The sequence below is a fragment of the Schaalia sp. JY-X169 genome, assembly GCF_014069575.1.
Classification (GTDB): Bacteria; Actinomycetota; Actinomycetes; order Actinomycetales; family Actinomycetaceae; genus Scrofimicrobium.
This window is the reverse complement of sequence record NZ_CP059675.1, coordinates 2245287-2302508: the sequence shown is the minus strand read 5'-3', so window position 1 is coordinate 2302508 and position 57222 is coordinate 2245287. Positions and strand designations below refer to the sequence as shown.

Here is a 57222-nt window from a genome sequence, read left to right as displayed (position 1 = left end):
AGCAACGTAGTCCCGCTGCACTTCGCCGAACGTCTCTACGTTGAGTAGACCGCTAACTAAGAGTTCGAGGTCGGATGCCCGCACCCCGTGATACCCCTCGTCCACCAGTTCGCCGTGCTCATCCACGTTCCAACGTGCGAAGTGGTTCCACGGGGTGAAGGGCGTTCCGTACCGGGCTGTCACCCCGTCACTTGCCACCACCAGAACTGCAAACCTGAATGCCATAGGGAACTCAGCAACGTACGTTTGCAACTGGTCAAACGCCATCTCAGCGCTGGTTGCCTCATCCCCGGAGCGCTTCAGTTCCACGACACTCAGCGGCAACCCATTGACGTAAAGCACCGCGTCAAAGCGGCGCGAGTACTCCCTGTCCGCCACCGTCACCTGGTTGACTGCCAGATAGCGGTTCTTCGCGACGTCAGCAGAAATGAACCGTATCGTCGGTGTCACCTGCTGCCCGGACTCATCAATGTAAGTGATCCCGCGATATCCGGAGACGAGGACGGAATGCAGCCTGTAGTTCTCCGTGATCCCATCCTGCGATTGAGGTGCCAGCACCTCTGCTGCAGCCTGGCGCAGGTACTCTTCAGGCACTTCTGGGTTCAGATTTCGCAGCGCTGCTGCCACACTTCCGTGCAGCACAATGTCATCCCATGATGTTCGCTCACCTGACCCTGGAGCCACCGACGCACCGGCAGCAACAGACCAACCGGACTCTTCCAGCCAGTCCAACATCAAGTGCTCAAGCGCGTCCTCACTGAACAACACCGTCACCTCACACCACCTCTTCCACACGCGACGAGGCCGCCCTCACCGTAATCCGCCCACTCATCAACAGGGGCAGTAGTTCATCGCGGGTGGAGGCGAGGATTTGGTTTTCGCGCTCGGCGGCGAGGGCTAGATCCCAGAGTGCAGTGCCCTGCAGATTGAGAGCGCTAGTCACGGTAGGCCAAGCGACATCCTCGTCTAGGTGATGGCGTTGGATGTGCCCCATCGTCGTTGCCTTGTTTGACGCGACAAACTGGAAGTAAGGCATCTTTGTCTCCACCGCGCTTGCAACCGCCCAGAGTGGAACACCCTCCGCAGGGATCACTTTGAAGATGTGTTGGTTCAGTATGGACTCTTCGCCAAACCAGCGAGAAGTTGTCAGTGAGCCAGACCAAGACATCAGAAAGTCACCTGCCCTGACTACCTGATCGTCTTTGACTTCCAGGTCTGTGCGGACCGTTGTGTCAGAAACGCCCTGGTTCATCTCTACGATTCTGACCACTGGTCGTCCGTTCCCGGAAGCACCTTTCGTGAACGCTCCACCATTTATAAATGCTGCGAGGGAGGACAGGAGGACATGGTGTGCATCTCGAGTTGCCTTGCCCCAGATGGCAGCACGAAGAGTATCAGCGGTGTCGATCGTCCGGCGGTTGGCCGCGATCTTGTCGTCCAACGCCCCAAGGACCTCTGCGATGGCACGTTGCGTTTCGAGCGGTGGTAGGGGAATTTGGACTTGCTCAATGAGGGAGGGGCTCGTGTTTGCTTGGGCTGAGCCGAAGGCAGTACGAACAATCTCTTGCCGAACGGGGGTCGTGCGGAGTGTGTAGAAGAAGAAGAGAGGGTCAGCCTTCGTGGAATCAACTGTGAAGAGTCCTACTCGCTGGTTCAAGACCAGTGGTGAGTCTGTGATTATTCGTGCTACGCGCCCCACGTCCCCCGTCATGCTGATGACGATGTCTCCTTGCTGGAGCAAGAAGCGTCCGATGGCCTGTGAATCTTCCATGGATACGAACGCTGGGGCAGTATCCAGATCAATGTACCCGTTCTTCACGTTTGCAATCTTGACGGCAGGGACACCATCGGGGGTCCACTGGTCTGAACGGAAGGGATGGCCAGAAGTCACTTTGGCGACGGATCCAATTCTCGCTCTGCGAGGAGTTGTCACGCGAGCCTCCCCATCTGCTCCCGCACCACGGTGTCAAGGCGGGAGGACTCGTTGAGGGCTTCGGTTAGGGCGTCGGTGAGGCGGGTGATCTTGTCGTCGATGGGTTCGTCGTCCTCGGGGGCTTCCGGCATGCCGACGTAGCGGCCGGGGGTTAGTGCCCAACCGGCATCTTCGATCTCTTGCAGTGTGGCGGATTTGGAGAAGCCGGGAACGTCCTCGTACTCACCTTCCGCAGAGTCCCTGCCGCGCCAGGTGCGGTAGGTGTTGGCAATGGTGTCGATGTCGTCCTGGCTGAAGGTGCGCTCCACCCGGTCAACCATGTGGCCCATTTCGCGGGCGTCGATGAACAAGACTTCACCCTGACGGTCGATGTTGCCCTTGGTGCCGATGCCCTTGTCCTTGGCGAAGAACCAGACGCAGACAGGGATCGCGACGCTGCGGAACAGGTTCGGGGGCATAGCGATCACGCAGGAAACCACGTCGTCTTGAAGCATGGCTTTGCGAATATCGCCCTCGCCCCCCGTGTTGGAAGCCATGGTGCCGTTTGCCATCACCACGGCCGCTTCACCCTGAACGCTGAGTTTGCTAAGGATGTGCTGCATCCAGGCGTAGTTGGCGTTGCGGACCGGGGGGACGCCGTAACGCCAGCGGGAATCCTCTTCGGAGCGAGCCCAATCCTTGATGTTGAAGGGTGGGTTGGCAAGTACGTAGTCGGCTTGGATGCCCGGGTGAATGTCACGGGCGAAAGTGTCACCCCAACGGGAGCCCAAGCCCGTGGAGTCAATACCGTGGATGGCGAGGTTCATCTTCGCCATGCGCCAGGTCTGCTCATTGAGTTCTTGACCGTACACCGCGATCTTGGTGGGGTCTTGATCGTGGCGGGTGAGGAACTTTTCAGCCTGAACAAACATGCCGCCGGAGCCGCAGCAAGGGTCGTAAACGCGGCCCTCATCGGGTTCAAGGATTTCCACCAGGGTTTGGACAAGGACGGGGGGAGTGTAGAACTCGCCGCCACGTTTACCTTCGGCTTTGGCGAACTTATCAAGGAAGTACTCATAAACCTCACCGAGCAGGTCTCGTGCTTTCGTGGCGCCCTCGCCGGTGAAGCGTGCGGAGTTGAAGAGGTCAACCAACTCACCCAGGCGGCGCTGGTCAATGTTGTCACGACCAAACATGGTGGGGAGGGTGCCGGCAAGGGCGCGGTTATCGGAAGAGATAGTGCGCATGGCGTGATCGATGATCTCACCGATCGATTGGGCATCCCGCGTGGCGGTGGCGGGAATGCCCTTGGCATTAGCGGAAATGTAGTCCCAGCGGGCCTCCGGTGCGACCCAAAAGACGCCCTCACCAAGGTATTCGTCAGCCTCCTCAAGGGTGTCGGCAAGGTAGTCAGGATCCTCGCCCGCAAGTTCGGCACGTATGGCGTCGCGACGCTCTTCGAAAGCGTCAGAAACATACTTGAGGAAGACCAGGCCGAGAACAACGTCCTTGTACTGACCCGCACCCATCGAACCACGCAGCTTATCGGCAGCCTTCCACAACGTGTCCTTCAGTTCCTTAGAGGTGGTAGCGACCCCATTTCCGGGCGTGGATGGGCGGGACATGGTGTCAGTCATTCGGAGCCTGCTTCGCTGGAGTCTAACGATTCATCTTCTATATTCAGTGTGCCATCGGCAAGGCCATTCAGCAGCTGTTCATGGAGCGTGGCGAGGTTTGCCAGCTCAGCTTCCAGTTCGGCGCGCCTTGCGGCAATGCGCGCAGCCAAGGGGGAAATGAGTTCGGCCGCTTGCGGCGTGACTGGCCGAAGTTGCCAGGTGCCGCGCTCCATGTGAGCTTGGGCGGCGATGTCCTGGCAGACCACTTCTGGGGTGAGGACGCGGCCCAGGTAGGGATCCTCATTGCAGCGGAAGATGCGGGCGGGGGTTTGTACGGCGTTGCCCCCGACCTCGTCAACCATCGCCCCGGTACCGGCCGCGTAGATGACGTCACCGGGTTTGGTGAAGCGTGACCTGGGTGCAACCTTCTCAAGGAGGAGGCGATCGATTGTGCGGGTACCGGGCAGGGAGTTTCCCGCGATTTCCTCGACTCCGAGAACCGGGACGTGACCGGGATTTGGATTGGTGAGGTCATCATCTGGGATCAGGGAGCCGGAGAGGTCGCGCCCTCGAGTCTGCGCGGCTTCGGAGAACGGGACGGTAACCCGGTCGGACTCGGTGGCGATAAGGGGAGTGTCTCCCATGATGCCGTCATCGAGTTGCCAGATGAGAGCCAAACGTTCACCACCGTCAACAGGTGGCAGCAGGTCTGGGGTCAGTGAAAGGGACTCGCGACGCAGTAGATACCTAGATGCGCGGACAGCACTGTTGAGAAAGGCGTGCACTGTGATGGACCCATCACCGTCGAGGGCGGCGACCAGGTCCGAAGCCAAGGAGTTTGCTCCGACAGACGTCACGGGCGCGCAGGAGTGTGACGACGTGACCGTGAGCTTGGATTGAGGGGAGCCGAATGCCCATAGTCCCAAACGAAGCCGTGTTTGGGTGCGGCTCAGACCGCGGGGAAGTTCTGTAATGTAGCGAAGGCGTTCGGTGTAATCAGGGTGTGGGGTGAGCAGGTTGCGCCGTCCCGGAGCGCCCGCGCTGTCCAGCAGTAGCCGGGTTGGTCCAATCACAAGCAGTTGGTCATCAAGATCAAGGTCTTCAACCAGGTCCTCAATGTCATTGAAGAACGTGCCAGAGGCTGGATCGAAGGCGACGTAAAGGTGGGTGGTTGGCTCAGAGCCGCGCAGGGCGTCCTCGAAGTTGATCAGCGTTACGCCTTTGGCAACCAGACGGCGCCAAGCCAGAAGTTGCGAAGGGGTGGGTGAAGCCAGTTCTTCGGTGACCACATATATGTGGTCATCTTCCGTCAACAGGTCAGCGAGAGCGTTGACAAGAAGGAGTGCAGCGGTGCCGTGAGGTGCGAGGACGCGTGAACCGGAACGCATCACCTCACTGAGGATTTCAGCTAGAAACGCTTCCGCTTGGGCAGTGAAGGTTTCCCGATTTAGCTCAGGATTGCGCAACCGCTCTTTGCTGTAGAAACCATCAAGGGCGCCGGTGCCGGAGTAAGCGGCTTCTACCAGTTCATCGATTGCTTGAGCGAGCGCTGGATCTTGCAAGGCCTGTTCAATCTGGGCTGTCGTCAGGACAGGTTGTGCGCCCACGGCCACAGCGGTGTCGACGGCTACTTGTGTCGGTAGGGTCTGGATTGATTCCCCACACAGTTCACTAAGAAGGAGGAGGGCGCTTGTGGTGTTGAGGTCCTCCTGTGCGTCGGCAATAGAGGAAGAGTGCAGCAGGGTTTCAAGGTGGGCATCCGGGTTGTTGCCGTGTCCTGTGCTGCGTAGCCACTGGCCGACTTCGGTTGCGTCAAACTTCAGCTTCGCGTTGTCGAGGGGAGCTGGAAATGGGTTGCCCGAGTCTGCGAAGCGTTTGCGCCACATCGATACCACGGGACGTTTCACCCCAGCCAGATCAGCTATCCCCTGCATGGTGATGGTTGCCATCGTGCCCCCTTTTGTTCGGTTATCTGAGGGTAATGGAAGTCTGCTCGCCTAGGTAGGTGAACAAGTGATAAGAGGGCTTATCGATAGAGGTGGCTGGGAACTGCGGCTAGCGGTCTTAGTGTTGGTCTTTCTGAAGTTTCGACCTCGTCCAACAGGACAACAACCAGTAGGGAGACCTGATGAGTGGCATGGACACGCCAGACCTAGAAGTAAGTGGCGACGCAGTGGCGGTGGTGAACGACGAAGTGGAGGTGGCAGAGGACGGAGCGGATGCAGTTGACGTTGAATGTGAAGGACCCGCGCCCTTCTACAGGCGGAGAAAGTTCTGGGTACTTGCCGCGGTGGTGATGGCGTTGGTTGCTGTTGTGATCATTGGGATTATTGCTGCATTGGGTGCAGCCAAGGAACGGAGTGAGCTGCGGGCTGACGTTGAAGGGGCTTTCGCCGCAGCAGTCACCTCTCACGAAGATGCCCTTCATGAACTGTCAGAGTCACTCTCTAGCGCGAGAACAGCATTGGTGTCTGTGGAGGAGAGCGCTGTTGCGGATCCCTCCACTTTGAGCGACTTATCGGGTGAACTGGAGCGGGCCACTCAGGCTCATGCTGACGCTGAGGACACGACGGTGATTGACATCGAGGGACAGTCGAACGAGGAAGTAGAGGCTTTGACTTCGCGGATAGCCACCGAGACTGAGAGTCTCCGGGCGCAAACAGTTACCCTCGATGCTTTTGTTGTGGCTGTTGAGGACTCAGTTGCAGCCAAGAAGGAGGCTGATGAAGAAGCGCGGATTGCCGCAGAGAAGGAAAGGCTTGAAGCTGAGATTGCGCAGAAGAAGAGTGCCGCGCAGCCTATTGGCTACGAAGATCTGTTCAGAGCCGGGGACACGCTGATCGGTCAGTACTTCCGGTTTGAAGGCAAAATTGTCCAGACTCTTGGGGCATCAGGGACAACAAGCGGCTATCGCATCAACATCACAGCAGACCAGGGATACTCCAGGGTCTTCTGGGAAGACACCGTGATGCTCATGGTGTCCGGGGAGACGCCACAGAAGCTACTTGAAGACGACATCGTTTTGTTCACTGCAGCATCTGCTGGTTTGACCAGCTACACGAGTGTCTTAGGGGCGACGATAGAGCTGCCGCTCCTCACGGCGGAAGGCTCTGACTTGCTGGTGACAGGTCGTGACGGGTAACCGCTTGGATGAGGCGACTGCGCCGCATCGGGGAATGGGTCCGCGTTGGTGGTCACATCGGTGCTAACCCAGAGTTTGTCGCGGGGCTGCTGGCCGATGCATGATTGCCGCTAACTTCACTGTTGTGGCGTGAAATCCGGCAAAATAACAGCGAAACGGCGCCACAGCAGTGAAGTTAGCGGATTTGCCCCCGCCGGCCCGGGCGGGCAGCTAGCGGGTACCCGGGCTGCGGTCTGTCAGGAACGTCAGAAGGGCCAGAGCGCCGCGCTTTGAGAGTGGCTCATTGCGGTTGCCACACTTGGGTGACTGGATGCAGGACGGGCACCCGTCCTCGCACGGGCAGTCTTCAACGACCTGGGCAGTCATCTTGATCCACTCGGTGGCGTGGCGGAATCCGTACTCCGCATAACCGGCGCCGCCGCGCAGGGCATCGTGGACAAACACGGTCGGGAGGTTCGTTTGGCTGTGTTCCGCAATCGACAGTCCCCCCAGGTCCCAACGGTCACACGTCCCCACCAGGGGCAGCATGCCAATTGCGGCATGTTCGGCTGCGTGTAGCGCCCCGGGCACATCCGGGCCATCAATGCCCGCGACGGTGAGCGCCCCCGGCTTCAGCGTGTACCAGGTTGACATGGTTGGCAGGATGCGCTGCGGCAGAGACAGTTCGTAGTTGGCAATGAATTCCATATGAGGAAGGCGAAGAAGGTCGTAGTCAGTGACCCGGGAGGAAACCTCCACTTCGCCGACGTGCCATTCCACCAAGCCGTCCTCGGACGTCCAAGTCCGGGTCTCTTTGAGGATCTTAACGTCGGAATGGCGCCCAGTTCGGGTTCGCAGTGGGGTGGAAACACGTTCCACCACTGCCACACGCTGGGGGCGACGCCCCTCGCCAGGTGCGTTCACTCCAGAGAGTTCGAGGACGTGGAACGTCTTGCCCTGGTGGATGTAGATCGCGTCGGGAAAGACCTCAGCATCAGCCTTGTCCTCGGGGACTGTGCCAATAACGGCCCCAGTTTTGATGTCAACAACCTGGACGTCCCCGCCGCCGCCGCGAATATCGGTGAGGTCGTGAGGGTTTGTGGTCAGCGAGTAGTTCCAGTGCCAGCCGGTTGGTCGTTTCCACAGGTAACCCTGCTCAGAGAGGGCGTCCAGCAGTGCGGTGCTGGTGAGGCCAAACAGCTGTAGGTCTTCTTCTTGGAGCGGCTTCTCTGCCGCTGCCGCACAGAGGTGGGGTGACAAAACGTAAGGGTTCGTCAGGTCGAGGACGTTCGCTTCCACTTCGGCGAGGGCCTCGTCAGCGTGGTGCACCAGGTAATTATCCAAAGGGTTCTCACCAGCAATGAAAACACTGACACCGCTGCGGCCAGCGCGGCCCGCGCGTCCAACCTGTTGCATAAGTGAGGCGCGGGAACCGGGCCACTCACAGGTGATGGTGGCGTCGAGGCCGGAGATATCGATACCGAGCTCCAAGGCATTTGTGGTGACAACGGCCTGTAGGACGCCCTCACGCAACTGCTTTTCCAGTTCGCGCCTCTCCTCGGGCAGATACCCGCCGCGGTAAGGACTGACCCTGTGAGCCCGTGACGAACCCATCCGCTCCAGGCGATCTTGGGTTTGTGATGCCACGGCCTCGGCCCCGTAGCGGGAGAGAACGAACGTCAGCATTCGGGCGTCCCGCTCAATGAAGGCGGCCGCAAGGTTCGCTGCCTCAGTCCACGGGCTGATGCGCAGGGCGGGAATGGGGTAAGCGGGCGCATTCTCATCACCCGCGTACTCAAGTTTGGTTTTCTCTGCTGGGCTGAGGGCGGGCTGCCAGAACGCCAGGGTCTTAGGCGCAGCGGGTGACCCGTCGTTGGTAATCGCTGCGACATTGTCTGCGCCGACCATCCGCTGTGCCAGCTCTTCTGGATTGCGCACTGTCGCGGAAAGCATGATGACCTGCGGGTCTGCGCCCAAGCTCCGCGCGATGCGGAGCAGGCGACGCAGAATCAGCGCAACGTGTGAACCCGTGACACCCCGCCAGTAGTGCAGTTCGTCAACCACGATGTAACGCAGCGAACGCAGGAACCGCGTCCACCTTTCATGGCCGGAGAGAAGAACGTGGTGAACATAGTCCGGGTTGGAAAGGACAACGTCAGCGTGGGCCCGCGCCCACTTCTTCACCTCGGTGGCAGTGTCACCGTCAGCGGCGGAAATGTGTATCGGCTCTGATAAGAGTGCTGCCACCTTGTTGAGGGATTCCAACTGGTCGGCACCCAGAGCCTTGGTCGGGGCGAGGTAGAGGGCTGAAGGCCTGCTGCGGTAGCCCGCAAGCGACGTGTCGCCAGCAGTGTCCATGAGGTCGGAGAGGATTGGCACCCAAGCCGGCAACGACTTGCCAGATCCTGTGCCCGTCGCGATGACAACGTGCTTTCCGGCATGGAGCTGGTTGAGAGCCTCTTCCTGGTGGGACCACAGAGAGCTGGCGCCACCGGCGCTGTATGCGCTGACGACTTCGGGGTGAATGAAGTCGGGCCACGGCGCCCGCGATGCGCTTCTGCCGGGGATCTCTTCAACGTGGAGCAGCCTCTGGTCCCGCGCTCCGGCAGTGCGGAGGTAGTTGACTAGGGTGGAGGGTTGGCGAGAGGAAGCGTCGCTCACTGGTCGCTTTGCATCTGCTCATATGCCCATTGCACGTAGTCGATTGCTTGCGCGCAACACGGTAGTGCATGGGCAACTTCTTCATCGAGCTGCAAGTCGGAGAGCCCATGGCGGCAGTGAATGACCATGTCTGCGACAACGGTGAACGAATCATCCTTCTTACGATCAACGTAAGCGGTTGGAAAGTGGCGGAATCTATTCCAAGAGTTGACGGCCCGAAACAGGCTGCGGGCGGAGCTCTGTGGGTCTGGATCCCAGTTTGACCGAACAGAAAGGTAGTCGCGGCGCCCAAAAAAGGAAATGCTATAGGTCCGTTCACCGACCTGCACCGTACCGCCCTCGTCTGCAACACCGCTGAGGTCGGGCTGCGGCTCAAGTTTTGCGAGTGCTGCCTTCACTCGGGACATCGACACGGGGTACGGGTCTTCCTTGCCTTCGGGCGCGGAGTGCAGCGTCGTCTCAGTCATCGTCTCTCACCCCCGCCTGTGCGATTGCGGATCCCTCAAACTCTTGGAAGAAAGAGGTGAGGACCAGGAAGGCATGTTCTAAGAAGTCATTGAACTGGGCTTCACTCAAACCCGATGTAATGAGACGACATGTCTCAGCCCCCACGGTGTACTTCCCGGGCGTCTCAAGAGCCTCGATGTATGCCTTTGGGAAGGCGCGATTCCGGTTGGACATGGTGACGAAGTAGCCCAGTTGGACCAGGTCCTCATCTGCGGTGTAAGTCCTAGTGGAGGTGCCTTTGAAACAAAGAATCTTCCCGCCCTCGACCGTCCCGCACACAACGTGGGTGGCTTGCACCTGCTGCCACAGGCCGGAGCCAACCTCTTGGAAAGGCATGTGTAGAGAGTCGAATGCACCCCGAATCCGTTGCATACTTACTGGACGTGGTGTTGGCATTCTTCCCCCTTCCCATTTCGTCAGTCACACCACACTAACGCTATTGGGTGGAAGATTCAGTAGGTAGCGAACAGTAAATGGTTGGGAGATTGAGGTGTCGGATCAGAGTCGGGAGCAGTACATCGCTACCTTTGCTCGACGCGTACTGCGCTTTCGCGTCCTCGGAGTAGTCGCGGCGGTGGTGTCCGTTGTCGCGCTCGCGTACCTCTCGCTCTTCACGGTAACAGGGCAGTGGTTGGACACCCTGATCATGTACTCATTCCAGGCGCACATGCCGTTCCAAGACGTGGCGCGGACAGTTCTGCACACACTGGCTTCCATACCTGCACTTTTGCTGTTCGCGCTGATCCTGATAGTCACGGTGTTGTTGAGGAAGCGGTTTGCCCTGTTGGTGCGCGTCGTCGCTCTGCTTGTTGTGTCGAACGGTGCGACGCAGATGCTCAAGTACCTTTTGGTTCGACCCGACATGGAAGTGGGTCATTCTCTGGCGAACTCGTTCCCATCCGGTCACGTCACCCTGGCCACCTCCGTGGGCTTGGCTCTGATTGCCGCGGTTCCGCAGAGGTGGAAGTCAGTTGCAGGTGGGGTTGCGTGGGTGGCGATCGCATTCGTTGGGGTGACGGTGCTTTCTTTGGGGTGGCATCGCCTCAGTGACGTACTGGCCGGGACCCTGGTTGCAACGGCAGTGGCGCTGTTGGTTGTGCCGTCGGAGTGGCGACCGTTCAACGACCACTTCCGAGGGCGTTCTCCTGCTGTCTTGGCGTGGTTGGCCCTGGTGGTTTCTGCCATTGGCGTGGCGCTGATGGCATGGAGGTCGAGGACGGAAATAGGCCAACCGGTTAGTGCGATGCAGATCACAGAGTTAGCTGTCACGGTGCAGCCCGGAGTGTTTCTTGCCGTGTTATCAACAGTTCTAATCTTTGCAGTTTCGGCCCTGAGTGTGCTTGGTGTGGACCACCTGGCAGGAAATTAGGGTTGCAGACCAAGGTCCTAGGACCTTGTGGAATTGGTGTGCACACTTTTGGACAAAAACACGATATGTAGTGTCTCCCCGCGTGTCGCACACTATATGTAGTGGTGTAGCGCTAGTTTGGGTTCTGGCAGAGGGCCGGGATTTAGCCCAAAACTTCCACAAAAAGATCATTCTGTAGCGACCTTGCGTGTGCTTTACGCAGATCGTGTCCACTGAACAGGAGCCGACTATGGCAGGCACCAATGTTGATGCACTGACAACGATTGATGAGTACTTGGGGCGTTCCGACTGGCGCGTCAACGCCAACGCCAACCAGGGATACTCGCTGGGGGGAATGATCCTCAACGTGGCGGGGAAGATGATCGCCAACTACTGGCTAGAGAAGTGCTACCAGCCTGAAGCTTCTGTCGCGCACCGCAGCGGGGCTTTGCACATCCATGACCTCGACATGTTTTCTGGCTACTGCGCCGGTTGGTCCCTGCGACGCCTGCTGGAAGAAGGCTTCAACGGCGTTCCCGGCGCTATCGCGTCATGCCCGCCGAAGCACTTCTCCTCAGCCTCAGGGCAAATCGTCAACTTCCTGGGCACCCTGCAGAATGAGTGGGCAGGTGCGCAGGCATTCTCATCCTTCGACACCTACATGGCGCCCTTCGTTCGACTGGACTCCATGACGTACGAAGAGATCCGCCAGAATATGCAGGAACTGATCTTCAACCTCAACGTTCCAAGCCGGTGGGGAAGCCAGTGTCCGTTCACCAACCTAACGTTTGACTGGACTTGCCCCAGCGACCTTGTCGACGAACACCCGCTGATCGGCGGGGAAGTTTGCGACTTCACATACGGTGACCTGCAGGCCGAAATGGACCTGATCAACCAGGCTTTCATGGATGTCATGCAGCAGGGAGATAGCGAAGGGCGTATCTTCACCTTCCCAATCCCCACCTACAACATCACCAAAGATTTCGAATGGGACAGCCCCAATGCCGATCGGCTCTTCGCGATGACGGCCAAGTACGGACTGCCCTACTTCCAGAACTTCATCAACTCCGACCTCGACCCCGGAATGATTCGTTCGATGTGCTGCAGACTGCAGCTGGACCTGCGCGAACTGCTGAAGCGGGGTAACGGCCTGTTCGGATCCGCTGAACTCACGGGATCCATCGGGGTTGTCACCATCAACCTGGCGCGACTGGGATACGAATACAAGGGGGACGAGGGCGGATTTATCACGGAACTTGACCGCCTCATCGACATTGGTGCCGCAACACTGGAAACCAAACGTGAAGTCATTCAGGAGCAGATGGACGGGGGGCTTTTCCCCTTCACCCGCCACTACCTGGGCACGCTCGACAACCACTTCTCAACACTTGGTGTCAACGGGATGAATGAGGCGATCCGCAACTTCACGAACGACCTCGACGACATCACGACCCCGGCGGGGCACGCGTTCGCGGTCCGCGTCCTCGACCACGTTCGCGACCGCATGGTGGAACTGCAAGAGTCCACAGGACACATGTACAACCTTGAGGCCACACCAGCTGAGGGCACCACCTACCGCTTCGCGAAGGAAGACCGCAAGCAGTACCCCGACATCATCCAGGCGGGAACATACGACCAGCCCTACTACACCAACTCGTCACAGTTGCCCGTTGGCTACACGGATGACCCGTTCCAGGCGCTGATGGAGCAGGAAGAGCTGCAAGGGAAGTACACAGGCGGCACCGTCCTCCACCTCTACATGGGTGAACGCATGACCAGTGGCGAGGCTTGCAAGGAAATGGTGCGCCGCTCACTGACGGCCTTCCGACTGCCCTACATCACGATCACGCCGACATTCTCGATCTGCCCGCGCCACGGATACCTTGAGGGCGAACAGCCCACCTGCCCAAAGTGCGCCACCCAGTTCCCCGACCGGGAACCCCAAGAATGTGAGGTATGGACGCGGGTCATGGGGTACTTCCGCCCCGTCTCCTCATTCAACATCGGCAAGAAGGGCGAGCATGCGGAACGCGTCCCGTTCAAGGAGGTCGCCTTCGCTTGAGCGAACTCAACATCGCCGGATTCGTCCCCTTCTCAACGGTCGACTGGCCGGGAAAGCTCGTTGCGGTCGTGTTTCTCCAGGGGTGCCCCTGGAGGTGCCCGTACTGCCACAATGCGGAAATCCTTGATCCACGGGCCAGTGGGTCTGTCGAGTGGGGGGACGTCCTCGACATTCTCGACTCTCGCGTTGGGCTCCTTGATGGGGTTGTTTTTTCAGGGGGAGAGGCACTCATGCAGGCGTCCTCCGGCGCGCTTGCGGAAGCCCTGAAGCAGGTACGAGGACGGGGGTTCCTCACGGGACTTCACGCGGGCGGTGCCTATCCGAGGGCGCTTCAAGCCCTGCTTGAGGACGGTTTGCTTGACTGGGTCGGCCTCGACATCAAAGCGTTGCCGGAAGACTACCCGCTGGCGACCGGGCGTGGGGGTGGTGACAAGGCTGAAGAGTCGCTGGCCGTCCTCGTCGAACATGGGGAAGTCGACCACGAAGTTCGCCTGACACTGTGGCCGGGATTGGCACCCGGGGGAGACCTAGTCGGGTACGGGCAGCAGGTAGCGGCATGGGCGCGGGAACGGGGGACGAGGACGTTTGCCCTGCAACGCTACCGTTATCCCGCCTCCACTCCACACGCTCTTCCCGAGGTGGGGTGGATGGATGAGGAGGCCCAGGAGCGGCTTGGGGAGCTTGGCTTCGACACCCTGATCATCCGCTGATAGCCGGTTGTCGGGTGGTGGGTGCTGGATCGCGGCTAAGCTGGCTTGTATGAAGCCATTTCTGTTGGTCTCCACCCGTGGGGAAGAAGAAGCCCTTGATAGCGAATACCAGGCCTACCTGCGCGCGTCTGGACTGGAACGTGACGAGCTGCAATTAGCGGAGTTTGACCTGTTGGGTCTGCCACCAATCGAGCCGAAAGACTACGCAGGTGTGTTTGTTGCGGGCTCACCCTACGGAGGGGCATCTGACGACCTCTACGTCTCGCAAACCCAACAGGATGTGCGCGCTGAACTGAGTGATCTCTTCACCCAGCTCCTAGAGGCTGGCACCCCTCTCTTGGCAACAGGCACCGCAATGACGGTTCTTGGTGAAGTCCTTGGCGCAACCGTATCTGCGACCAACGCCGAGTTTGCCGAATTGGTTGATATTGAACTCACTGACGAGGGAAAGAAGGACCCCATTCTTTCTGAATCCCCGGCTGTGTTCATTGCCTACGCCAATCACAGTGAGGCGATTGATGAGTTGCCTGAAGGGTCAGTGAGATTGGCGCGCTCACTCTACGCTCCGATTCAGATCGTCCGCCATGGTGATAACGTCTATGCGACCCAGTTCAACCCGGAACTAGATGCGGGCCTGATCTCAAGCAAGGCGCAAGCCTTCGAGGATGCGGGAGATACGGGTTTTGGTGACGTTGAGGCCCTGGTTGCCGCAGGTCGATACACGTCGGGTACCCACGCCGCCGCCTCGGTGATCAAAGGTTTTGCACGGCACTTCAAGGAAGGCGCCTAAGGGCTGCTAGTTCCAGGGGAAGTTGTTCGGGTCGATAGGACCTGTCAGTGAAATCTGGTAGCCACCGCGCGCAATTCCGAATCCAACCCCGGAAACCATGTTCCAGCAGGCTATTCCAGACTCCGTCGATCGGCAGGCAAAAGTCTCGTAGGTCGCGTAGTCCCCGTACGCCAGGCTTGTTGCTCCCGACCCTGAGACCTGCGAGGCACTACAGTCCAGATCCGCAGTCGCGCGAGTTGCTGTGAGGGATGTCGGCCCAGCCCCACAGGAGGGCAAAGCAGGGTCGGCAAAAGCGTGGGCATTGATGGTGCACGTTACGCCCTCGGAACCGAGTCTGCAGGCGATGTTCCCACTGGGTGACACGAAATGATCGCTCACCAGCGCGGTGGCTGGAGCGGGATATGCGATGGTTTCATCCGCGTCCTCCGCAGCGCTATCCTGCGAGTTGTCGACTGCTTCATCCTGCGAATCTGGGGCGGCCTCCTGATCTTCTGAGGCGGCTGCGGCAGCGGAGTCGGACTGGTCGCCGCCATTTGCAGGACTATCTTTATCGCCGCCGCCAAAAAGTAGAGCCATGAGAATTACGGCTATGACAGCTAAGAGGACACCCACAATGATCAGTGGCGTCTTGTTTGGGTTTGCTGGCTTCTCTGTGACGCCAAGCTCCCCGGTCTGAGTGGACGGTTGTGACGGCTCAGCGACAGGCTCGCCGACCCGCACAGGTTCCGAGGCGATAGGTAGAGCAGCTGCGGTCGGCAGTGACGCTTCGTCACTACGCCCCATCACAGAAACCCGTCGAGGGCCCCCGGGTGAAGAACTGGTTGCAGCAGTTCGTTGTGCCAATGCCACGTTGATCGCTGGATCGTTAAGATCTGCCAGCCACTTCACCAACGCGGGGTATGTGGCGGGATTCATGGCGATCAGAGGACGCAACTTCGGGTAGCTGTTGGCTAGCTCTTGGAGGCGCGTCGGAGTTGTACTCGGGCTTGCGGCCTCGGCTTCCAGCTCTTCGCGCGACATCTCAACTCCAAATTAGGAAACAGCCTGGTCCATAATCACCCAACTCCGGGCACTTCCGCAATCCTGGTCGGCATGTGATGAGGCACAGAACTAGGAGTGGGACTATCGAATATGGTGGTATTCCGGCCGGTGTGGCTGCGGATAGATCCGCACAAACGACTGATCGGAGCATTTGATGGTTGCTAAGAAATCTCTCTTCAAGTGGCAGCTTCATGGTGATGGAGCAAAAGTTGGGCCGGGAGAGGTAGTTCTTCCACACGAACGGCTCTCATGGGGTCGAACCACAGGTATCGGCATGCAGCACGTGGTCGCCATGTTCGGCGCCACGTTCCTGGTTCCCCTTCTGACAGGGTTCCCACCCAATACGACACTGTTCTTCACGGCCATTGGTACGATTCTCTTCTTCTTGATCACCTCGGGCCGTATTCCCTCATACCTCGGGTCTTCTTTCGCCCTGATAGCGCCGATCTTGGCGGTCAGCTCCAGCCTGGGAGCCAACTACGCGCAGGGTGGCATCATTGCAACCGGTGCCACGCTCGCCCTGGTTGGGGTCGTGGTTCATTTCGCTGGCGCACGGTGGATTGACGTCGTCATGCCCCCGGTGGTCACTGGCGCTATCGTCGCACTGATCGGGTTCAACCTGGCCCCTGCCGCGTGGAACTGGGTGAAAGAAGGTGCATTGACCGCGGTCATCACCATCGTGTCAATCATACTCATCACTGTCCTCTTCAAGGGGATCATAGGTCGCCTCTCGATCCTCTTTGGCGTCCTCATCGGTTACGGGGCTGCCCTCCTGCAGAACCAGGTTGACTTTTCAGCAATTGGCGAGGCGGCTTGGATTGGTCTGCCACACTTCACGGCGCCGGCATTCGACCCGTCAACCCTGGGTCTATTTGTCCCGGTTGTGTTCGTGTTGATTGCCGAGAACGTGGGACACGTCAAGTCCGTGGCCGCAATGACGGGGGAGAACCTTGATGACATGACCGGGCGCGCCCTGTTTGCAGATGGCATTTCCACGATGCTGGCTGGCTCAGGTGGCGGCTCTGGGACCACAACATACGCGGAAAACATCGGGGTTATGGCCGCAACCCGCGTCTACTCTTCCGCGGCATACTTGATCGCCGCGTTTACCGCCCTCGCTCTGTCAATGATGCCTAAGTTCGGAGCCATCATTGCAACCATTCCCCCGGGCGTCCTCGGCGGTGCAGCAACTGTTCTCTACGGAATGATCGGCCTGTTGGGTGTGCGCATTTGGGTGCAGAACCAGGTTGACTTTTCGAACCCGGTCAATCTGAACACGGCAGCTGTCGCCCTGATCATCGGTATTGCGAACTTCACCTGGGCGCCAGGTGGGCTGGTGTTTGAGGGGATCGCACTCGGCTCCTTCTCGGCGATCTTGATCTACCAGGTGATGAACTGGATTTCCAAGGTCCGCGGAACGAACCTGGAGGCCGCGACACCTGCTTCCGCGCCCTCGGGGACCGAACTGGAGTCTGTTGCTTACGCTAAGCGGCGTCGGTCGCCACGCCCAGATGCTGTTCCCGACGGCCTCGACGGGGTGCTACCCGAGGACGACATCCAACACATGTGGGATAGGGAACCTCAGAAGTAGGCTGCGCGGTTGGTTCGAAGAGACCCGGCCCGGCCCAGCCCCGTTTGGTGCGGGCCGTCGCCGGCCCCCGGCCCACTGGCTCCGGCCCCCGGCCCCCAGCCCACCCTAAGGTTGCCGGTATCACATAAGGTTGCCCGTTTCTTGCGAGTTTTCGGGCAACCTTACGCGACGGCGGCAACCCTAGATGCGCACCGCGGACGGCCAGACTATCTGGAGTCGGTGAATTGTCGTTGGCTTGTTGTTAAGGTTGGTGCCGGCGCTACCCCGTGTCATAAGGGAGCGAGTTACGCCTTACGGAGCGAGTTTGGCTTGCATAACAGTGTCATTTCGGGGCAAATGGGGCCAAACTCGCTCCGTAAGGCGTAACTCGCTCCGTAATGCTTGGGTGCCCCGAGCTGTTGGGCACTCTAGTCCCCGTCACCAGCACCCGAGTCCCCGTCACCAGCACCCGAGTCTCCATCACTCACGCTGCAGCTCCTGTGGCGTACCATTCAAGGTTCTCAATCTCCCAACCCAAACTCACAGGCAGTCCGACACGCATTGCCGCGTCACTAAATGTATATGTGGGGGAGAGATGATCGCTTGGGGTACGTACCCCAGGGGCACTCCCGTTCCCCACATATGCATTTCACGAAACTGCAGGCGGGCGAGGGGTGTACGTGATGGTGGGCGGCGGGATTCGGGCTGACACGTGGGGCTGGGCGCGGGATTCGGGCGGCCGCTGGCTGTAGAGGTGAGAGGGACGCCCGCAGCCCGTTGCATGGAGGGCCGGTTGAGCCATAGCGAGCCAGCCAAGCCATAGCGAGCCGACTAGGTTTACATAACGGTGTGATCCAGGGTGAACTGGGCCTAGCGGGCTCGGTATGGCCGGGCGGGCTCGGTAGGGCTTGGGTGGGCTGGCTCGGTATGGCTTGGGTGGGCCTGGCTCGGTAAGGCCGCGCCCCGGGGGCACCTAAGAAACGTCAGCACGCCAGCGGGTCAACCACGCCGCGACGACCACCACCACTCCATACCCTGCCATGACCAGACCGCCCTGCCACCAAAGTAGCGTTTGCCCGGCACCGCCCACGGTGATCTCGGAATAAATGCTTGACCCGACAAATGCATCAGACGCAGACCCAGGGAGGAACTTGGTGACCTGAGAGATGGTGTCGTTGAATCCCCCAGCCATGCGGGCCAGCGGCTCAATGAACTGGGTGAAAACCAAAACCACCACGATCGCACCGGCCTGGGAACGAATCAGCGCACCCAAACCAACGCCAACCACAGCCCACAAACCCATTGCAATGACTGAACGCAAGAACATCATCCAGGTCCCGCCTTCTGCGAGGCCCGTCGACATCCCCTGACCCATGAAGAAAAAGACACTGGCGAGGACGGCACTGAGTAGCGCCGCAATCCCGTATAGCAGGCCCAGTGTGCCCTGAACCGCAACCTTCGCAGTCAGGACCGGGCCGCGTTGGCCCACGGAAACAAACGTGGGTGTGATCGTGTTGTGGCGGTATTCAGCGGTAACCGAAAGTGCGCCGATCAGCACGGGGAACACATAACCCATTGCGGTTCCCAGAGAGTAAACCATGGTCGTCAAGCCCGTGCCCTCGAGCGGCATATCTCCGGATGGACCGAACAGGGAACTGGTGAGCAGTGCCATGAGGGCCGCGGTGAAGCCAATGTAGAGCACCATGACAAGGCCCAAGACCCACCACGATCTTGTCGTGAAGACCTTCAACCATTCCGCTCTTACTGCATCCATGAAGCGACTCATCGCGCACCTCCCACCATCGACAGGAACAGTGCCTCGAGGCCGGTGGTTTCTTCACTCAAGTGACTAAGTGGTATGCCGGTAACGAGGGCGATGTTACCCACATCGCGCGCGTTGGTTCCAGCGATCCGCAACGGACTTCCAGGGTGATCTGCGACCGGCAAACTGGCGACAGTTAGAGCGTGCATCAACTGCTCCCTCTGTGGGGAATCAACCAGAACCACAGTGCCACCAGCCTGCTCCAAAGCATGCACGCCACCCGCGGTAACCAGCTTCCCTCGGTTGATGATGACAATGTCATCTGCCATCTGCTGGACTTCGCTGAGCAGGTGCGACGAAAGGAAGACGGTGCGGCCCTCATCAGCCTGACTCCGCAGGAAGGTGCGCAGCCAAGAAATCCCCTCCGGATCAAGACCATTCGCAGGCTCGTCAAGGATCAGCACCGAAGGATCACCTAGAAGGGCAGTTGCAAGCCCCAGCCGCTGCCGCATCCCCAGTGAGTAGCCACCGACCCTCCGGTCCGCATCAGTACTGAGGCCCACAAGTTCAAGCAGGGCCGGGATTCGTGCAACGCTGAGGCCACTTCCAGCAGCCATCACCCGCAGATGGTCCCGAGCCGTCCGCCCCGGGTGGAAGGCGTCAGAGGAGAGGTGCGCCCCGACCTCGTGCATTGGCCTAGGTATCTGACTGTAGGAAGACCCATCAAATGTCGCCGAACCCGAGCTGGGATGAACCAGGTTGAGGAGGATCTGCAACGTTGTCGTCTTCCCCGCACCGTTGGGCCCCAAGAATCCTGTCACCCTGCCCGGGAGGACCTTAAATGACAGGTCAGACACCGCTGCAATGGAGCCGTAATTCTTCGATAGGTGGTCGATGTGGATCGTGTGTCCTTGCATAGGCCTTCCCCGGGGGATAATGGTACTTCGAATAGTGTCCAGCTTACAGAGGGGATAATGGCCGCAGGTAGGAACCCATCGCCGGATCCGATGGAGAAGGTATGGACGATTCCCAACATTCTTTCTTATTTGAGAATTGTTGTGTTCATGCCATTGTCTCTGGCCCTTATAGTCTCTGGCCATTACGCATGGTCCCTTGTCGCCCTCTTCCTTCTGGGTAGTTCAGACTGGTTGGACGGGTACCTTGCGCGAAGACTCAACCAGCGTAGCCGTCTTGGGGAAGAACTGGACCCCATAGCGGATCGTGCCTCAATCCTTCTCACATCGCTCACCATGGTCTTCACGGGGATATTGCCCTGGGAAGTGTTCGCCCTCATAGCAGTCGTGGATGTGACTCTTGCGGGCATAGCACTGGTCCTCTTCAAGGGGTACCCGAACTCCCACGTCAACATCTTCGGAAAAGTTAGGACGGCGCTTCTCCTAGTCGGCCTGCCGCTGCTCCTCTTTGCGGAAGCACTTCACAGTCCGGGCTGGAGGGTTGCAGCATTGGTCGTGGTGTGGGTGGGGGTGGCCATCCACTGGCTTGCTGGCGCAACCTACGTGCAGCAAATGGTGCACTCCTGGCGTTCCACCCGCACCAACAAGCGGTAGGAAGACTAGCCTTCGCCCTCGTCGGCCACTTCTTCGACGGACGTTTGGTCTTCGCCTGAAGCGCCCGAAGCACCCGACTGGCTCGACTGGGATCCCGACTGGCCCGACTGGCCCGACTCGGGAACCTCCCAGCCGTCGGCAGGTTCTGCTACTGGCAAGCAACCGGAAAGAGGAACCAGAGGTCCTTTGCTCTCAAGCAGCGTTGCACGTTCCTCTGGCGGAACAAGAGTAGTGAACTGGTTCCCAAGAAGGATTGTCAGGGAAAGATCCTCCGACGAGTTCAGAATGATCCGCACATCCCCTGGGAAGTATCTGGCGATGGTGTAGGCCGCATCAACTCCACGCGGCCCTGCCTCAATCCGCGCCACGCCGTGGTATTGGGCGGCGTTGTCCGTGCCAGCAATGGTGTAGCCAAGTTCCTCAAGACTTGCGCCGACTGAACCAGCCAGTCCCGGAGTTGAGGTTGTATTCAGAATCCTCAGTGAGACCCCGGCTGGGTTTTCAGCACGGGCTCCCGCAGTTGGGCATGGAATATCACCTGGTTCTGCAAAGACTTCTTCCTTGGAGAAGTCGCCACCAAAGGGAACTGGGAGGGCGCCGTTGACGCCGAGAAACCCCAGTAGGAAGAGTGCTATCACGCCAATGATGGCCGACCCAAATACAACTGTTTGGCTTCGGGCGCGCGCACGGCGAAACTCAGTCCGAGGGCTTGAGTAGTAGCCTTCCGTCGGACCGGTTGTGAGGCGGTTCGGGTTCTCTGGTGGCGGTGGTGCTGAAGTCACGTTCATAACCTACCCGACTCTGCCCCGTGGGCAGTATGACGCAAGGCTGACCGGTCAATCATTTCCATCACTAACTCTTCGGGTCCAGACACAATCATGTATTCCGTGTTCCTCAGGTGGGACACCCTTCCTACCTTTTCCCCATCCAAGTTGTGAATACCAATCTTGGCACCCACATAGCGTTGCGCATCAAACCCCAGAACCTCCACGTGGTCACCTCTCGATTCGCACATGGCAACCAGCTCCGCCAGGGGGACGAAGCCCTCATTTGAGAAACTGAGTACGAGGACGTCTGCGCGGACTGCAGAAATGGTCTGCGCGAGGGCGATGGGCATCGTTCGCTTGGAGTTGAAGGCACTCTTGGTTTCGTCCTCGCGCGCATCAGTGCGTTTGCACGCCACACCGTAGTGGTCGGGGCTATCCCAGCGGATCAGCGTCTCCCAAACATGGTAGTTCGTGAAGTAGCGGTGCTGATTGTAAGGCGGGTCCAGGTACGCGAAGTCGACGTGAGGTAGCGTGCGTGCAACCGTGAGCGCGTCCCCACGGATCGCTTTGCCCGTGCCATGGGTGAGTTTGGGGACCCGCAGCTCAAGTGGTTTGAGGGCTCTGGGGGCCCACTTCTTCAGGTATGCCATCTGCAGACCGACTGTGGAGTCAACTGCGTCCGCAGCTAGGAGTAGGGACGTCAGGTAGATGGACTTTAGTGGATCAGAAGCGTAGAACTCTTCGATACCGTCACGGATGGCGTCGACTCGCATGCCGTTGTCGGGGTGAAGGTAGCGGCTCTGCTCACAAAACGTCTCCGTGAAGTACCCGCGTATGGGCTTCAAGGAAGAAAGGTGTTCCAAGGCGTCATCGACCTCGACCATATTGACCGTATCGGCGTCTGTCTCCACAAAGCACTGGCCCAAGACCTCGGAGTAGGTCGCCACGTCGACGGCGGTCGTGTGGGCGCCTCGTCGGCAGAACTCCTGGGCAACCCGCGTCGTCCCGGTAAAAAGGTCGAGGGCGGTGGCCGCGCCACTCGCCTCAAAAAGGGACCCAATGACACCAACAAAGCGCCGTTTGGACCCGAGGTATTTGATCAACGCAGCTGCCCCTTAGATGGGCCGAGTGTCTTTATCAAGAATCCCGTCTAGGTTCATGTCAGACGTCCTCGGCTTCTTGGCTGCGCGACGCAGGGCGACCGCACCAAGGATCGCTGCGATCAGGGTGCCCACCAGCACGCCGACTTTAGTGGGGGCCATGTGGTCGGTGCCTCCGAAGGAGAGTTCGGTGATGAGCAGGGAGACGGTGAAACCCATTCCAGTCAGGAAGCCAATCGGGATGAGGTCCCGCAAACCAATGGCGTCGGGCAGGCGCAGCGGGGTGAGTTTGACCGTTGCAGTGGTTGTGAGGAGGATGCCGAAGAACTTCCCGACGACGAGGGCGGTGGCTGCCGCAAAGAACACCGGTTGTGTGAAGATCTCCGTGCCGAAGCCAACAATGGTCACGCCCGCGGCGAAGAAGGCGAAAATCGGTAGCACAATCCCGGAAGAGAGCGGATCGAGGGCGTACGAAAAACGGGCGCTTCTGTCTGAGTTCTCAAGGTGAATGGGGCGTGCTGGGACGGTGAGACCCATGGCAACGCCGGCGACAGTGGCGTGCACGCCAGATTCATGCATGAAGAACCAGGCGCAAATCGCTAGCAGGATGAGGGGAAGGACATGGACCTTGCGGGCCCTCACCACAGCCGCGAAGGCTGCGATGAAAAGAAGGGACACGGCGAGGGCGGCAAAGTTCAATTGTTCGGTGTAGAAAATGGCAATGATGACAATCGCCAGCAGGTCGTCAACGACTGCAAGGGTCAGGAGGAAGGTCCGCAATGCGCGGGGAAGACCCCTTCCAAACACGGCCAAGACCCCAACTGCGAAGGCGATATCGGTGGCCGTGGGGATGGCCCAGCCAACCAGAGACGACGTATCCCCCGAGAGGGCGACGATCGAGACGAAGATGACTGCGGGCAGTGTCATGCCGCCAACAGCAGCAATCATGGGGACAGCTGCTTCGCGGGGGGAGGAGAGGCTCCCGACCACCAACTCCCGCTTGAGTTCTACCCCGACCACAAAGAAGAAGATGGCAAGAACCCCGTCAGCCGCCCAGGTCGCCAGAGTGAGGTCAAGGTGAAGCGAGGCCGGGCCGACTACCGTTTGCGAGAGTGCGTGGTAGCTGTCGCGCCACGGCGTGTTCGCCCAGATTAGTGCGATGCCTGCAGCAATGATCAGCAGGATTCCACCCGAGGTCTCTTTACGGACCCAGTTGGTAACGCGCGAAAAGGGGGAATGGGTAACAGGTTGGTTTGTCATCGCTATTTAGTCTGGCACAGTTACCAGGGGTCGGTGGCCATTCCGGGGGTGTGACCGGCTAGATTTGGCGCTTTTGGCACGTTCGGCACGTGCCTCCGCTACCGGGGTGGGTCTAACGCCACAATCTGCAAAGTTCTCAAGAGGGGTGATACTTCGCTAGGCTGTGGGACGTTGGTGCAGCCACAAGCTAATCCAATGCCGGAGGATTCGCCTAGTGGCCTATGGCGCACGCTTGGAAAGCGTGTTGGGTGCAAGCCCTCGGGGGTTCGAATCCCCCATCCTCCGCAGCGACCCCGGTGTTTCGTTGAAATACCGGGGTTTTTCGTTGCAATGATGCGCGCTATCCCCGCTTTGTCACGCCTCCACAGCGTGAGGCACCGTGGTGAGAACGCCCTCGCTGTGGATGGTCCCCACAGTGGGGCTCCCAGGGGGGAGGAGTCTCACAACCACTCGTCCTCGAGCGGAAGCTTCGAGTACCTGAACCGCCTTCTTCTCAAATGATTGCGGTATCGCCGAAGGCGGCGACGTCGCAATACCTTCATCGAGGAGGACAACCTCAATTCCACGCTCGCGGGCACTTCGCGCGGCCGCAGCTATGGGCGTTCCCGTGAAGGACGCGGCCCGAATCCCGTCGCGGAGTTCGGCCTCAAGCAACCGAGCCGCAAGACTCTGCTGTGGCGTTAGTGGAAGCCCGCTCGCAACCGGCTCCAGAATCGGGAGGGCGACCACGCGCATCTGGGCAAGCACCTCGTCCATCTTCCGTCGAACTCCAGCAGATATCACCTGGTCCGCGTGCATATGTACCCACGCCTGGTCCATAAGTGTCAGGTCACGCACCGTCGCAGCTGATCTCCCAACGATCAGGTTCCAGAACAGGAGTGTGACCACCTGCCCGGCCACCAGGGCAAACGCAGTTTGCATAGGAAGACTGACCCTGAGTGCCCATAGTGAAGTCGTAGCGAAGAGCACGCCAAGAAGGGCCCATGCAAATGCCGGGCGTCCACGAACAAGCAGCCCGCAGGCAATCAGTGTTGTTAGCCCAAGGCTCCAGGTCAATCGGGCCGCGTCTGGAGTGCCGGGAACCGACAGGAGAGCCAGGTAGTTAGCACCCCCAGCAATTGCAACCATCAGCAGTGCAGCCCAAGTCGTAATCCTTCCCTGAGGCCACCGCCTGAACAACAGACCTGCGGAGGACACCGCATACAGAATCAGCGCGACCAGTGAGGGGGCCAGGGAGGTGAAGCCCGGAATGTTCAACGTGATGATTGCGGCGTACGCGATGAAGAGGACCGCCACCAAGACGGGCGCAAACGGTGTGTCCAGGGAGTGTCTAATTCCTGACAGCCACCGATTGCTTGACGCCTCTAACAGGGTCTGCTCAGTGACGGGCGTGAGTGGCCCAGACCATGTCAGCGTCACTCTTGTGCCTCTGCCGGGGGCCGAAATGATGCTGGCGCTCCCACCCACTTCTTCCATTCGGGCCCGGATCCCCTGGTCGACTCCAAAGCGGCCAGCCTCCGCCACCTGCGCTTGTGAAAATCCCTTGCCATTGTCCTGAACAGTCAAAATCACAGTTGGTCCCTGCGTGGAGATCTGCACAGAGATCTCGGGTTCGCCGCCGTCTTGTCGACCATGTCGGCGAGCATTACGGATCGCTTCGATCGCCGCGCCCACCAGCGCATCTCCAGCAGCACCGAAGTGAAAGGCTGGGGTGTCGCCATCGACTTGAACCTGTACTTGGGGGAACTTCTCGGACAGGGAGTAGACAATGTCGTCTATCGTCCTCGGACCGGATGATTCTGAGCTGTGGATTACCAACGTCGCGTCCCGCGCGGCTTTCTGCAACACGGGGGAGTTTTGGTGGTGTTGAGAAATGGCGGTGAGGACGGAGAGGACGTGGTCATGGATGAACTCGTTGCTACGACGAAGGGCCGTGTTCTCTGCTTCTTCATCGGCAAGTGCAAGTTGAGCCTCACGGAAGTCGGCACTGGTGTCGTCTAGTTCATCGGCTTGCGCATAGACCCAAGAGATCCCCAGTAGTAGCGGCAAGTTGAAGCACATTGTGTAGAGAACAGTCACGACTTCGGAGGAGTCATACACAAGCCCGTAACGCACGGGAAGCGTCAAAAGCAACAGGGTGACTACCGCCATGAAGACTAGGCGCCCCCACATTGGCAAAGCCACACTTGACAGGGCGGTAGCGCACATCCAGTAGGACGTGAGGAGTGCGACAAGTGCATAACCAGTGCTCGTGTCACTACTAGAAGCGGGGAAGACCAGTAGCCACAGGTAGCAGACAAGCGTGGCGACAACGGACGTGGTCCACAGTCGGTCCAGCACCGCTACGGTTGCTTGCCTTCGCGTGTCCGATATTCCAAGAAGTGCTGCAGCGCCACCGACAATCGGAGTGATGAAGAGCAGTGCTAAGACCACGGGATGATAGCGAACCAGCAACGGCACCGATCCAGGTTGAGATGCTGCAAACATGACGAGGTTCGCCAGCGATCCGCCAGCGATAATCACTCCCGACATCCGCCTAATCAGCGCTGAGTGAAGTCCTTGGTGCTCGCCGTTCTTCCCGTGGTTCACCTAGGTCACACCGCCTTGGAATCGGCTCTGTCCGCGGTTTCCCCTTCTTCTGTCATGGGACAAATTCTCACACAGATCCAGAGATCGAGTCGCAACCACGATACTTCAAAGACGCTGGGTTCAATGTTGTGAAGATTCCGATCCTCTCGGGATCCATCAAGTCGATGATGGCGAACGTTCCAACCGTCAGCGACCTCTACCAATCAATGATCGCAAGTTCTCCGACCGAACTAGCGCAGAGCATCGCAGCTATCGCAACCGCAACTCAAAGTGGTGCGGCACTGGTTCACTGCACGGCAGGAAAGGACCGCACGGGTGTGGTCATCGCACTAACGCAGGCCCTGCTGGGGGTATCCGACGACGACATTGTCGCCAACTATGTGCAGACGCAGGCCAACTTGCAGGGCGCGTGGCTCGCAAAGATGGAAGCCAATATGAAAGACATGATGGCGAAGGTTCCAGATTCCGGAAGCATTGACATGGCCGCTGTTGCGGCCCTCGTCCGACAACTGGCGAGACGAGGACGCATGTTTCCAACAAATCCCTAAACTTGCACCGGACAGCACCAGTGGAAGTAGTGGGGATACCAGAGCGTGGCAGCAGTAGAAGCGCAAGTTGCACCCAAGCGGGGCGAATGGACCGGACAGGTTGGCTTTATCCTCTCTGCCATCGGCTCGGCAGTTGGACTAGGGAACATCTGGCGCTTCCCTGGAGTCGCGTATGAGAGTGGCGGTGGAGCCTTTCTCATCCCATACCTGATTGCCCTTCTCACCGCCGGGATCCCCATCCTCTTCCTCGACTACGCGATCGGACACCGCTTCAAGGGCTCCCCGCCGCTGGCACTACGCCGAGTTGCGGGCTTCCTCGGGGAGAGCATCGGGTGGTTCCAAGTCATGATCTGCGTCTTCATCGCGATCTACTACACGGCGGTGCTTGCCTGGTCCTCGAGCTTCTTTGTCTACTCATTCGATCTGCGGTGGGGCGCGGATGCACCCGGCTTCTTCACCGGCGATTACCTGCAGGTCCCAACGGACGGCTCACTGTTCTCAATGGCATTCGTGCCCAGCGTCCTCGTCCCACTTGCGCTCATGTGGATCATCACGCTTGCGGTCTTGCGTGCTGGTGTCGCGAAAGGTGTGCAGCGCGTCAACATCGTGGCCATACCTCTTCTGGTAGTTGGCTTCCTGATTCTGGTGGTCCGCGCCCTCTTCCTGCCCGGTGCAAGTGAAGGCCTCAACGCACTCTTCACACCCGACCTGAGCGCCCTCGGCGACCCATCGGTATGGGTTGCCGCCTACTCCCAAATCTTCTTCTCCCTGTCGGTTGGCTTCGGCATAATGATGACGTACTCGTCCTACCGCAAGCGCCGCACCAACCTGACCTCCCCTGGACTGATCATTGCCTTTGGCAACTCCTCTTTCGAGATCCTGGCCGGGATCGGAGTGTTCTCAACGCTGGGGTTCTTCGCTCACCAGCAGGGAGTTGCGGTCAGCGAACTCGAAGGACTCACAGGCGTAACGCTCGCGTTCATGACGTTCCCTGCAATCATCTCCGAGATGCCCGGGGGCCAGTTCTTCGGCCTGCTCTTCTTCGGGTCCTTGACGCTTGCGGGCCTGACATCCCTCATCTCTATCCTTGAAGTGATTTTTGCTGGGTTTATCGACAAGTTCGGTCTCACCAGAGCGCAGGCTGTGTACCGACTTGGGATCCCGTTGGCGCTAGTTTCAGTGGTTCTCTTTGGGACCGCTACCGGCCTCTTCGCCCTCGACACAATCGACAACTGGGCCAACAACCTGGGGATCGTTGGCGCTGCCATAGCCATGACAATCACGGTGATGTGGGTGCGACGTAGTGGCCCAGAACTGTTCACCCACCTCAGTGAACTGTCCACATTCAAAGTGAAATGGGGATGGTGGGTGCTGGTGTCGGTTCTCAGTCCCGTTGTCCTCACCTACATGCTGCTATCTGCTATCGAGGCGCTCATCGCTGAGCCCTACGGCGGGTATTCCACGGGGTATCTGCTGATATTCGGGTGGGGTGTAATCGCCGCGATGGTTGTCGGCGCGGGGATACTGACAACGACCAAGTGGCGTACGGACCCGATGAAGTTTGAGGCTTGGCCGTCGTACTCGCCGTCGTACACCGCCCTTTCCCAGGCGCATAAGGGCCACGGTGGGGCGGGCGTTTCTAGCGCGGCGAATACCAGCGAAGGAGTGCAAAAGTGACGACGACAGCAATCCTCTTCTTAGTGTTCGCGCTGCTCATCATCTGGGGCGGGCTTGTTGCCAGCATCATCTTCCTTGTGCGCAACCCTGAGGTTTCCCACTTCCCACCCGGTGGGGAAGCGGGAGATGACCCGGGGGACGACTAAACCCGGGGCGACCGGGCGGCTCGTCTAGTCGGCCGAAGAGAAAACCTTCGGAAGAAGCATCGTTGCAATCGCGGGAATGATCCACACCAGGAGCGTGGCGAGCACCCATGTGCCAACACCTGAGATCCGCAGACCACCCGTGAACAGCGTGGCCACCAAAAGGGCCAGGAACGCTGAGATGATCCCAACGAGGCTGATGGCAGACGCCGCGTACTTTTCGATGAGCTTGGCGACAAGTGGCGCCACGATCGACTGGGCCACCGAGAAAACGACCACTGCAACTAGGAATCCCCAGAAGGTCATCGTGAACCCACGCAGTGACAGGGATGCCACCAGCAACCCGATCGCGGACGAGCCAAAGAATATTGCGAGTTTGATGCCCATGCCCTTCATGGTGGCGCCTTTCAGATTGTGCGTCGAATATTGTGTACGGCCCCATCTTCGTCCCTCGGGGGACTCTTCAACAACTAGATGGTGAACAGCGACGACATAATGTGGGAGAGTCTGCCGGCTAGCCCGCTGTCCTCTTGAAGGTGCTCGCGGATTGTCAGCGCCCAGTCTGGCCGATCAGTGATGACTGCGTCCACGCCGTCAATCATCCTCACGTTCAGTCCATCCTTCGTGTTGACGGTCCACACGACATAGCCCATGCCCGCATCAGTCGTGTCCCGTTGCATCTGCGCACCAGCAGAGGATTCTTCGAGGACGAGGAAGTCAGCGTGAGTCTGTGGAATCCCCAGTCCTGCAAACGGCATGATGTAGCCAATGGTCGTGTTGGGGAGAAGGCTCTTCAGCTCATCTGCAGATGCCTTGTCCAACGTATGGAAAAGGTGGCCCCCAAGTAGATCGCCCTCGTCCAACGTGTCCAACAGATCCTGAACGTGTGTTTCAGTCTCTGCCCCCGAAAGCTTAAGTTCGATGAGTAGCGGCTGATCCAGTTCATTCGCGCGCGTGACGTACTCGACCAGGGAGGGGATCTGCCCACTGTTGCCTGCATTGTCGTGCACAGTCATCGCGGTCAGTTCGTCCAGGGTAAGGTCCTTCACCTTCACGGACTTCCCGGTGAGGCGTCCGAGGTCGGTGTCGTGCATGACAACAAACCTGCCATCTTTGGTTTGCATGGTGTCGAACTCGACAATCTCAGCTCCCGCGGCATTTGCGGCCTCGAGCGCCTCAATCGTGTTCTCAACCCCGCCCTGCGTGAAGCCGCGGTGAGCAATGACGATTGTCTCGGGATGGTCTGAGATTGCGTACATTGTGGGAATGGCGAGGACGCCAAGGACTGCCATGGCAGAAACGGCAATCGTGGTGTTGGCCACGCCGATTCGCCTGCTCTTCTTCAAAGCGGGGGTCTGGGAGAAGGGGGTGACTTTGCTCGTGTGGGCGGCACTGTAGGCGGTGAGAATACCCGCGAGGAGCGCTACGGCAAAGCCGGTCAAGAGAAGAGAGAGGACCTGCGCGGCCCCGAAAGAGAGTCCTGCGACCACGGGTGAGGCTGCGGGAGCCACGTTGTCCGCGAGGAACGTGGGAGAAAGAAGAAGGTAGAAACCAGCAACTGAAACCGCGGACAATCCGGCGATCAAGACGACGACGGCAACGACCAGCGTCCATGGGCGCAAACCACGGGTGATGCGCCAACTGGTTGAAAGCGCCCTCGTCTGACCATCTTTGGAAAGTACAAAGATCGGAAGCGTTGCTGTCAGGCGGATGTTGACGTAACCCAGAATCACGTAAAGAACGACGAGGGCGACCCGGGTGAAGGTCTGCTTGTCGAGCTCCTCGGTGATGAAGTTTGGGACGGCGACTCCGTTCAGAGCCGCCGAAGTGAATCCGAAGCCGGAGAGGGGAACTAGGACAAGGAGGTAGAGGGCGAGCCAAATGGACGAGGGGTGGAGAACCTTCCTACCAACCCTGAGTACCTCACGACCCAGTTGCTTCCATGTCAGCGCGGGGTCGTGCAGGAGCAGGAGGATCGCGGCAAACTCAACGACCAACGCGAGTAACACTATGAGCAGGGCAATCGCGAGCAGCAGTACGGTGATGGGGAACCCCGGCGCAATCGCAAAGTCATCCATATCAATGGCATACATGCCGTCCGCGCGCAGTGCTTCACGGAAAACCCAGTGGGCAAGGGGAAATGCCAACGCCGTGAGAACTAGGTTGCTGAGGATGATGAGGAGGAAAAGTCGACCCTTGACGGCCATGACGGCATTCCAGGAGGTCTTCAGTAGAGCGAGTGGTCCCATGGTTGTGGGGCCATCTTCGCTTGCGGCAGCTTCTTGGCCTGCTGGCATTGCTTGGGCTCCTTCTACTTGAACCTGGTAGTGATTCTCTCATCACTTGGGGATTCTGTCGGGCCGGGCCCGAGCGTGTAGGATTGTGGCGATCCCCCGTGCGACGGCATCACCCGAACCTCCCCAGGGCCGGAAGGCAGCAAGGATACGGTCGCTCTGTCGGGTGCGCGGGGGATCACTTATACCTAAATGCGGTTTTCCACAGTTCGCTGTGATTGGCGTTTTCCGCAGTGACTTCGTCGTTAGGTGCCGCTGTTTCCCGGAGGTTCTAAGGTCTAATTGTGAGCACAGCACTGTACCGCCGTTATAGGCCAGACACATTCCAGGACGTCATCGGTCAAAGTCACGTGACCGATGCGTTGCAGACCGCCCTCGACAGTGGACGCGTCACGCACGCATACCTCTTTTCAGGTCCGCGTGGTTGTGGCAAGACCACGTCGGCGCGAATACTTGCGCGCAGTTTGAACTGTGCCCAAGGGCCGACTTCGAGTCCGTGTGGAGTCTGCGATTCATGTGTGGAGTTGGCATCAGGGGGCCCGGGTTCCCTGGACGTAGTGGAAATTGATGCGGCGTCCAACAATAAGGTCGAGGACGCAAGGACTCTTCGTGACCGGGTTGCGTTCGCCCCAACGCGTGATCGCTACCGCATTTTCATCCTTGACGAAGCCCACATGGTGACACCACAGGGGTTCAATGCCCTTCTGAAGGTGGTTGAGGAACCACCCGAACACGTCAAGTTCATTTTCGCGACAACTGAGCCGGACAAGGTCATCAACACAATCCGGTCACGCACGTACCACTACCCGTTCCGCCTGGTCGCACCATCCGTACTTGGTCCGTTCCTGCGCGATCTGGCAGCGAAGGAGGGCGTTCAGGTTGACGAGGGCGTGTATCCGCTCATCATTCGTAGCGGCGGCGGATCTGTGCGGGACTCACTGTCTGTGCTCGACCAGCTCATCGCGGGGTCTGACGGTGTCGTGACCGTTGAGAAGGCTGTTGAACTGCTCGGGTACACCGACGCATCCATACTGGAGAGGGCGGTCGACGCACTGGGTGATGGTGATGGTGCCGCCGCGTTCAGGATCGTTGAAGAGATCATCGCGACAGGCCAGGAGCCCCGACGTTTTGTTGAGGATCTGCTGCAGCGCTTACGTGACCTGATGGTATGCGCTTTGGCTGGGGAAAGGGCATCAGACATCCTGGTGGAAACACCTGCTGACCAGTTGGTTGTCATGCATACACAGGCCTCAAAGTGGGGTAGCCGCCTGCTGTCGCGGAGTGCGGACATAGTTGAATCTGCACTCCGGGAGATGTCGGGGGCTACGGCGCCCCGACTGCAATTGGAACTGCTCCTAGCCCGCCTGTTGGTGAAGGGGCAGGCTCCGGCGGTGCAGCCATCCATGCAGGACGCACCGGCACCCGTTCAGTTGGCGCCTGCCCGCCAGGTGCCGGCCCGATCTATACCCGCGCAATCCGCATCTGCCCAATCCACATCTGCCCAATCCGCACCTGCGCCGCAAGGACCCGCGCCAGTTCAGTCGACCCCTGCCCGCTCGGCTCCTGCGCCGCAGACGGGACCGCCACCTGCCCGGTCGGTGCCTGCGGATCGACCCGGTGCGTCACCTGCTCTGCCGCAGTCCGATGGTGACACGCAGTTCCCAGATGCTGCTTTTGTCAGGCTGCACTGGGTAGAGATCATCGAGAAGATGGGCCAGATGGGGTCCGTTTTTCCCTCATTGCTTCGGAACTTCCGCGGGGTGGAAGCCGATGGTTTCACCTCACATATCTTCTTGCTTGATCCGACAACCGTCAACCAGTTTGACCGCATGGGGGGCTCTGAGAAGCTGGCGTTGATCTTGAGCAACATGTTGGAGGCGACCGTGTCGGTGCAGGCACACTGGATTGAAGATCTCGACAACGTCATTGCGGGATTTGGGCGCGGTGACGAAAGTGCAGAGGCTGAACGGGAACCTCGCGCGGACGTGGACGATTCCCAGACGGACACAGATTCCGCCCAGACCCTGGAGCCGACCCCGGAACCGGAGCCGACCCCGGATGCCGGCCCGGTGCCGGAACCCAACTCAACCCCGTCCTACAAGGGACGCCCGGCGGTGGATATGGTCCTCGGTATTCTTGGGGGCTCGGTGATAGACGAGAAGATTGTGGCGATCCCCTCCGATGCCCAGTCACCAGGGGATTTCGATGGCCCCGAGCCAGTGGAACCCCCGGAAGAGGAACTGTCGGCGTTTGACCTGGACGGTGAGGAATGAGTGGCTTCGAAGGAGCGATCCAGGATCTGATAGATCAGTTGGGTGCTCTGCCCGGGATCGGGCCGAAGAGTGCACAGAGATTGGCTTTTCACCTGCTTGGAGCTGAAGGTTCCGAAGTTCAGGAGTTGGTCTCAGCAATCGAAGCTGTGAAGCAGAACGTCCATTTCTGCTCGATCTGCGGCAATGTCACAGAGGCTGAGGTTTGCTCGATCTGCTCTGACACCCGTAGAGACAGTACCGTCCTCTGCGTTGTGGAAGAAGCGAAAGACATCAACGCAATTGAAAAGACGCGGGCCTTCCGCGGCATGTATCACGTGTTGGGGGGCGTTATAGATCCACTTGCGGGGGTTGGAGCTGATTCCTTGCGAATCCGGGAGCTCTTTGCGCGCTTGGGTGACGGGACTGTGCAAGAGGTGATTCTGGCGACGAACCCAACGGTGGAGGGCGAGGCCACGTCCTCGTACATTGCGCGCAGCGTCATACCGATGGGTGTGTCTGTTACGCGCCTGGCATCAGGGCTTCCGGTCGGCGGCGACCTTGAGTATGCCGATGAGGTGACCTTGGGTCGAGCTCTGGAGGGGCGACTGCGCATCTAGCCTAACCTGAGGGTGGCCCTCCCCAAATGTATACGTGGGGGCCAAAAGTGACCGTGGGGTACGTACCCCAGACGCACATTCCGTCCCCACGTATACATTTCGCGTGGGGACGGGCGTAGGGGCGTATGGGGCGGGCCCGCCGCAGGGGCGCGTGGGGACGGGCGTAGGGGCTGTCAAGCGCCTGCTAGTTTGCGGCGTCGATCTGCTTGCGTACCTCATCCATGTCGAGGTCGCGGATCTGTCCGATCAAATCATCAAGTGCATGTCCTGGCAGTGCGCCAGCCTGACGGAAAACAGCGATTCCATCACGGAATGCCATAAGCGTTGGGATGGAAGTGATCTGAGCCATGGCAGCCAGTTCCTGCTGAGCCTCCGTGTCCACCTTGCCGAAGACAATGTCGGCATTCTTTTCAGAAGCCTTGTCATAGACAGGTGCGAACTGGCGGCAAGGGCCACACCACGCGGCCCAGAAGTCGACCAGGACGATCGGGTTTTCAGTTACCGTTGCCTCGAAGTCTTCGGCCGTGAGGTCTTTGGTGCTCATTGTTCTCCTCCGTAAATCAGATTGCTATGCCCAGCGTACTGACTTTTGCAACTCCAGGGCAGGGCAGAAGGCCAATCAGTCGGTTGTTTCCGCTCCCCGCGTAGAAATACCGGGTGGGGTATTAGCTTCGTCACGGCCGAGGGGGTGACGAGTCTGAGCACCAGTTACCCGCCCGAAAATTTTCTTGCTAGACTGTAGGACGTCCAAGCGACATGCGGATGTAGTTCAATGGTAGAACTTCTGCTTCCCAAGCAGATAGCGCGAGTTCGATTCTCGTCATCCGCTCCATTTGATTTAGCGTTACCTCATGACTGACAACAATGCTGATCGTTCACGCAGTTTTGCCTCCGACAACTATTCGGGCGTCCACCCGGAGATCCTGGCCGCCCTCGCCGAAGCCAATGTCGGACACGCGACCTCGTATGGGGAAGACCCTTGGACGCAGCGCCTAGGCGCCCTCGCAACCCAACTCTTCGGTGACGAAACCCAGATCTACCCGGTTTTCAACGGTACAGGCGCCAACGTTATTGCGTTGCAGTCAGTCCTCCCGCGGTGGGGCGCGGTGATCGCCCCTCACACTGCCCACATCAATCGGGACGAGGGCGGAGCCCCTGAAAAAGTCGGCGCAATCAAAATCCTGGGCGTCGACACTCCCGACGGAAAACTAACCCCGGATCTGGCTGCTACTGAAGCGTGGGGGTGGGGGGATCCGCATCGCTCCCAACCTCTTGCGCTGTCAATCTCGCAGGTCACGGAGCTCGGCACCTGCTACACGCCGCAAGAGGTACGCGCCCTCGCCGACTTTGCCCACGACAACGGCATGGCTCTTCACGTCGATGGCTCACGACTTTCCAACGCTGCCGCACACCTGAACTCGACATTCCGTGAGATCACCACGGACGTTGGCGTTGACGTTCTGAGCCTGGGTGGAACAAAGAATGGGGCGATGGGCGCCGAGGCCGTCGTGGTCTTGAACCCGCAACTCGCCACCGGGATTGACTACCTGCGCAAGACCAACATGGCGTTGGGGTCCAAAATGCGCTTCATATCGGCCCAGCTTCTCGCTTTGTACGAGGGCGATCTGTGGCGGCAATCGGCACTCCACGCTAATGAAATGGCCACCCGCCTCGGGGATGAACTACAGGCAGTGGTGCCAATTCCCTACGCGGTTGAGTCCAACGTGGTCTTCGCCAAGTTGAACGCGGAGCAGAAGAAGCGCGCCCGCAGCCGCTTCCATTTCTATGACTGGCCGGGCGACCCCGACCTTGTTCGCCTCATGGCCTCTTTTGACACTACTGAAAGGGACATAGTCGACCTCGTCCGGGCAATTCGCGGATGCTGAGCCCGGACGTGGGATGATGCTCCTATGCTTCTGAGTGATCGTGATATTCACACTGCCATCGAGGGCGGTCGCATCCAGTTGGACCCGCTTGACCTTGGGCTGGTGCAGCCAGCCAGCATTGACGTCCGGCTGGACCGCGTCTTCAGGCTTTTCGACAACCATCGGTACGCGGTGATTGACCCTTCCGTGGCGCAACCAGAGCTGACCCGAAGGGTTGAGGTCAACGAGGACGAGCCGTTTGTTCTCCATCCCGGCGAGTTCGTCCTTGGCGCCACATTGGAAAAGGTAGCGCTTGGTGACGACGTCGCGGCCCGTTTGGAGGGCAAGTCTTCCTTGGGGCGCCTCGGGTTGTTGACACACTCAACCGCGGGCTTCATCGATCCGGGTTTCGCCGGACACGTTACCCTCGAGTTGTCCAACACTGCGACCATGCCGATCCTGCTCTACCCTGGCATGCGCATCGGACAGTTGTGCTTCTTCAACCTGTCGAGCCCAGCCCAGGCGCCGTATGGGTCCGCAACGCTCGGCTCCCACTATCAGGGACAGCGTGGCCCCACGGCCTCCCGCTCTCACCTGCGGTTTGACCGGGTTCATGTTCCGCCCTCGGCCCCTGTGCCAGCCGACTCATCTGACGCAGGTGGAGTCCAATGATGGGATGCGGCAGATGAGTGGCGCGCCGACCCCGCCGCGCAGGTCCATTTACGACCGCATCGCGCACCTCAAGGAAAGTCCCAACCCCCTGGTTGAGACCGATTTGAACGTGCTGGATGGGGTTGGGTCGACCGCAACCTTCAGTTTCGCGGAGACGGGGGAATTGGTTGTGGATGAGGCCGCCCCCCTGCCCCTAAGTGTTGAACGTTCGCAGCCCCGTGGCAACCTTGAGGCATCAATGGCGCAGGCTTACCACCTCTTGCTGGTGCCTGACGAAGTCACGCCTGATGACGTGGAAGCGCTGGCGGTTTCCGTGTGGAATGAGGCCGGGTGGCTGGCACCCGGGATCCTCCAGTTGCAAGAGAGTGTGACTCTTGAGGGGCCCTGGTCACTAGATGAGGATACCGCCGCCGCCCTCGGGTCGCCCTCGGACAACGAACAGGTGTGGCTGTTGCGCTGTCCCGCCAGGCGAGGCGCACCGCCAAGTAGCGCAGTGATGGCGTTTGATGAGTGGGCGAGGGCGTTCCCGACGGGGATGCCGGTTGGGGTTGAGCAGAAGGTCCTTGATGTCATGCGCCGCATCGCACACCGCCTGCGCGGTAGCGTGCGGGTTGCGGGTAGTGGGGTCGTCATTCGGGCTGACGCGGATGCGTCAGTGAGTTTGCGTGTCCTCACCGATCAGTGGGTTGGGCCCGAGCAGCTGCTCGACTGGCTGTCCACCTACATTCCAGATGTCGCGTTACCCAACGAGGACGGTCCCGCATCTGTTGCGCCGGGCATACCCTACGCGTTATTGGCTCCGGTGACGTCGGCTTCACAGATCCTCATCGGGGTGCGACCCGAGACATTTGTCCCCCGGGTTTTGCGTTGGGAACGTTGGGCGAAACCACCTCTCTTTGTTTACGAGGTCGTCTGGGCCGTCCCCGAAGAGCTTTCTTCATCTTCCCACCAGGCCCCGCGCTCCCGACGCGTGCGCCTTGAACGCAACAGGGCGGAACAGATCGCTGAAACTGCCGCCGCCGTGATAGCGACGTCCCTGCCTAACTGCGCAGTTATTGACGAGGACGGGTTCCTTCTTTCCCTCGATGAACCCCCTCAAGTAGAAGAACCGCCACGTCCTTAACTTCTAGATCTGCCTCGGAAGGGATCGCCGAGTCCAACATTTGTGTGCAGAAGGGGCATGCTGTGGCAACGGTGGTCGCGCCCGTGGAGAGGGCTTGATCAACCCTTGCGGAAGCAATCCGAGTTCCACGGGTCTCTTCCATCCATGCCCTAGCACCGCCGGCACCGCAACACATCGCGAGTTCCCGGCTTTGGGGCATTTCAACTAGGTCGAGGTTGACGTCAGAGCCAAGGAGCTCCCGGGGTGGCTCATAGATCCTGTTGTGACGCCCAAGGAAGCACGGGTCGTGGTAGGTCACGGTTTGCGCCTGCTCCGGGTCTGGCGCAACCGGAGTCAGCGCCCCCTCCCGGACCAGACGATTTAGCAGTTGCGTGTGGTGGATGACGTCGTAGTGGCCACCAAGCTGGGGGAACTCGTTGGCAATCGAGTTGAAGCAGTGCGCGCATGTCACCACGATCCGCTTGGCTTTGACTTCGTCCAGGGTTTCAATGGATGCTTCCGCAAGCATTTGGAAGAGGATCTCATTGCCGGCGCGGCGAGCAGGGTCACCTGTGCAACCCTCCGCAGATCCGAGGACCCCGAACGAAACACCCGCGGTGTGAAGCAGCTCCGCAACCGCGGCGGTGGTGCGTTTCGCCTTCTCATCGTATGCTCCGGCGCACCCCACCCAGAAGAGGTAGTCGAGATCGGTGGCGTCCTCTACGTCCTCGCCGATCACAGGGAAATCAAAGTCGAGTTTGGCCGCCCAGTCCAGGCGCTTGCGGGGAGACTGGTTGTAGGGGTTGGACTTGGTTTCCATGGCCCTGAAGGGTCGCGTCAGTTCGCGGGGGAACGCGGATTCCATCAGTACTTGGAAGCGGCGCATGTTGCCGATGTGGTCGATGTGTTCAATGTCGACGGGACACTGGTCGACGCACGCCCCGCACATGGTGCAATCCCAGAGTACGTCCGGGTTGAGCACGCCCCCTGCGAGGGCGGCATTGTCTGGGGCGACGCCTTCGGGACCAGCAGTGTTGGCGGCCTTCAATGCGCCGAGGACGTCTGACGTGTCTGGGCCGGCCTGGTTTGTCGGGGTGAAGCCGGATGCGGCGACGGCATTGTCACGAAGCGCCATGATCATGAGCTTCGGTGACAGTGGTTTCTCAGTGTTCCATGCGGGGCACAGGTCCTGACACCGGCCACACTCCGTGCAGGACATGAAGTCCAGCCGGTCTTTCCACGTCAGGTCTTCAGTGGATCCGAGGCCGATCACAGCGGGCCTCTGATCGGGATCGGTAGGGGAGACGGATTCTTCGACCTCTTCAAAGCCCTCAGCCAGATGGGGAGTAGGGTTGCCGGCGACCAGCGGCAGGGAGAGCGCACCCAAAGACTTGCCTCCGTCGGCGTTGCGCCCGGCCGCGATGTTCACGGGCGCCAGGAAGCGGTGCCACGAAATACTCATGGCAATGTCCGAACCAACGATGAGCATCCACACCATCGACGCCACAATCTTCACGGTGACAACGATGACGACCGCGTTGGCGAGGGCTTCGCCGCTCCACCCGGAGACGAGGGATCCGAACCATGAGGTCAGGGGGTAGTGCAACGGTGTGGCAAACGGATCGCCAACGTGTTGTCCGAGGGCGTACTGGAAACCGTGGCTGAAAAGGACAGCCAGGCAGACGGTCGCGACGACACCTTCCACAAACCATGCCTGCCAGCGGGTGGACCCGAAGAAGCGGGAAGAGCGGGGTTGGCCGCTTCGCTTAGCTCGAACCATCGTGGCGATCCTGATGGTAAAAAGAGCGATGATCGACGCGGCTCCGAGGGCGGCCAGTACCTCAACAACCCAGTTCCACACGACAGAGTGGCCCAGGATTGGGAGGGTGTAGAGAGGGTTGAAGAGCTGCCCGTACGATGCCACAAGCGTCAGGACGAGGACGACAAACGACACCATGACCAGCCAGTGTGCGACGCGAACCACCGGCCGGTTCTTAAAGGTGTCGTGGGATAGTGAGACCCGCAGCGACGTCCACAGCCTCTTCCACGGGGAGTTCCACCGGCCACTCTCAGCCGCGCCGTCTCGGATCACCGTGACAATACGCGCCACACCGCGAATGAACACGGTCCAGCCAATGACGCTGGTAAAAAGTGCCAGACCTATACAGAGATAGGTCACTGCAGCCGACGCCATGGTGGGGCTCCTAACAATTCCGCGGATGGCTCATTATCCCCTTTCAGGGTGAGAGCGATGAAACAGGCAAGCTAGAATCATTCTGCTAGTGGTCAACCCATGTTGAATCTTCCGTTCTGCACGCTTGGTTCCTAATATGCCCACCCCCAAGACGAGAGGCTTGCACAGAGAATGTTCGCGCTGCTCATAGTGCAACTTGTTGCAGCGCTTTGCGCTCCACTAGCGGTGCGACTGTGGGGGCGAAACTCTTTTCTGGTTCTGGCACTTGCACCGGCATCTGCTGCAATTTGGGCCCTCTTGCAGACGCCGAGTGTGTTCCGTGAGGATCGATTCGAGGTCGTTTCTTGGGTTCCCACTTTGAGCCTGGACATCGTCTTCCGCTTGGACACACTGTCGTGGCTGATGATGATACTGGTTGGTGGCGTAGGGGCTGCCGTTCTGGTGTATTCGTCGCGCTATTTTTCAAGCAGCGCTGCTGGCCTGACAAGGTTCGCAACCTTTTTCATGGCTTTTGCTGCAGCCATGTATGGCGTGGTGGTCGCCGACCAGACGATGATCATGTACCTCTTCTGGGAGATGACGGCGGTTCTGTCGTACCTGCTGATTGGTCACCACTCCACGCGCGCCCCAGCACGAGCCGCTGCCCGTCAGGCGTTCTTAGTCACGGGTTTCGGCGGCTTAGTCATGTTCGCTGGGCTAGTGATACTCGGCGTTACACCGGGAGGCTCATTCCGGGCTTCAGAGCTAATCCACTCGCTGCAAACAGGGGGTTTGGACCCTACTCAGCCCCTCGTTATTGTGGCGGCGTTGTTGGTCTTAGTCGGGGGCCTTTCCAAGTCAGCGCAGGTGCCGTTTAGCTTCTGGCTTCCGGGCGCGATGGCTGCTCCCACCCCGGTCTCTGCCTACCTCCATGCAGCCGCAATGGTGAAGGCCGGCGTTTATCTAATTGCACGGTTCACACCCGGGTTCACGCTTGTTCCCGGTTGGTCGATGCTAGCTGTGGTCATCGGCCTCTATACGATGCTGCACGGCTCCTATTTGGCCTTGCGTCAGCGCGACCTCAAACTAATCCTCGCTTACGGCACAGTATCGCAGCTGGGACTGATGATTGCCGCTGTGGGCATGGGGACCGCAGCCGCACTGGCAGCCGGCCTCGTTATCATGCTGTCCCACGCGCTCTTCAAATCTTCGCTGTTCCTGACCGTCGGTGCTGTAGAAAGTGCCACGGGAACCCGCGATCTCTGGGAGCTCACAGGATTGGCGCGTCGCATGCCGGTGCTGGCAACCTTTGCGGGCCTGGCTGCCCTGTCGATGGCTGGGATTCCAATCACCCTAGGCTACGTTGGCAAAGAGTCTCTAATCTCAGCGCTGCTTGAAGGTGGTTACTCACCGGGACTTCCCGGAGGGTCCACGGCGAACATGATGATGCTCGTGGTGCTCGCCCTGGGGTCGATGATGACAATTGGTTACGCCTGGCGTTTCTGGTGGGGGGCTTTCGGGACCAAGAAGATCAAGGTTGAGGTCAAGGTTCGTCCCCTTTCAAAGCTTGTCATCGGTCCGATTGTTATTCTTGCCAGCGGTGCATTCCTTGGTTTGGCCGCGCATCCGCTTGAGCAGCTACTCACCTCACCAACAGGCCCCACCAAAGGCATGTCGGGCTATCCGCATATTGCTCTCTGGTCGGGTTGGGCTCCCGCCCTCATTACCCTGGTCATTCTGATCGGCGGTGTCCTGCTGGCAGTGTTCCGCCCCCAGGTCTCCAAGTTCCAAAGGTCAATCCGCACACCAATATCTGCAGCCCGAGTCTTTGCCCTGTCCCTGAGGGATCTTGAGCTTTTTGCAAACCGCGTCACCTCCTTTATTCAAAGGGGTTCCCTGCCTGGTGAACTAGCGACGATCATGCTTTCAGCGGCTGCCCTTACCACCTACGCGATCCTGCGGGCCAACCCGCCGCGCAACCTTCCTCCGCTGTGGGATTCAGCGCTTCAAGCAGCAATTGTGGGCGTGGGGATCATCGCTGTGTTCGCCACCGTCAGGGCGCGAAGGCGCATCCGCGCGGCCCTGGCGTTGGGCGCTGTTGGAATGTCGGTCTCCCTACTCTTTGCGATCCACGGCGCCCCAGACTTGGCCCTGACGCAGCTCGCAGTCGAGGCCGTCAGCATCGTGGTGTTCATCCTCGTCTTCCGCAAACTACCAACCTACTTCTCCACACGACCCCTGGTCTCCAGCAAGATTTCTAAAGTTTTCGTCGGTACCCTTGCGGGCACCATCACCGCTGTCGGTGGCTACTACTCTTTCTCTGCTCGCATCCACACCCCTGTCTCGGAACTGATGCCTAGGGAAGCGTTGGAGTTCGGCCACGGACGCAACATAGTCAACGTCATCCTGGTTGACATCCGAGCCTGGGACACAATGGGCGAACTGTCGGTCCTTCTGGTCACCGCAACAGGTGTCGCATCACTGATCTACGTGATGTCGAGGACGGGCCGGATCGACCGAATCAGCAAGCGTTCCGCTAAGCCCGGCCGCTTCCTGCCGGGCGCTTCAGCATTGCGCCCGCATGACCGCTCCATGGTTTTGGAAGTTGCTACGCGCTTGCTGTTTCCCACCATGATTGTCCTTTCGATCTGGCTCTTGCTGATTGGGCACAACGAACCGGGTGGCGGGTTCGTCGGGGGCGTCGTCGCAGGTCTGGCATTCGTGCTGCGCTACTTGGCTGGTGGGCGCTATGAGTTGGGTGAGGCAATGCCGATCCCTGCGGGCTACCTTCTTGGAACGGGCCTGTTCGTTGCAGCGGCAGGCGGCGCGGCACCACTCCTCTTCGGCAACGTGCCCTTCCAGTCCACACCGGTCGACATTCCCTTGGGCGCACTGGGGGAACTGCACTTCACAACCGCGATGATCCTGGATGTTGGGGTTTACATCCTCGTCATGGGTCTGATTGTCGACTTGGTTTCAGCACTGGGAGCGGAAGTCGACCGCCAGGGCGATCGCCCGCCAAGAGCTTACGGATCGTCCACTGCGACGCGCACCAAGGGGGGTGTGTAAGTTGCCTTCGCTAGTTGTCTTCATTTTCGTGGGCGTGCTGGTCGGCGCAGGGGTTTACCTCACCCTTGAACGCACCCTATCCCGCATCTTTATTGGTCTGGCACTGATCACCAACGGCGTTAACGTCCTCATCCTTGCAATGGGAGGCTCAGGAGGGATGCCGCCATTACTGGGCGGGACGGCTGACACCATAGTGGACCCGCTCCCGCAGGCCCTGATCCTCACGTCCATCGTCCTCTCCCTGGGAACCACTGCATTCGGCCTCGCGCTTGCCTACCGCTCCTGGCTTCTGACGGGTAATGACGAGGTTGTGGACGATATTGAGGACCGCCGCGTTGCGCGTCAAGCCCGCCGTCAGGGTGATGAAAGCCTGGAGGAGCTCTACACGCAGGGTACCGAAGACGCTGAGATCTTCTATGACCAAGAGGACAACAGGTGAACCCGGCATCCCTGGCGTGGTTAGTGCCGCTTCCCGTCCTTATCCCCATGGTTTCGGCGGGAGCCGCCCTGGTAGCAAGTCGTCATCCCCGCATTCAGCAGGTCATCGCACTCGCTGGAATGCTGGCCGCGACAATCGTCGGAGTGTTCCTGATTTTCGGGGCCGCACAGGGCCCAGTCGTCCTCGATGTTGGATCGTGGGCGGCACCGATCGGTATCACACTGGTGGCGGACCGTTTGTCGACACTGATGTTGGTGGTGTCGCAGATTGTTGCGCTTGCAGTACTCCTCTACTCGATAGGTGAGAATGTTTCTGATCCTGTGCCAACATCCCCGGTTGCGGTGTTCTATCCGACGTTCCTGATCCTCTCCGCGGGGGTGTCCAACTCGTTCCTGACCGGCGACCTCTTCAACCTGTACGTTGGGTTTGAGATCCTCCTTGCGGCCTCATTCGTCCTCATCACTCTTGGGGGGACCCGAGGGCGCGTCCGGTCCGGAACTGTTTACGTCGTCGTTTCCCTTATGTCTTCCGTGCTTTTCCTAATCGGCATTGCATGGATTTACGGCGCAACGGGCACGGTTAACATGGCGCAGCTGTCGGTCAGGTTAGCGGAGCTACCGCCCTCGACGACGCTGATCATGCAGGTGATCCTCCTGGTTGCGTTCGGTGTCAAGGCGGCCATTTTCCCGCTGGCATCATGGCTTCCCGACTCCTATCCAACAGCGCCCGCACCAGTCACCGCCGTCTTCGCCGGCCTCTTGACCAAGGTTGGCGTCTACGCGATCATTCGTCTGCAGTTCGTGATTTTCCCGGGCGACCGTTTGAGTCTGCTCCTCGGGGTCGTTGGAATTCTCTCAATGTTGATCGGCATTTTGGGGGCGGTCGCCCAAGATGACGCCAAACGACTCCTGTCGTTTACTCTGATCTCTCACATTGGTTTCATGATGTGGGGTATCTCGCTGGGGACTGTCGCCGGCCTCGGTGGCGCCATCTACTACGCGGCGCACCACATTATTGTGCAGACAGCACTGTTCCTCATCGTTGGTCTGATCGAACGTGCGCGTGGGACGACATCACTGACCCGCTTGCACGACCTTGCTCGGGATCATCCTGGGCTTTCGATCCTCTTTCTGATCACGGCACTAAACCTGGTGGGGATGCCGCCCATGACGGGCTTCATTGGGAAGCTCGGTTTGGCCCAAGCATCCGTGCAGGTCGGTACTCCTATGGCGTACTCCCTGATGGCCGCCGGGATACTGACGTCCTTCCTAACGCTCTATGTGGCGGTCAAATTCTGGAGCAGGGCATTCTGGCAGCCCAAGAGAGTTGAGTTTGATGACTTCGTTGTCCCCACAGAGGGGCAGAGACTTTCTGGTCGCCAGGAGCGTCGACTGCGTCGCTTCGAACAGGCTGTGCGTGACGGGCGGGCAACGGAGAAGTACGCGCTGGCAGCTAAGACTGAAGTGGAACGTGGTGGGGGAGCGTCGAATGCCATAATGTACTCGGTTGCTACAGCACTGGTTGTGCTCCAGCTCGGAATGGCAGCGTTCTCTGGTCCCATCTACTCCTTTGCAGCAGGTGCTGCAGAGAACATGATGGATCGGGATAGTTACGTGACCGCCGTCTTGGGCGAGGACGGTCGCGGCGGTGGCACGTCGAAGCTTCCTCCCTTCCACCCGCCGTGGGAGGACCTGAATCCAGCTCCACCACTCCTTCCTACAGAGCCGACTTTGCCAGAGATCGGGGGTTCTGATGCCAGCTAAGGTGCGACGTCATGTCTCCTTCTCGATGACTGCCTGGCTTCTCCTCGTGTGGCTAGCGGTGTTTGGGTCGCTTGACTGGCTAGTCATCGTAGGTGGACTGCTGGTTGCGGTTGGGGTGCAGATAGTATTTCCCTTACCGATCATGCCTAACCTCTGGCACGTACGCCCCGTGTCTTTCATTGTTCTGGCACTACGTTTCCTCTACGACCTGCTTGTTGCAGGTGTACAGGTTTCGTGGCTGGTCGTGTCTGGCCATCCCCATGAGGATGGGATCGTCAAGTGCCCTGTCAGAAGCGACAACCCGGTGTACATGACTATGGTTGCGGCCATGACTTCCATGGTGCCCGGAACCATTGTGGTTGAGGCCTCGCGGACTGAAAAGGCGCTGTATTTGCACGTCCTCGATATGAAGACTCACGGTGGTATCGAGGGCGTTCGCAAAGAGGTGTCTGCTCAAGAGAAGCGTGTGCTGCTCGCATTTGCGCCCTCGAAAGTGCTGAGAGAAACAGGGCTGGCCAGGAGCCGACAGGGTAAGGAGAGCGCGGTATGACGCCAGTGGCAATGATACTTGCAGTCGCAATAGTCGCCCTCGTCGCGGCTATGGTGCTGGCGACCTACCGGCTTGTGAAGGGGCCGACGGCTTTGGACCGCGCCGTTTCGATCGATGTCTTCTCGGCGTCCATTGTCGGCGTGGTGGCGATCCTGATTATCTTCCAAAACCGCTACGACCTCGCGGCCCTGATGATCGTTTTTGCCCTCACAGCCTTCTTCTCCACTGTGACCGTTTCGCGATTCACAGGCGTTGGCGTGAGTCGCCGCCCTGGACACCGAATTGTTCCACCGCAGGTAAGGGGCGACGCGGATGAGCCTGCGTTAGTTGGTGACCCCGATGCGGCTCAGATAGTGGGCCAGGACGAAGCGGCTCAGACGACGGGCGACGTCGGCGGGGCAGATCCCTCGCAGTCGGAGGGAACAGCATGAGCATAGACTTCGGCGCGATCCTTGATGTGGTCGGCGCACTAATGGTTCTTGCGGGAGCGTTCTTCACTTTTGTTGCTGCGCTTGGCCTTGTCAGGCTGCCCGACCTATTTTCCCGTACCCATGCAGCAGCGAAGCCACAACTCTTGGGGTTGATGCTGATCCTGGGCGGTTTGACCTTGACGTTGCGGTCGTGGGCCTGGGTGGCCATCAGTCTTGCGGTGCTCGCAATCCAAATGATTGCGGCTCCGGTTGCATCACACCTGTTGGGGCGGGCATCCTACCGTGGAGGGCTGGCAAAGACGGCGTTCCTAGTCGTGGACCAGCTTGAGCCTGAGGAAAAGGACTAGGCCTAAGATGGGCGTCCACCACCCGAGTCTTCTTTAAAATGTATACGGCGGGGCCAAATGTATGCCTGGGGTGCGTACCCCAGAGTCACTTCTGGTCCCCACGCATACATTTCACGGATGTGGGATGGATGAGTCAGGTAGCCGGGCGGCTAATCCTTATCCTCGTACTCTTCCCAAGCGCCCGCATAGGACGATGAGGGCGTATCCCATGGATCTTCAGCCCACTCGTCATCGTCCTTAGGGTCGGACTCTTCATCCGCCCCCGACGTCTGGTCACCGGACATGGTTAACTCACGCTGCAGTGCATCAAGATCAGTCTCAGGACTGTAATACTTGAGGCTGCGCGCCACTTTCATGTGCTTTGCCTTTTGACGGCCGCGCCCCATGGCGTCGACCCCCTCTACCTCTTGCGGGTCCGTAATCCGGTCCCCTGGATCCAAATAATTCTGTCGCGGGCACATTCTACCGCGATGTGCGGACGGTTTGCTACACGACCACGTGGTGGGCGTGCTCGCACCGGGTCCTGCTGTTAGTGTCTGCGTCGCCGCTTCATTGAGCGGCGAAGGATGCAGATCCCCACAACTGCAGCACCGATGGCCGCAGCCTTGGCCACCTTCATGCGGGCATCCTCATCACCGTCACGTGCCTCATCCAGGGTCGTTAGGGCATTGTAGGCTGCCACTTCGGCCTGATACTTGGCCTGAGCGAGCAGGTAGTCAAGTTGGGTCTGAGGCTGAACTTCATACAGTAGCTGCTGCAGGGTTTCAGACAGCTTCTCATTGCTTGAGGTGGCCTTATTCTGCAGATCCTCGATGGTCTGCGCAAACGTCTTGCTCACTTGTCCAGTCCTTCCTTGGCTTGTGTGAGGTCAGACTTAAGCGTCTGAATGTCATCTTCGACCATCTCTTTGGGGTTCGGTGCATCATTCTTTGCTCCCAAAGCCATAATCGCCCCAACGGCCGCGAAGATGATGACCAAGAGAAGAAGAATGCCCCAGACGATCAGGGCAGCTGCCCAAGCGGGTACTACCAATGCCAAAGCGACCTCGGCGGTGTGGAATGTCCACCACAGGAGAAGCAGGGCAAAAAGGACGGCAGCAACGATCATGACGATCGAAGCTGCGGCCTGGCTAGCTGTCCTCTTGGCCCTGAGCTTCAACACCTCCAACTGGGACTCAAAGTAGCTCTTGACCTCTTGGACTGCATTCTCAATGAGCACCGGAATCGACGCGTGTGGAGCCGGAGGTGTGGGCCGAGTCCGTCGGGCACGCTTTGGAGGTGTTGGATCAATCCATTCCACCTCTTCCACAACTACTTCGATGCCCTCTTCACTAGGGGAAGTCATGACGCTCTCCTCTTTGTCCTTCATCTGTGGGTTTAAACGACCCTCGGGGCCAGCCGTAGCGGCCCCGTCTCCATACAAGCATTAGTCTGTCATGAATTGTCAGCTAGATCCTGATTGTGCGCACCGTTTTTCGTCCCGTGTAACGAAGTCCCCTCGGAACCGCGGTGCAGAAACTCGCCCGTCTCTATGACAGGCCCCGGGAGGAGGTCCAGTATTTGCTGAGCCTGATCGACAAGTCGTACCTGGCTGGCCGACAGTTCCCTGGCAGGAGCAATGTCGTCAAGGGATTCCGGGAGGAGAGCGACAGCAGGTTCTAGGGATCCGTCGCCCTCGGACCCGGCTAGCGCGTCAATCAGTTCCACTTCCTGACCCAGCGCACCGGCAAGAAAGACCAGGTCGTCTAGGCACTGCGAAGCCTGCGTACGCGGATAGACGCGCACGGTCGAGGGCCGTCCAGCCAAAGCCCGCACTCCGGCAACGCGGAACTGAAGCTCCTCTGAGAGGTCAGCGGGAAAGGAAAGCAACACGTCCCGGAGCTCCAACGTGTCGACAAGGATATCCAGGTATGCCTGGTCCAGGCGTTCCCCGTCGACGACCCAGGGCAACCTAATGTTGTCGAGGACGTTCAGGTGAGAGACCAGTACGGGGCTGGCAAAGAGGACTCCGGCGGGCATGGAACAAAGTCTAGATCGGGCGCGTGCGTGGGGAAACTGAGTAGGTCGCCTGAGGATCCTGGTTGCTCACACCGGCCAGTGTCGAGTTGATTGCCTCCACCGTGTCTGCGTCCAGGGTGATCCCGGATGCCTTCACGGTTTCATCCAGCTGCTCTGGCCGTGATGCACCCACTAGTGCGGCGGCAACATTTGGATTTGCTAGCACCCATGCGATGGCCATCTGCGGCATCGAGAGTCCGGCCTCGGCCGCAATCGGCTTGAGGCGCTGCACGGCCTGCAGGGTCTCTAGATCCATGAACCTCTTGACGAAGTTCGCCCCGCCCTTGTCATCTGTGGCGCGTGATCCCGCGGGAGGCTGCTCGCCAGGAATGTACTTCCCAGAGAGGACACCCTGAGCCATGGGCGACCAGACGATCTGTGACATGCCAAGCTCTTCACAGGTTGGGACGACCTTGTCTTCGATAACACGCCACAGCGCCGAATACTGGGGCTGGTTGGACACCAACTGAAAGCCAAGTTCTTCGGCGAGGGCGTGTCCTTCCCGAATCTGCTCAGCCGTCCACTCCGACACCCCGATGTACATGGCTTTGCCCTGGCGAACAATGTCGCCAAACGCGCGCATCGTCTCTTCGAGGGGAGTTTCATAGTCGAAGCGGTGAGCCTGGTAGAGGTCCACGTAGTCGACCTTCAAGCGCCGTAGTGAACCATGGATGCCGTCAAAAATGTGCTTGCGTGACAGTCCCGCGTTGTTCGGGCCCCTATTGCCAACCGGCCAGTACACCTTGGTGAAAATCTCCAGGTCCTCCCGGGGGATGCCCTTCAACGCCTTACCAAGGATCTTCTCCGCCCCCGTGTTTGCGTACACGTCTGCGGTGTCAAAAGAGGTGATGCCGAGGTCGAGGGCGCGGTGCACCGTTGCGATGGCCTTGTCTCGATCGACTTGAAGGCCGTGTGTCACCCAGTTGCCGTAGGTGATCTCAGTGATTTTCAGTCCGGAATTGCCTAAGTAGCGATATTCAACCATGCCTCAAAACTAGCAGTGGAGACGTCTTTGGGGTACTGCGATTATGGGACGCGGTGAGAAACGCGGTGACGGATCGGCCCAAACGGTGAACAATGGAGTCATGTCGCAGAATGAAGATGTGGTTGCAGAAGTAGAAACCTCTCAGGGCGGGTTTGCAGCCCACTCGGCCGGTGGTCAAATCACCCGCTGGGATAGTTCCAGATTCGGCGCGCTCCTCTTTGTCTCAAGAGACAGCGCCTACGGGGTTGGCTCCCCGATTCGTGGGGGGATTCCGCTGTGCTTCCCCTGGTTCGGAGCTTTGCGAGATGAGGACGAGGGCGGCGTGGTGCTCCTCGGTCGCTCGCGCGCCGCAGGCAGCCACGGGTTTGCCCGCAACGTCAACTGGAGACAGACTGCCAGCAGTGTTGGTGAGGACGGAGCCTGGCTGGTGCGTTATGAACTAAGCGATGAGGATCTTCCCGACGCGCCCTCGGACCCCTCCCTGCAGCCGTTCCTTGCAACGTTGGAGGCCGTGTTCTCAGATGTCCTTTTGGACTTGACGTTCACCGTGAAGAACACCGGTGCAGACGCCTTCTGGTACGAAGAAGCCCTGCACACATACTTTGCGGTTGCGGATTCGACCTCGACTGAACTGTTCGGCCTCGAAGGTACCGGCTACGTTGATAAGGCTGCCGGTGGTGCGTCCGGGGTTCAGGATGGACCCGTCACGTTTGGGGCCGAGGTCGACAGGGTTTTCCAGTCGCCCGCAGCGCTGGAGTTGCGCGACGTCGGCAATGGACGTTCCATCCGCATCGTGAAAGAACGCTCCGGCGCAACCATCGTGTGGAATCCAGGGCCGGAACTTGCAAGAACGATGAGTCATTTGGGGGATGAAGAGTACCGGGATTTCGTCTGTGTCGAGGCAGCCAACGCCGCGGAATCCGCAGTGACCCTGCAACCGGGAGAAGAGCACATTATGCGGGTGCGTTACGAGGTCGCTGCCCTGTAGTGCAGCCGACTACTGACGCGCCAGCCACGGCGCGTCGGACGGGCGCAGGTCGTCAAGCTTACCTAACAGCCGCGCCGTCTCCAGAGCCAAAACACCCGAGACAAGGGAGGGGCTTTCGCATTCCCCATTGAGGATCATCTCCACGATCGCGGCTCGGGACGTGAAGGTTGAGGTCATTTCGGCCTCCTCGTCCTCGGGAACAAAACCCTGCGGACGCGGGGCGCGGGAGAGGTCACGGGCAAGGAAAACCCGCAGTGATTCTTCGCAGGCGCCCGGTGTTGAGAAGATGTCGACCAGCACATCCCAGCGTCCCGCCTGAAGCTCCGCCTCCTCAGCCAGTTCGCGTTGGGCAGCAAGACAGTAGTCTTCGCCCTCGATGTCAAGCAATCCGGCAGGGATCTCCACGAGTTCCATGCCGACTGGGTGGCGGTACTGACGTAGCACAAGGATCTCATCCGCAGCCTCATCCCAGGCAACCACGGCAACGGCGCCGGGGTGGGTGAGGAACTGGCGGTTCATCCTAGTGCCCGCCGGGGTGAGGACGACCTCGTTCACAAACGTGGAAATGGCTCCGCTTCCCAGGGTCGTCCGCTCTTCAACGGGCCAGGCCTTCTTGGCGTCTCCGCGCATGACTACCTGCCTACTTTCTGGGGATCCGACACGGCGAGGGCGAGCAACGGATAGAGGAGCACAGTCAGCATGCCGGCCCCCACAAGGGCTGCCGCAAGTTCCGTGGAGAGCGCCCCTTCTTGGACGCCAATGTTGGTGACAGCGATGATCAGGGGCAGTGAAGTGGCGGTAAAGAGCGACACGGTGGCGCGATCGCGCACCGTTGCTCCACGGTCCAGAGTGAAGAAGCCCGGAACGCCGCGAACGACCAGGATGACGAGGGCGAACACGGGCACCATGATTAGGGCCCGGGTGTCTTCAAGTAGTGCGGACAGGGGGAACATCACCCCGGAGGTGACAAAGAAAATGGGGATCATGAAGCCGTAGGCGAGGCCTTCGAGTTTACCTTCGACGAGTTCTTGTTCGTTGCTTGGAACTCCGCGTAGGAGAACTTTTGACAGCATTCCGGCGCAGAACGCGCCCAGCAGGAAGTCGACGCCCAGTGTCAGGGCGAGTGTTACCAACGCGGCCAAGAGCGCCATCACGACACGGACAGCGAACTGTCCGGATGTGTGCAGAGAGGTGCTGACCATCTGCGCTAACCAGGGGCGTTCGCGATGCGAGGCGCGAAAGAACGCGAAGGTGGCAACACCGGTGAACACGGCAAGGTAGCCAAAGGCAACGATGGGGCTGTTGCTGCCGAGGAAGATGGTTATGGCCACAAGGGGCCCAAACTCGCCAATCGCTCCCGCGGCAGAGATTGCGGTGCCGATGGGGCCTTTGTTCAGTCCAGCATCCCGGAGGATTGGGGTGATTGTCCCCAGAGCGGTGCCAACCAGGGCAATGGTGATGATCGCGATTGCTGCGGGGGTGGTACCAATGATGAGGGCGGCGGCCAGGGCAATGGCAATGGAGATTCCCCAGGCGGCGAGCGCACGTTTCCCGGTTCGCCCGCGAATGTTTGCAATGTCGATTTCGTTGCCCGCCATGAAGAAGAGCAATGCCAGGCCGAGGTTGGACATCAGATCTAGAGCGTTTCCACCCTGGACCCATCCAAGCACGGATGGCCCGATCAGAATGCCAAGGAGGATCTCAAAAACAATTAAAGGTATTGAGACCCAGCGGCGTAGCAGTGCCCCCAAGATCGGTGCGAGGAGCGCTGCTAAGGGGATGAGAAGGATCTCCAATGCCATGTCGCTCCTAGTGGTCACCTTCGCGGTCGGTCAATCTTACTTCGGGCAGGGTTGGTTGAGGTGGCGATCACTGGAACAATGGGACGATGGAGAATGAGCGTGAAGTGCTTGAATGGGATCAGTTTGGTGAGGCGTCACGAGCTCTGGCGGCGCAGGTGTGGAGCTCGGGTTTCGAGCCGGAGATCATTGTCTGCGTTGCGCGCGGAGGTTTGATTCCGGCGGGTGCTATTGCGTACGCCCTCGACCTCAAATCTCTACTGGTGCTCAATGTTGAGTTCTACACGGGGATTGGGACCACACTGCCTGACCCGCGTCTGATCGACCCGGTGCCGGCGCATCATGGCTTGCGCGACAAGAGGGTGCTGATCGTTGACGACGTGGCGGATTCTGGCCGAACGCTGCAGTTCGTATATGACATTTGTGGCGAGTACACGGACCAGATCAAGGTTGCCGTTCTGTACCAGAAGCCCACTTCTGTGATCGACTGCGATTTCGTGTGGAAGCCGACCTCGGAGTGGATTGCGTTTCCCTGGTCGTCGTTGCCGCCGGTCAATGGGGAGTCGAACCGCGACAACTGACTAGTCGAGGCCTTCCAGACCGACCAACACCGGTTCTGGCACCAGTGAAATCCCAAACTTTGCCGCCACCCCATCGTGCACCGCAGCGGCCAGTTCCATGATCTCCGTTGCGGTTGCGCCCCCGCGGTTTGTAATTGCTGAGACATGCTTCGAAGACAGTGCGGCACGCGAGTCGGTGTTGACCCGGTACCCGGGCTCAAACCCCGACTGACGTATCAGCCACGCAGCCGGCACCTTCTGCTTTCCTTCAACAAGAGGCGCCTGCTTGTGGACAGTTCCACTTACGAACATGGCCTGGTTACGCACCGGAAACCGCGGCGCCTCTTCGGGAAGCTTGGCCGCGTCTTGGCTGGAGAGTATTGGGTTGCCGAAGAAGGATCCCGCCGACCAGGTGTCGTGGTCGGTGTCGTGAGCACCCACGAGCATTCCGGACTCGGCACGCAGCTTCAGCACGTGTTCGCGCAACTCCCACGAGGGCACTCGGGTTCCGAGGTCGACCCCCAGAGACTCCGCCAGACTCCGGTAGCGAACCGGCTCTGAGAGGCTTGCGCTGCGCAGTTGGAAGGCAACTTCAAGCACAACCCAGCGCCCGGTTGGTCCCCACACCTGACCTCCGCCAGCATCCGCGGAGAACCTTGAGCGTTTGATGATGGAGCTGCGATAACCCAGGTGCAGGTCGAAACGACTCAGGGTGCGGATGCGACCGGTCAGGCGGTCTAGGGCTCGAACCGACGCCAGTGTTTGTGCCACTTCTTGCCCGAATGCCCCAAGGTTCTGCACGGGAGCGGCTCCGACGGTCCCGGGGATGCCGGACAGTGCTTCCAGGCCGGCCAGGTCGTTTTCTAGGGTGAACTGAACGAACGTGTCCCAGTCTGTGCCTGCGGTTGCCTTGACGGTCGAACCCCCGCACGAAACATACGAGTCGACCTCTGCAATGTCCTTGCGCCTGTACCTCACCAGTAGACCTGAGAAGCCCCGGTCTGAAACAACCAGGTGTGAGCCACTTCCAAGGACGAGGACGTCCTCGCCCGCAGAGTCCGCTTCCGTAATGACTTGCGCCAACTCTGACTCCGAGTCGGCGTTGACTATCGGGGGAGCCAAGCCCCCAACCCGCAGGGTGGTTAGTTCTGAGAAGTCCATACTCCACACTACGTCCCCCTCCGCCCAGAAGAAAGGGGCGCGTGGGACTAATGTCCTACGGTGGGGCAGGCTGTGCCTACGGCTGGGCTGGGTGGGCCGCGACTGAGCGGTTGAGTGCCTCAGTCATCACCAGCATCAGCGCAGCCAGGGCCGCCAAGTAGAAGGGGAATAACCACATGCCCACGGCCTGCCCCAAGAATCCAAACAATGGTGGAGCCAATGTCGCACCCAGGTAGGCCGATGCCATCTGGATGCCGATGATGGCATGGCTCTTGCTTGGCCCAAAGTTCGCGGGTGTGGAGTGAATGATGGAGGGGTAGATCGGCGCACTGCCAAAGCCAGCAATGACCAGGCCCGCAAGCGCGAGGGTGTCGTTCTCCAAGGGAAGTGCAATCAGTATGACGCCGACGCAGACCCCCAGGATGCCCAGTCGGATCATGTTGCGGTCCCCGACCCTGTCGGCAACGAAGCCGCTGAGGAAGCGACCCGCCGTGATGCCAAGCAGATAGAGGGAGGCAAAACTTGCCGCCGTGCTTGCCGCAACATCGCGTTGCTGCACCAGGTAGGTGGATGCCCAGAGGATCGCCGTCGCCTCAAGTGCGCAATAGGCCAAGAACCCGAGGAGGACGAAGGGAACTCCCTTGATTTTCAACGCTCCGATGAGGCCGAGGGGCTTCTCTTTGCCGTCGTTGCCTGCAGCGCGTTCCAGGGTTTGTCCGCCCTCTCCCTCGTCGCCACCTTCACCGGCAGCGGCGGCAGGAACCGTTGGATGAACCTTTCTCCACAGTGGCAGCCCAGCAAACAGGATGGCAACCAGCACCATCTGGAGGATGGCGACAACGCGGTACCCGGTGTTCCACCCCAACCCCTGGGTGAGCGAGTAGCTCATGATGAACGGGCTGATGGCCGCCCCAACGCCCCAGAAACTGTGCAGCCAACTCATGTGGCGGGAGGCGTAGTGCAGTGCCACATAGTTGTTCAGTGCCGCATCGACCGCCCCGGCGCCCAAGCCGTAGGGGATCGCCCAGAGAATCAGCATCCAGAACTCAGTGGAAACTGAAAAACCAAGGAGGGCGACGGCCGTCAGCGCCACACTTAGCGTTGTCACCAGTCCAGTACCGAGTTTGCGGGTGAGGCGATCCGACTGCAGGCTCGACAAGATTGTGCCGATTGCGATCGTCATCGTAATGAACCCTGCGTACGACACCGGCACGCCCAGGTCCTGATGCATGACTGGCCAACCCGCACCCACCAGAGCATCCGGGAGGCCGAGACTGATGAACGCGAAGTAGATTATCGCCAGAAGCATGGAGTACAAGTTGGTCGTCCTTGGTGAGTGGGTTTGCTACTACTGAGACAATACTCAGCATGGACGGTGTCTCTCTCTTACAAACCCCGGTCGGGTTCACACTGCTGGATTCCCTACCGCCGTACGACCCCTCCACGGTGGACGCCCTCTCAATGCAACTGCGCAAACAAGGCTACGATCCGGGCCTGATCGCTGCAGCTCTTACGCAGCAACGCTTGCGGGACCGCGCCGCCGTGAAGTTTGGCGAACACGCAGCATCGATGCTGTTCACCGAAGCAGGTCTTCAACAGGCGACGAGGGCGGTTGTCGCAGATCTTCACGCAGCCAGATATGTTGCGGCTGGCTGCCGTGCAGTAGCGGATATCACGTGTGGTTTGGGGGCGGATTCACTGGCGTTCTCACGAGCTGGACTGGCGGTCACGGCGGTCGAGTTCGACCAGGCGACCGCGGGTTTCGCCCGGCATAACCTGGCGCCGTTTCCAAAGGCGACGGTTGTCTTCGGGGATGGGCTCGGCGTGGATTTCGCCCCGTTTGACGGCGTGTTCGCAGACCCGGCTCGGCGCAGTGCCCGAGGGCGGACGTTCAACCCAGCCGACTACTCTCCGCCGCTGGACCGTGTCCTCGCCATTCGAGACGTGGTCCCCGCCCTCGGCGTCAAGATTGCCCCCGGAATTGCCTACGCGGATTTGCCCGCCGACGTGCACGCCCAGTGGGTTTCAGTGGACGGGGATGTGGTCGAGGCCGGGTTGTGGTTCGGGCCGCTTGGGGGGAGTCCGGGCCGATCCGCCCTGGTCATTTCTGGGACGCATTCAGTGGAGATTGAGACGTCCCAGGATCCGCGTTCAGAAGCGGTGATGGTGGAGCCGGCGCCGCTTGGGAAGTACCTTTACGAGCCTGATGGGGCGGTGATTCGCTCCGGCGGTCTCCACGTGGCGGCGGATCTCTTGCGAGCAGCTCCGGTCTCTGAGTCCATCGCTTACCTAACCGGCGACAACCTTGTGGACACCCCGCTGGCTCGCGCGTTCGAGGTTGTTGATGTGATGCCTATCAAGGCGCTCAAGAGCTACTTGAGGGCGCGGGGGGTTGGCTCGCTGGAGATCCTCAAGAGGGGAGTCGACCTCGACCCCGATCAGTTCCGTAAGACGTTGAAACTCAAAGGTGCTGGGGCCGCGACAGTGATCTTGACGCGCGTCCTCGGGAAGCACAGCGCCATTGTTTGCCACAGGGTCGGGCGGCGGGTCTAAGCCTTGGTGACTTGAGCGCCCCGGGTGTGGCGGGAACGCGTTTAGTGGTGGGTGCCTGGTTTGTTGGCTACTTGGCCTCGGGAGCCTCTTCTGAGTCCGGTGCTGGGGGGTCAGCGGGAGCGTGGTCCGGCTGCGCCTCACCGAGGGTGTCCGCGGACTCGACGTTTGCGGTCGGGTCATCGGAACCCTTGTAGGGCCCGTCCGTCACGAACTCGGTCACTGCTTTTGTTGTGCTCTCCCACGCCCTCGACATCGGGTCCAAGAGCTGCTCTTTGACGCTGCGGCGCAGCACCTTGCCCAGTTGGTTGCGGGGTAGTTCGCTGATCACTTCCAGTTTGCGGGGGATCGCGTAAGCAGAGAGCTTCTCTCCGGCCCACTCGCGGACCTGCTCTAACGTGGGCAGGGTTGCGCCCTCGTCCATCACCAAAGCGGCGGCCACGACTTCCCGACTGTCGTCGACGGGGTATCCGACCACCGCAACGTCACGAACGCCCGGGTAGAGGCGCATCACCTCTTCAACCTGGCTGGGGTAGACGTTGAAACCACCGGAGAGGATGAGTTCCTTGATTCGGTCCTCCATATAGAGGTACCCGTCGTCGTTGATTGCGACATCACCCGTGCGGAACCACCCGTCCTCGGTGAATGCGCGCGCGGTCTCTTCGGGGGCGTTGAGGTACCCGGAGAAAACCTGGGGTCCCTTGACCAGGATCTCCCCGCGCACGCCCTCTTTCACGTCCTTGGTGGGGTCGTCGAGGTCGACCAGGCGCACCTGTGTGGAAGGGAACGGCAGGCC

52 protein-coding genes, 2 tRNA genes and 1 other RNA gene (2 of these 55 running past the window's edge) are annotated in these 57222 nt (G+C 59.6%); 27 read left to right on the top strand and 28 right to left on the bottom strand.

Annotation, left to right across the window (positions count from 1 at the left end):
- The 4 genes in view from H2O65_RS09965 to H2O65_RS09950 are tightly spaced (at most 1 nt apart) and all read right to left on the bottom strand, a layout consistent with a single transcriptional unit that may run on beyond the window.
- Positions 1–774, bottom strand: the 5' end (the start) of a protein-coding gene (locus H2O65_RS09965) for a type I restriction endonuclease subunit R (RefSeq protein ID WP_220458750.1). The gene continues 2409 nt to the left of window position 1, outside the view; 774 of the gene's 3183 nt are visible here — the first part of the coding sequence; it begins with the start codon at positions 772–774; its stop codon lies off the left edge, out of view.
- 1 nt (position 775) lies between these two features.
- Positions 776–1933: a restriction endonuclease subunit S gene (locus H2O65_RS09960; protein WP_182141540.1), complete on the bottom strand. Its 1158-nt coding sequence runs from the start codon at positions 1931–1933 to the stop codon at positions 776–778.
- Complete coding sequence (locus H2O65_RS09955) at positions 1930–3549, bottom strand: class I SAM-dependent DNA methyltransferase (protein WP_220458749.1); 1620 nt, start codon at positions 3547–3549, stop codon at positions 1930–1932. Before H2O65_RS09955 ends, H2O65_RS09960 begins: the two co-directional genes overlap by 4 nt.
- A complete protein-coding gene (locus tag H2O65_RS09950) occupies positions 3546–5477 on the bottom strand; it encodes a hypothetical protein (protein ID WP_182141539.1) in 1932 nt (643 codons plus the stop codon). Before H2O65_RS09950 ends, H2O65_RS09955 begins: the two co-directional genes overlap by 4 nt.
- A gap of 179 nt (positions 5478–5656) precedes the next feature.
- On the opposite strand from H2O65_RS09950, the gene H2O65_RS09945 reads away from it, so the two are divergent.
- The gene (locus H2O65_RS09945; RefSeq protein WP_182141538.1) at positions 5657–6670 is read left to right on the top strand and encodes a hypothetical protein; all 1014 of its coding nucleotides are present in this window, start codon (positions 5657–5659) and stop codon (positions 6668–6670) included.
- A 210-nt stretch (positions 6671–6880) separates the two neighbouring features.
- Here H2O65_RS09945 and H2O65_RS09940 read toward each other — a convergent pair whose 3' ends face one another.
- The 3 genes from H2O65_RS09940 to H2O65_RS09930 are packed head-to-tail and all read right to left on the bottom strand — an operon-like array spanning position 6881 to position 10213.
- A complete protein-coding gene (locus tag H2O65_RS09940) occupies positions 6881–9310 on the bottom strand; it encodes a DEAD/DEAH box helicase (RefSeq protein ID WP_182141537.1) in 2430 nt (809 codons plus the stop codon).
- Positions 9307–9777 (bottom strand): YbjN domain-containing protein, encoded by a 471-nt coding sequence (locus tag H2O65_RS09935; protein ID WP_182141536.1) that lies wholly within the window; start codon positions 9775–9777, stop codon positions 9307–9309. The genes H2O65_RS09940 and H2O65_RS09935 overlap by 4 nt, the downstream gene beginning before the upstream one ends.
- Positions 9770–10213, bottom strand: coding sequence for a hypothetical protein (locus tag H2O65_RS09930; RefSeq protein WP_182141535.1), 444 nt, complete (start codon positions 10211–10213; stop codon positions 9770–9772). Before H2O65_RS09930 ends, H2O65_RS09935 begins: the two co-directional genes overlap by 8 nt.
- 94 nt (positions 10214–10307) lie before the next feature.
- Between H2O65_RS09930 and H2O65_RS09925 the strand changes: the two genes are divergently transcribed.
- The 4 genes from H2O65_RS09925 to H2O65_RS09910 all read left to right on the top strand — a co-directional run bounded on the left by H2O65_RS09925 (position 10308) and on the right by H2O65_RS09910 (position 14727).
- Positions 10308–11186: a phosphatase PAP2 family protein gene (locus H2O65_RS09925; protein WP_182141534.1), complete on the top strand. Its 879-nt coding sequence runs from the start codon at positions 10308–10310 to the stop codon at positions 11184–11186.
- Positions 11187–11415: 229 nt separating this feature from the next.
- On the top strand, positions 11416–13227 hold the full coding sequence (locus H2O65_RS09920; protein WP_182141533.1) for a ribonucleoside triphosphate reductase: 1812 nt from the start codon (positions 11416–11418) through the stop codon (positions 13225–13227).
- A complete protein-coding gene (locus H2O65_RS09915; protein WP_259349519.1) occupies positions 13224–13937 on the top strand; it encodes an anaerobic ribonucleoside-triphosphate reductase activating protein in 714 nt (237 codons plus the stop codon). Before H2O65_RS09920 ends, H2O65_RS09915 begins: the two co-directional genes overlap by 4 nt.
- A gap of 49 nt (positions 13938–13986) precedes the next feature.
- Complete coding sequence (locus H2O65_RS09910) at positions 13987–14727, top strand: glutamine amidotransferase-related protein (RefSeq protein ID WP_182141531.1); 741 nt, start codon at positions 13987–13989, stop codon at positions 14725–14727.
- Positions 14728–14733: 6 nt separating this feature from the next.
- Here H2O65_RS09910 and H2O65_RS09905 read toward each other — a convergent pair whose 3' ends face one another.
- The gene (locus tag H2O65_RS09905; RefSeq protein ID WP_182141530.1) at positions 14734–15747 is read right to left on the bottom strand and encodes a hypothetical protein; all 1014 of its coding nucleotides are present in this window, start codon (positions 15745–15747) and stop codon (positions 14734–14736) included.
- 175 nt (positions 15748–15922) lie between these two features.
- On the opposite strand from H2O65_RS09905, the gene H2O65_RS09900 reads away from it, so the two are divergent.
- Positions 15923–17359: a uracil-xanthine permease family protein gene (locus H2O65_RS09900; protein WP_398396369.1), complete on the top strand. Its 1437-nt coding sequence runs from the start codon at positions 15923–15925 to the stop codon at positions 17357–17359.
- 952 nt (positions 17360–18311) lie between these two features.
- On the opposite strand, the gene H2O65_RS09895 is transcribed toward H2O65_RS09900, so the two are convergent.
- Positions 18312–19124: a hypothetical protein gene (locus tag H2O65_RS09895; RefSeq protein WP_220458748.1), complete on the bottom strand. Its 813-nt coding sequence runs from the start codon at positions 19122–19124 to the stop codon at positions 18312–18314.
- Positions 19121–20017: an ATP-binding cassette domain-containing protein gene (locus H2O65_RS09890; RefSeq protein WP_182141528.1), complete on the bottom strand. Its 897-nt coding sequence runs from the start codon at positions 20015–20017 to the stop codon at positions 19121–19123. The genes H2O65_RS09895 and H2O65_RS09890 overlap by 4 nt, the downstream gene beginning before the upstream one ends.
- Before the next feature lie 57 nt (positions 20018–20074).
- On the opposite strand from H2O65_RS09890, the gene H2O65_RS09885 reads away from it, so the two are divergent.
- Entirely contained in the window at positions 20075–20668 is a 594-nt protein-coding gene (locus H2O65_RS09885; RefSeq protein ID WP_182141527.1) for a CDP-alcohol phosphatidyltransferase family protein, read from the top strand.
- Between the two features lie 5 nt (positions 20669–20673).
- Here H2O65_RS09885 and H2O65_RS09880 read toward each other — a convergent pair whose 3' ends face one another.
- From H2O65_RS09880 to nhaA, 3 genes are read right to left on the bottom strand one after another with little or no spacing between them, the layout of a single operon-like run.
- Positions 20674–21450: a LytR C-terminal domain-containing protein gene (locus H2O65_RS09880; RefSeq protein ID WP_182141526.1), complete on the bottom strand. Its 777-nt coding sequence runs from the start codon at positions 21448–21450 to the stop codon at positions 20674–20676.
- A 2-nt stretch (positions 21451–21452) separates the two neighbouring features.
- Entirely contained in the window at positions 21453–22538 is a 1086-nt protein-coding gene (locus H2O65_RS09875) for a DNA adenine methylase (RefSeq protein WP_182141525.1), read from the bottom strand.
- A 12-nt stretch (positions 22539–22550) separates the two neighbouring features.
- The gene (nhaA, locus tag H2O65_RS09870) at positions 22551–23795 is read right to left on the bottom strand and encodes a Na+/H+ antiporter NhaA (protein WP_182141524.1); all 1245 of its coding nucleotides are present in this window, start codon (positions 23793–23795) and stop codon (positions 22551–22553) included.
- 200 nt (positions 23796–23995) lie between these two features.
- On the opposite strand from nhaA, the gene H2O65_RS09865 reads away from it, so the two are divergent.
- A tRNA-Ser gene (locus H2O65_RS09865) sits at positions 23996–24080 on the top strand.
- A 69-nt stretch (positions 24081–24149) separates the two neighbouring features.
- Here H2O65_RS09865 and H2O65_RS09860 read toward each other — a convergent pair.
- Complete coding sequence (locus H2O65_RS09860; protein ID WP_182141523.1) at positions 24150–26327, bottom strand: sensor histidine kinase; 2178 nt, start codon at positions 26325–26327, stop codon at positions 24150–24152.
- A gap of 14 nt (positions 26328–26341) precedes the next feature.
- On the opposite strand from H2O65_RS09860, the gene H2O65_RS09855 reads away from it, so the two are divergent.
- The 3 genes from H2O65_RS09855 to H2O65_RS09845 are packed head-to-tail and all read left to right on the top strand — an operon-like array spanning position 26342 to position 28755.
- The gene (locus H2O65_RS09855; RefSeq protein ID WP_182142767.1) at positions 26342–26932 is read left to right on the top strand and encodes a tyrosine-protein phosphatase; all 591 of its coding nucleotides are present in this window, start codon (positions 26342–26344) and stop codon (positions 26930–26932) included.
- 45 nt (positions 26933–26977) lie between these two features.
- Positions 26978–28609 carry a sodium-dependent transporter gene (locus H2O65_RS09850; protein ID WP_182141522.1) on the top strand — a complete coding sequence of 544 codons (1632 nt, stop codon included), beginning with the start codon at positions 26978–26980 and terminating at the stop codon, positions 28607–28609.
- A complete protein-coding gene (locus tag H2O65_RS09845) occupies positions 28606–28755 on the top strand; it encodes a methionine/alanine import family NSS transporter small subunit (RefSeq protein ID WP_182141521.1) in 150 nt (49 codons plus the stop codon). Before H2O65_RS09850 ends, H2O65_RS09845 begins: the two co-directional genes overlap by 4 nt.
- Positions 28756–28779: 24 nt before the next feature.
- On the opposite strand, the gene H2O65_RS09840 is transcribed toward H2O65_RS09845, so the two are convergent.
- Positions 28780–29148 (bottom strand): phage holin family protein, encoded by a 369-nt coding sequence (locus H2O65_RS09840; RefSeq protein WP_182141520.1) that lies wholly within the window; start codon positions 29146–29148, stop codon positions 28780–28782.
- 74 nt (positions 29149–29222) lie between these two features.
- A complete protein-coding gene (locus H2O65_RS09835; RefSeq protein ID WP_182141519.1) occupies positions 29223–31049 on the bottom strand; it encodes a glycerophosphoryl diester phosphodiesterase membrane domain-containing protein in 1827 nt (608 codons plus the stop codon).
- A gap of 87 nt (positions 31050–31136) precedes the next feature.
- On the opposite strand from H2O65_RS09835, the gene ffs reads away from it, so the two are divergent.
- From ffs to recR, 3 genes are all read left to right on the top strand, one after another.
- Positions 31137–31232: signal recognition particle sRNA small type (gene ffs / locus H2O65_RS09830), an RNA gene on the top strand.
- Positions 31233–31330: 98 nt separating this feature from the next.
- Positions 31331–33319, top strand: a complete 1989-nt coding sequence (locus H2O65_RS09825; protein ID WP_182141518.1) for a DNA polymerase III subunit gamma and tau — start codon at positions 31331–31333, stop codon at positions 33317–33319.
- A complete protein-coding gene (recR, locus tag H2O65_RS09820; RefSeq protein ID WP_182141517.1) occupies positions 33316–33915 on the top strand; it encodes a recombination mediator RecR in 600 nt (199 codons plus the stop codon). The genes H2O65_RS09825 and recR overlap by 4 nt, the downstream gene beginning before the upstream one ends.
- Before the next feature lie 184 nt (positions 33916–34099).
- Here recR and trxA read toward each other — a convergent pair whose 3' ends face one another.
- Entirely contained in the window at positions 34100–34459 is a 360-nt protein-coding gene (trxA, locus tag H2O65_RS09815) for a thioredoxin (RefSeq protein ID WP_182141516.1), read from the bottom strand.
- A gap of 214 nt (positions 34460–34673) precedes the next feature.
- Between trxA and H2O65_RS09810 the strand changes: the two genes are divergently transcribed.
- The 4 genes from H2O65_RS09810 (at position 34674) to H2O65_RS09795 (ending at position 37575) form a co-directional block, all read left to right on the top strand.
- Positions 34674–34747: transfer RNA gene (locus H2O65_RS09810), tRNA-Gly, on the top strand.
- Between the two features lie 19 nt (positions 34748–34766).
- On the top strand, positions 34767–35801 hold the full coding sequence (locus H2O65_RS09805; protein ID WP_182141515.1) for a low specificity L-threonine aldolase: 1035 nt from the start codon (positions 34767–34769) through the stop codon (positions 35799–35801).
- 24 nt (positions 35802–35825) lie between these two features.
- Positions 35826–36452 (top strand): dCTP deaminase, encoded by a 627-nt coding sequence (dcd, locus tag H2O65_RS09800; protein WP_182141514.1) that lies wholly within the window; start codon positions 35826–35828, stop codon positions 36450–36452.
- A gap of 13 nt (positions 36453–36465) precedes the next feature.
- Positions 36466–37575, top strand: a complete 1110-nt coding sequence (locus tag H2O65_RS09795) for a hypothetical protein (protein ID WP_182141513.1) — start codon at positions 36466–36468, stop codon at positions 37573–37575.
- Here the strand turns inward: H2O65_RS09795 and H2O65_RS09790 are convergent.
- Positions 37505–39748, bottom strand: coding sequence for a (Fe-S)-binding protein (locus H2O65_RS09790; RefSeq protein WP_182141512.1), 2244 nt, complete (start codon positions 39746–39748; stop codon positions 37505–37507). The genes H2O65_RS09795 and H2O65_RS09790 overlap by 71 nt on opposite strands.
- A 171-nt stretch (positions 39749–39919) precedes the next feature.
- Here H2O65_RS09790 and H2O65_RS09785 point away from each other — a divergent pair, with 171 nt between their 5' ends.
- Genes H2O65_RS09785 through mnhG form a run of 6 tightly spaced genes read left to right on the top strand, consistent with a single transcriptional unit; the run spans position 39920 to position 46326 of the window.
- Complete coding sequence (locus tag H2O65_RS09785) at positions 39920–42796, top strand: Na+/H+ antiporter subunit A (RefSeq protein WP_182141511.1); 2877 nt, start codon at positions 39920–39922, stop codon at positions 42794–42796.
- A gap of 1 nt (position 42797) precedes the next feature.
- Positions 42798–43235: a Na(+)/H(+) antiporter subunit C gene (locus H2O65_RS09780; RefSeq protein ID WP_220458747.1), complete on the top strand. Its 438-nt coding sequence runs from the start codon at positions 42798–42800 to the stop codon at positions 43233–43235.
- Positions 43232–44998: a Na+/H+ antiporter subunit D gene (locus H2O65_RS09775; RefSeq protein WP_259349518.1), complete on the top strand. Its 1767-nt coding sequence runs from the start codon at positions 43232–43234 to the stop codon at positions 44996–44998. Before H2O65_RS09780 ends, H2O65_RS09775 begins: the two co-directional genes overlap by 4 nt.
- Positions 44988–45548 (top strand): Na+/H+ antiporter subunit E, encoded by a 561-nt coding sequence (locus tag H2O65_RS09770; RefSeq protein ID WP_182141509.1) that lies wholly within the window; start codon positions 44988–44990, stop codon positions 45546–45548. Before H2O65_RS09775 ends, H2O65_RS09770 begins: the two co-directional genes overlap by 11 nt.
- On the top strand, positions 45545–45979 hold the full coding sequence (locus tag H2O65_RS09765) for a monovalent cation/H+ antiporter complex subunit F (protein WP_182141508.1): 435 nt from the start codon (positions 45545–45547) through the stop codon (positions 45977–45979). The genes H2O65_RS09770 and H2O65_RS09765 overlap by 4 nt, the downstream gene beginning before the upstream one ends.
- A complete protein-coding gene (gene mnhG, locus H2O65_RS09760; protein ID WP_182141507.1) occupies positions 45976–46326 on the top strand; it encodes a monovalent cation/H(+) antiporter subunit G in 351 nt (116 codons plus the stop codon). The genes H2O65_RS09765 and mnhG overlap by 4 nt, the downstream gene beginning before the upstream one ends.
- A gap of 149 nt (positions 46327–46475) precedes the next feature.
- On the opposite strand, the gene H2O65_RS09755 is transcribed toward mnhG, so the two are convergent.
- From H2O65_RS09755 to H2O65_RS09735, 5 genes are all read right to left on the bottom strand, one after another.
- The gene (locus H2O65_RS09755) at positions 46476–46712 is read right to left on the bottom strand and encodes a DUF3073 domain-containing protein (RefSeq protein WP_182142765.1); all 237 of its coding nucleotides are present in this window, start codon (positions 46710–46712) and stop codon (positions 46476–46478) included.
- A gap of 143 nt (positions 46713–46855) precedes the next feature.
- On the bottom strand, positions 46856–47164 hold the full coding sequence (locus H2O65_RS09750; RefSeq protein WP_182141506.1) for a hypothetical protein: 309 nt from the start codon (positions 47162–47164) through the stop codon (positions 46856–46858).
- Positions 47161–47670, bottom strand: a complete 510-nt coding sequence (locus H2O65_RS09745) for a phage holin family protein (RefSeq protein ID WP_182141505.1) — start codon at positions 47668–47670, stop codon at positions 47161–47163. The genes H2O65_RS09750 and H2O65_RS09745 overlap by 4 nt, the downstream gene beginning before the upstream one ends.
- An 89-nt stretch (positions 47671–47759) precedes the next feature.
- Positions 47760–48344, bottom strand: a complete 585-nt coding sequence (locus tag H2O65_RS09740) for a hypothetical protein (protein ID WP_182141504.1) — start codon at positions 48342–48344, stop codon at positions 47760–47762.
- A 10-nt stretch (positions 48345–48354) separates the two neighbouring features.
- Positions 48355–49368, bottom strand: coding sequence for an aldo/keto reductase family protein (locus H2O65_RS09735; protein WP_182141503.1), 1014 nt, complete (start codon positions 49366–49368; stop codon positions 48355–48357).
- Positions 49369–49468: 100 nt separating this feature from the next.
- On the opposite strand from H2O65_RS09735, the gene H2O65_RS09730 reads away from it, so the two are divergent.
- A complete protein-coding gene (locus H2O65_RS09730) occupies positions 49469–50356 on the top strand; it encodes a D-hexose-6-phosphate mutarotase (RefSeq protein WP_182141502.1) in 888 nt (295 codons plus the stop codon).
- A gap of 9 nt (positions 50357–50365) precedes the next feature.
- On the opposite strand, the gene H2O65_RS09725 is transcribed toward H2O65_RS09730, so the two are convergent.
- Both H2O65_RS09725 and H2O65_RS09720 read right to left on the bottom strand, forming a co-directional pair.
- Positions 50366–50986, bottom strand: coding sequence for an NUDIX domain-containing protein (locus tag H2O65_RS09725; protein WP_182141501.1), 621 nt, complete (start codon positions 50984–50986; stop codon positions 50366–50368).
- A gap of 2 nt (positions 50987–50988) precedes the next feature.
- Positions 50989–52158: a cation:proton antiporter gene (locus tag H2O65_RS09720; RefSeq protein WP_182141500.1), complete on the bottom strand. Its 1170-nt coding sequence runs from the start codon at positions 52156–52158 to the stop codon at positions 50989–50991.
- An 86-nt stretch (positions 52159–52244) separates the two neighbouring features.
- Here H2O65_RS09720 and H2O65_RS09715 point away from each other — a divergent pair, with 86 nt between their 5' ends.
- Positions 52245–52736 (top strand): phosphoribosyltransferase, encoded by a 492-nt coding sequence (locus H2O65_RS09715; protein ID WP_182141499.1) that lies wholly within the window; start codon positions 52245–52247, stop codon positions 52734–52736.
- Here the strand turns inward: H2O65_RS09715 and H2O65_RS09710 are convergent, their stop codons facing one another.
- Together H2O65_RS09710 and H2O65_RS09705 are read right to left on the bottom strand one after the other, a co-directional pair.
- The gene (locus H2O65_RS09710; RefSeq protein ID WP_182141498.1) at positions 52737–53876 is read right to left on the bottom strand and encodes a UDP-N-acetylmuramate dehydrogenase; all 1140 of its coding nucleotides are present in this window, start codon (positions 53874–53876) and stop codon (positions 52737–52739) included.
- 76 nt (positions 53877–53952) lie between these two features.
- On the bottom strand, positions 53953–55185 hold the full coding sequence (locus tag H2O65_RS09705) for a sugar MFS transporter (RefSeq protein WP_182141497.1): 1233 nt from the start codon (positions 55183–55185) through the stop codon (positions 53953–53955).
- A gap of 59 nt (positions 55186–55244) precedes the next feature.
- On the opposite strand from H2O65_RS09705, the gene H2O65_RS09700 reads away from it, so the two are divergent.
- Complete coding sequence (locus tag H2O65_RS09700; RefSeq protein WP_182141496.1) at positions 55245–56429, top strand: class I SAM-dependent methyltransferase; 1185 nt, start codon at positions 55245–55247, stop codon at positions 56427–56429.
- Positions 56430–56496: 67 nt separating this feature from the next.
- Here the strand turns inward: H2O65_RS09700 and H2O65_RS09695 are convergent, their stop codons facing one another.
- Positions 56497–57222, bottom strand: the 3' portion of a protein-coding gene (locus H2O65_RS09695; RefSeq protein WP_182141495.1) for an AMP-binding protein. The gene runs 1152 nt beyond the window's last position; only the last 726 of its 1878 coding nucleotides appear in the window; its start codon lies off the right edge, out of view; the stop codon is at positions 56497–56499.

What these genes read in the sequence shown, in the direction of transcription:
- H2O65_RS09895 (WP_220458748.1), bottom strand. Translation starts at nt 19,124, where the DNA reads ATGAGTCGCTTCATGGATGCAGTAAGAGCGGAATGGTTGAAGGTCTTC.
- H2O65_RS09740 (WP_182141504.1), bottom strand. Translation starts at nt 48,344, where the DNA reads ATGCCCGCCGGAGTCCTCTTTGCCAGCCCCGTACTGGTCTCTCACCTG.
- H2O65_RS09700 (WP_182141496.1), top strand. Translation starts at nt 55,245, where the DNA reads ATGGACGGTGTCTCTCTCTTACAAACCCCGGTCGGGTTCACACTGCTG.
- H2O65_RS09950 (WP_182141539.1), bottom strand. Translation starts at nt 5,477, where the DNA reads ATGGCAACCATCACCATGCAGGGGATAGCTGATCTGGCTGGGGTGAAA.
- mnhG (WP_182141507.1), top strand. Translation starts at nt 45,976, where the DNA reads ATGAGCATAGACTTCGGCGCGATCCTTGATGTGGTCGGCGCACTAATG.
- H2O65_RS09955 (WP_220458749.1), bottom strand. Translation starts at nt 3,549, where the DNA reads ATGACTGACACCATGTCCCGCCCATCCACGCCCGGAAATGGGGTCGCT.
- H2O65_RS09905 (WP_182141530.1), bottom strand. Translation starts at nt 15,747, where the DNA reads ATGTCGCGCGAAGAGCTGGAAGCCGAGGCCGCAAGCCCGAGTACAACT.
- H2O65_RS09910 (WP_182141531.1), top strand. Translation starts at nt 13,987, where the DNA reads ATGAAGCCATTTCTGTTGGTCTCCACCCGTGGGGAAGAAGAAGCCCTT.
- H2O65_RS09795 (WP_182141513.1), top strand. Translation starts at nt 36,466, where the DNA reads ATGAGTGGCGCGCCGACCCCGCCGCGCAGGTCCATTTACGACCGCATC.
- H2O65_RS09930 (WP_182141535.1), bottom strand. Translation starts at nt 10,213, where the DNA reads ATGCCAACACCACGTCCAGTAAGTATGCAACGGATTCGGGGTGCATTC.
- H2O65_RS09885 (WP_182141527.1), top strand. Translation starts at nt 20,075, where the DNA reads ATGGCCGCAGGTAGGAACCCATCGCCGGATCCGATGGAGAAGGTATGG.
- H2O65_RS09720 (WP_182141500.1), bottom strand. Translation starts at nt 52,158, where the DNA reads ATGGCATTGGAGATCCTTCTCATCCCCTTAGCAGCGCTCCTCGCACCG.
- H2O65_RS09745 (WP_182141505.1), bottom strand. Translation starts at nt 47,670, where the DNA reads ATGACTTCCCCTAGTGAAGAGGGCATCGAAGTAGTTGTGGAAGAGGTG.
- nhaA (WP_182141524.1), bottom strand. Translation starts at nt 23,795, where the DNA reads ATGACAAACCAACCTGTTACCCATTCCCCCTTTTCGCGCGTTACCAAC.
- trxA (WP_182141516.1), bottom strand. Translation starts at nt 34,459, where the DNA reads ATGAGCACCAAAGACCTCACGGCCGAAGACTTCGAGGCAACGGTAACT.
- H2O65_RS09715 (WP_182141499.1), top strand. Translation starts at nt 52,245, where the DNA reads ATGGAGAATGAGCGTGAAGTGCTTGAATGGGATCAGTTTGGTGAGGCG.
- H2O65_RS09770 (WP_182141509.1), top strand. Translation starts at nt 44,988, where the DNA reads ATGCCAGCTAAGGTGCGACGTCATGTCTCCTTCTCGATGACTGCCTGG.
- dcd (WP_182141514.1), top strand. Translation starts at nt 35,826, where the DNA reads ATGCTTCTGAGTGATCGTGATATTCACACTGCCATCGAGGGCGGTCGC.
- H2O65_RS09730 (WP_182141502.1), top strand. Translation starts at nt 49,469, where the DNA reads ATGTCGCAGAATGAAGATGTGGTTGCAGAAGTAGAAACCTCTCAGGGC.
- H2O65_RS09945 (WP_182141538.1), top strand. Translation starts at nt 5,657, where the DNA reads ATGAGTGGCATGGACACGCCAGACCTAGAAGTAAGTGGCGACGCAGTG.
- H2O65_RS09735 (WP_182141503.1), bottom strand. Translation starts at nt 49,368, where the DNA reads ATGGTTGAATATCGCTACTTAGGCAATTCCGGACTGAAAATCACTGAG.
- H2O65_RS09725 (WP_182141501.1), bottom strand. Translation starts at nt 50,986, where the DNA reads ATGCGCGGAGACGCCAAGAAGGCCTGGCCCGTTGAAGAGCGGACGACC.
- H2O65_RS09860 (WP_182141523.1), bottom strand. Translation starts at nt 26,327, where the DNA reads ATGTCGGGAGTGATTATCGCTGGCGGATCGCTGGCGAACCTCGTCATG.
- H2O65_RS09920 (WP_182141533.1), top strand. Translation starts at nt 11,416, where the DNA reads ATGGCAGGCACCAATGTTGATGCACTGACAACGATTGATGAGTACTTG.
- H2O65_RS09765 (WP_182141508.1), top strand. Translation starts at nt 45,545, where the DNA reads ATGACGCCAGTGGCAATGATACTTGCAGTCGCAATAGTCGCCCTCGTC.
- H2O65_RS09805 (WP_182141515.1), top strand. Translation starts at nt 34,767, where the DNA reads ATGACTGACAACAATGCTGATCGTTCACGCAGTTTTGCCTCCGACAAC.
- H2O65_RS09900 (WP_398396369.1), top strand. Translation starts at nt 15,923, where the DNA reads ATGGTTGCTAAGAAATCTCTCTTCAAGTGGCAGCTTCATGGTGATGGA.
- H2O65_RS09705 (WP_182141497.1), bottom strand. Translation starts at nt 55,185, where the DNA reads ATGCTTCTGGCGATAATCTACTTCGCGTTCATCAGTCTCGGCCTCCCG.
- H2O65_RS09710 (WP_182141498.1), bottom strand. Translation starts at nt 53,876, where the DNA reads ATGGACTTCTCAGAACTAACCACCCTGCGGGTTGGGGGCTTGGCTCCC.
- H2O65_RS09890 (WP_182141528.1), bottom strand. Translation starts at nt 20,017, where the DNA reads ATGCAAGGACACACGATCCACATCGACCACCTATCGAAGAATTACGGC.
- H2O65_RS09785 (WP_182141511.1), top strand. Translation starts at nt 39,920, where the DNA reads ATGTTCGCGCTGCTCATAGTGCAACTTGTTGCAGCGCTTTGCGCTCCA.
- H2O65_RS09790 (WP_182141512.1), bottom strand. Translation starts at nt 39,748, where the DNA reads ATGGCGTCGGCTGCAGTGACCTATCTCTGTATAGGTCTGGCACTTTTT.
- H2O65_RS09935 (WP_182141536.1), bottom strand. Translation starts at nt 9,777, where the DNA reads ATGACTGAGACGACGCTGCACTCCGCGCCCGAAGGCAAGGAAGACCCG.
- recR (WP_182141517.1), top strand. Translation starts at nt 33,316, where the DNA reads ATGAGTGGCTTCGAAGGAGCGATCCAGGATCTGATAGATCAGTTGGGT.
- H2O65_RS09835 (WP_182141519.1), bottom strand. Translation starts at nt 31,049, where the DNA reads ATGCCAGCAGGCCAAGAAGCTGCCGCAAGCGAAGATGGCCCCACAACC.
- H2O65_RS09840 (WP_182141520.1), bottom strand. Translation starts at nt 29,148, where the DNA reads ATGAAGGGCATGGGCATCAAACTCGCAATATTCTTTGGCTCGTCCGCG.
- H2O65_RS09755 (WP_182142765.1), bottom strand. Translation starts at nt 46,712, where the DNA reads ATGGGGCGCGGCCGTCAAAAGGCAAAGCACATGAAAGTGGCGCGCAGC.